General features: G+C 72.2%; 54 protein-coding genes and 4 pseudogenes (2 of these 58 cut by a window edge). 27 read left to right on the plus strand and 31 right to left on the minus strand.

Annotated features, from left to right (window positions below; all coding sequences use genetic code 11):
* From ACFYS8_RS32595 to ACFYS8_RS32605, 3 genes and pseudogenes are all read right to left on the minus strand, one after another.
* A protein-coding gene (locus ACFYS8_RS32595; protein WP_387648078.1) for a hypothetical protein crosses the window boundary here: on the minus strand, window positions 1-145 show its 5' end (the start). The gene continues 224 nt to the left of window position 1, outside the view; 145 of the gene's 369 nt are visible here — the first part of the coding sequence; it begins with the start codon at window positions 143-145; its stop codon lies beyond the left edge, outside the window.
* A 180-nt stretch (window positions 146-325) separates the two neighbouring features.
* Window positions 326-588, minus strand: a pseudogene (locus tag ACFYS8_RS32600) (ABC transporter ATP-binding protein); the annotation flags it as partial.
* A gap of 199 nt (window positions 589-787) precedes the next feature.
* Window positions 788-1,488: pseudogene (locus ACFYS8_RS32605) on the minus strand (FHA domain-containing protein); the annotation flags it as partial.
* Window positions 1,489-1,633: 145 nt separating this feature from the next.
* On the opposite strand from ACFYS8_RS32605, the gene ACFYS8_RS32610 reads away from it, so the two are divergent.
* Window positions 1,634-1,912, plus strand: coding sequence for a hypothetical protein (locus ACFYS8_RS32610; protein ID WP_387648081.1), 279 nt, complete (start codon window positions 1,634-1,636; stop codon window positions 1,910-1,912).
* A gap of 178 nt (window positions 1,913-2,090) precedes the next feature.
* Here ACFYS8_RS32610 and ACFYS8_RS32615 read toward each other — a convergent pair whose 3' ends face one another.
* Genes ACFYS8_RS32615 through ACFYS8_RS32625 form a run of 3 tightly spaced genes read right to left on the minus strand, consistent with a single transcriptional unit; the run spans window position 2,091 to window position 3,113 of the window.
* Window positions 2,091-2,381, minus strand: a complete 291-nt coding sequence (locus ACFYS8_RS32615; RefSeq protein WP_387648084.1) for a dsRBD fold-containing protein — start codon at window positions 2,379-2,381, stop codon at window positions 2,091-2,093.
* Window positions 2,378-2,551 carry a hypothetical protein gene (locus ACFYS8_RS32620; RefSeq protein ID WP_387648087.1) on the minus strand — a complete coding sequence of 58 codons (174 nt, stop codon included), beginning with the start codon at window positions 2,549-2,551 and terminating at the stop codon, window positions 2,378-2,380. The genes ACFYS8_RS32615 and ACFYS8_RS32620 overlap by 4 nt, the downstream gene beginning before the upstream one ends.
* Window positions 2,552-2,609: 58 nt before the next feature.
* Window positions 2,610-3,113, minus strand: coding sequence for a phosphohydrolase (locus tag ACFYS8_RS32625; RefSeq protein WP_387648090.1), 504 nt, complete (start codon window positions 3,111-3,113; stop codon window positions 2,610-2,612).
* Window positions 3,114-3,223: 110 nt separating this feature from the next.
* Between ACFYS8_RS32625 and ACFYS8_RS32630 the strand changes: the two genes are divergently transcribed.
* Window positions 3,224-3,865 (plus strand): uridine kinase, encoded by a 642-nt coding sequence (locus ACFYS8_RS32630; RefSeq protein WP_387648093.1) that lies wholly within the window; start codon window positions 3,224-3,226, stop codon window positions 3,863-3,865.
* A gap of 42 nt (window positions 3,866-3,907) precedes the next feature.
* Here the strand turns inward: ACFYS8_RS32630 and ACFYS8_RS32635 are convergent, their stop codons facing one another.
* Window positions 3,908-4,699: a DNA-formamidopyrimidine glycosylase family protein gene (locus ACFYS8_RS32635; protein ID WP_387648096.1), complete on the minus strand. Its 792-nt coding sequence runs from the start codon at window positions 4,697-4,699 to the stop codon at window positions 3,908-3,910.
* 107 nt (window positions 4,700-4,806) lie between these two features.
* Between ACFYS8_RS32635 and ACFYS8_RS32640 the strand changes: the two genes are divergently transcribed.
* Window positions 4,807-5,568: an alpha/beta fold hydrolase gene (locus ACFYS8_RS32640; RefSeq protein ID WP_387648099.1), complete on the plus strand. Its 762-nt coding sequence runs from the start codon at window positions 4,807-4,809 to the stop codon at window positions 5,566-5,568.
* A 312-nt stretch (window positions 5,569-5,880) separates the two neighbouring features.
* Window positions 5,881-6,777 (plus strand): GNAT family N-acetyltransferase, encoded by an 897-nt coding sequence (locus ACFYS8_RS32645; RefSeq protein ID WP_387648102.1) that lies wholly within the window; start codon window positions 5,881-5,883, stop codon window positions 6,775-6,777.
* A gap of 60 nt (window positions 6,778-6,837) precedes the next feature.
* Here the strand turns inward: ACFYS8_RS32645 and ligD are convergent, their stop codons facing one another.
* Entirely contained in the window at window positions 6,838-7,737 is a 900-nt protein-coding gene (gene ligD, locus ACFYS8_RS32650) for a non-homologous end-joining DNA ligase (RefSeq protein ID WP_387648105.1), read from the minus strand.
* Between the two features lie 32 nt (window positions 7,738-7,769).
* Here ligD and ACFYS8_RS32655 point away from each other — a divergent pair, with 32 nt between their 5' ends.
* Window positions 7,770-8,768, plus strand: coding sequence for a Ku protein (locus tag ACFYS8_RS32655; RefSeq protein WP_387648108.1), 999 nt, complete (start codon window positions 7,770-7,772; stop codon window positions 8,766-8,768).
* Between the two features lie 93 nt (window positions 8,769-8,861).
* On the opposite strand, the gene ACFYS8_RS32660 is transcribed toward ACFYS8_RS32655, so the two are convergent.
* Window positions 8,862-9,206: a hypothetical protein gene (locus ACFYS8_RS32660; protein WP_387648111.1), complete on the minus strand. Its 345-nt coding sequence runs from the start codon at window positions 9,204-9,206 to the stop codon at window positions 8,862-8,864.
* Window positions 9,207-9,560: 354 nt separating this feature from the next.
* On the opposite strand from ACFYS8_RS32660, the gene ACFYS8_RS32665 reads away from it, so the two are divergent.
* Window positions 9,561-9,884 (plus strand): hypothetical protein, encoded by a 324-nt coding sequence (locus ACFYS8_RS32665; protein WP_387648113.1) that lies wholly within the window; start codon window positions 9,561-9,563, stop codon window positions 9,882-9,884.
* A gap of 140 nt (window positions 9,885-10,024) precedes the next feature.
* On the opposite strand, the gene ACFYS8_RS32670 is transcribed toward ACFYS8_RS32665, so the two are convergent.
* On the minus strand, window positions 10,025-10,885 hold the full coding sequence (locus ACFYS8_RS32670; protein WP_387648116.1) for an S-methyl-5'-thioadenosine phosphorylase: 861 nt from the start codon (window positions 10,883-10,885) through the stop codon (window positions 10,025-10,027).
* A gap of 266 nt (window positions 10,886-11,151) precedes the next feature.
* Here ACFYS8_RS32670 and ACFYS8_RS32675 point away from each other — a divergent pair, with 266 nt between their 5' ends.
* On the plus strand, window positions 11,152-11,940 hold the full coding sequence (locus tag ACFYS8_RS32675) for an alpha/beta fold hydrolase (RefSeq protein WP_387648118.1): 789 nt from the start codon (window positions 11,152-11,154) through the stop codon (window positions 11,938-11,940).
* A gap of 355 nt (window positions 11,941-12,295) precedes the next feature.
* On the plus strand, window positions 12,296-12,826 hold the full coding sequence (locus tag ACFYS8_RS32680; RefSeq protein WP_387648121.1) for a GNAT family N-acetyltransferase: 531 nt from the start codon (window positions 12,296-12,298) through the stop codon (window positions 12,824-12,826).
* Between the two features lie 54 nt (window positions 12,827-12,880).
* On the opposite strand, the gene ACFYS8_RS32685 is transcribed toward ACFYS8_RS32680, so the two are convergent.
* The gene (locus ACFYS8_RS32685; protein WP_387648124.1) at window positions 12,881-13,516 is read right to left on the minus strand and encodes a DUF4291 domain-containing protein; all 636 of its coding nucleotides are present in this window, start codon (window positions 13,514-13,516) and stop codon (window positions 12,881-12,883) included.
* Window positions 13,517-13,631: 115 nt separating this feature from the next.
* A complete protein-coding gene (locus ACFYS8_RS32690) occupies window positions 13,632-14,141 on the minus strand; it encodes a carboxymuconolactone decarboxylase family protein (RefSeq protein WP_387648126.1) in 510 nt (169 codons plus the stop codon).
* A gap of 131 nt (window positions 14,142-14,272) precedes the next feature.
* Here ACFYS8_RS32690 and ACFYS8_RS32695 point away from each other — a divergent pair, with 131 nt between their 5' ends.
* Complete coding sequence (locus ACFYS8_RS32695) at window positions 14,273-15,208, plus strand: pirin family protein (protein WP_387648129.1); 936 nt, start codon at window positions 14,273-14,275, stop codon at window positions 15,206-15,208.
* A 636-nt stretch (window positions 15,209-15,844) separates the two neighbouring features.
* Here the strand turns inward: ACFYS8_RS32695 and ACFYS8_RS32700 are convergent.
* The 5 genes from ACFYS8_RS32700 to ACFYS8_RS32720 form a co-directional block, all read right to left on the minus strand.
* A complete protein-coding gene (locus ACFYS8_RS32700) occupies window positions 15,845-17,470 on the minus strand; it encodes an ATP-binding cassette domain-containing protein (RefSeq protein WP_387648132.1) in 1,626 nt (541 codons plus the stop codon).
* The gene (locus ACFYS8_RS32705) at window positions 17,467-19,212 is read right to left on the minus strand and encodes an ABC transporter ATP-binding protein/permease (protein WP_387648135.1); all 1,746 of its coding nucleotides are present in this window, start codon (window positions 19,210-19,212) and stop codon (window positions 17,467-17,469) included. Before ACFYS8_RS32705 ends, ACFYS8_RS32700 begins: the two co-directional genes overlap by 4 nt.
* Window positions 19,209-20,483: a cytochrome d ubiquinol oxidase subunit II gene (locus ACFYS8_RS32710; protein WP_387648138.1), complete on the minus strand. Its 1,275-nt coding sequence runs from the start codon at window positions 20,481-20,483 to the stop codon at window positions 19,209-19,211. The genes ACFYS8_RS32705 and ACFYS8_RS32710 overlap by 4 nt, the downstream gene beginning before the upstream one ends.
* Window positions 20,476-21,828 carry a cytochrome ubiquinol oxidase subunit I gene (locus ACFYS8_RS32715; RefSeq protein WP_387648141.1) on the minus strand — a complete coding sequence of 451 codons (1,353 nt, stop codon included), beginning with the start codon at window positions 21,826-21,828 and terminating at the stop codon, window positions 20,476-20,478. Before ACFYS8_RS32715 ends, ACFYS8_RS32710 begins: the two co-directional genes overlap by 8 nt.
* Before the next feature lie 73 nt (window positions 21,829-21,901).
* Window positions 21,902-22,621 carry a YoaK family protein gene (locus ACFYS8_RS32720; protein WP_387648144.1) on the minus strand — a complete coding sequence of 240 codons (720 nt, stop codon included), beginning with the start codon at window positions 22,619-22,621 and terminating at the stop codon, window positions 21,902-21,904.
* 539 nt (window positions 22,622-23,160) lie between these two features.
* Here ACFYS8_RS32720 and ACFYS8_RS32725 point away from each other — a divergent pair.
* Window positions 23,161-23,823: a hydrolase gene (locus ACFYS8_RS32725; protein ID WP_387648147.1), complete on the plus strand. Its 663-nt coding sequence runs from the start codon at window positions 23,161-23,163 to the stop codon at window positions 23,821-23,823.
* Here ACFYS8_RS32725 and ACFYS8_RS32730 read toward each other — a convergent pair.
* The 3 genes from ACFYS8_RS32730 to ACFYS8_RS32740 form a co-directional block, all read right to left on the minus strand.
* Window positions 23,784-24,092, minus strand: coding sequence for a hypothetical protein (locus ACFYS8_RS32730; RefSeq protein WP_387648150.1), 309 nt, complete (start codon window positions 24,090-24,092; stop codon window positions 23,784-23,786). The two genes, ACFYS8_RS32725 and ACFYS8_RS32730, sit on opposite strands and share 40 nt — an antisense overlap.
* A complete protein-coding gene (locus ACFYS8_RS32735; RefSeq protein ID WP_387648242.1) occupies window positions 24,089-25,771 on the minus strand; it encodes a molybdopterin cofactor-binding domain-containing protein in 1,683 nt (560 codons plus the stop codon). The genes ACFYS8_RS32730 and ACFYS8_RS32735 overlap by 4 nt, the downstream gene beginning before the upstream one ends.
* 90 nt (window positions 25,772-25,861) lie before the next feature.
* Window positions 25,862-26,251, minus strand: a complete 390-nt coding sequence (locus tag ACFYS8_RS32740) for a transposase domain-containing protein (protein ID WP_387648152.1) — start codon at window positions 26,249-26,251, stop codon at window positions 25,862-25,864.
* Between the two features lie 213 nt (window positions 26,252-26,464).
* On the opposite strand from ACFYS8_RS32740, the gene ACFYS8_RS32745 reads away from it, so the two are divergent.
* From ACFYS8_RS32745 to ACFYS8_RS32755, 3 genes are all read left to right on the plus strand, one after another.
* The gene (locus tag ACFYS8_RS32745) at window positions 26,465-27,223 is read left to right on the plus strand and encodes a MerR family transcriptional regulator (RefSeq protein ID WP_387648155.1); all 759 of its coding nucleotides are present in this window, start codon (window positions 26,465-26,467) and stop codon (window positions 27,221-27,223) included.
* Window positions 27,224-27,566: 343 nt separating this feature from the next.
* Window positions 27,567-27,830, plus strand: a complete 264-nt coding sequence (locus ACFYS8_RS32750; RefSeq protein ID WP_387648158.1) for a hypothetical protein — start codon at window positions 27,567-27,569, stop codon at window positions 27,828-27,830.
* Window positions 27,831-27,960: 130 nt separating this feature from the next.
* Entirely contained in the window at window positions 27,961-28,215 is a 255-nt protein-coding gene (locus ACFYS8_RS32755; RefSeq protein ID WP_387648161.1) for a GntR family transcriptional regulator, read from the plus strand.
* A 176-nt stretch (window positions 28,216-28,391) separates the two neighbouring features.
* Here ACFYS8_RS32755 and ACFYS8_RS32760 read toward each other — a convergent pair whose 3' ends face one another.
* On the minus strand, window positions 28,392-28,982 hold the full coding sequence (locus ACFYS8_RS32760) for a TetR/AcrR family transcriptional regulator (protein ID WP_387648245.1): 591 nt from the start codon (window positions 28,980-28,982) through the stop codon (window positions 28,392-28,394).
* 200 nt (window positions 28,983-29,182) lie between these two features.
* Between ACFYS8_RS32760 and ACFYS8_RS32765 the strand changes: the two genes are divergently transcribed.
* Both ACFYS8_RS32765 and ACFYS8_RS32770 read left to right on the plus strand, forming a co-directional pair.
* The gene (locus tag ACFYS8_RS32765) at window positions 29,183-29,599 is read left to right on the plus strand and encodes a hypothetical protein (protein WP_387648164.1); all 417 of its coding nucleotides are present in this window, start codon (window positions 29,183-29,185) and stop codon (window positions 29,597-29,599) included.
* On the plus strand, window positions 29,596-31,593 hold the full coding sequence (locus ACFYS8_RS32770) for a hypothetical protein (RefSeq protein WP_387648167.1): 1,998 nt from the start codon (window positions 29,596-29,598) through the stop codon (window positions 31,591-31,593). Before ACFYS8_RS32765 ends, ACFYS8_RS32770 begins: the two co-directional genes overlap by 4 nt.
* A gap of 294 nt (window positions 31,594-31,887) precedes the next feature.
* Here the strand turns inward: ACFYS8_RS32770 and ACFYS8_RS32775 are convergent, their stop codons facing one another.
* Window positions 31,888-32,088 carry a hypothetical protein gene (locus tag ACFYS8_RS32775; RefSeq protein ID WP_387648170.1) on the minus strand — a complete coding sequence of 67 codons (201 nt, stop codon included), beginning with the start codon at window positions 32,086-32,088 and terminating at the stop codon, window positions 31,888-31,890.
* A gap of 212 nt (window positions 32,089-32,300) precedes the next feature.
* On the opposite strand from ACFYS8_RS32775, the gene ACFYS8_RS32780 reads away from it, so the two are divergent.
* The 5 genes from ACFYS8_RS32780 to ACFYS8_RS32800 all read left to right on the plus strand — a co-directional run bounded on the left by ACFYS8_RS32780 (window position 32,301) and on the right by ACFYS8_RS32800 (window position 37,533).
* A complete protein-coding gene (locus ACFYS8_RS32780; protein ID WP_387648173.1) occupies window positions 32,301-32,948 on the plus strand; it encodes a restriction endonuclease in 648 nt (215 codons plus the stop codon).
* 528 nt (window positions 32,949-33,476) lie between these two features.
* Window positions 33,477-34,043, plus strand: a complete 567-nt coding sequence (locus ACFYS8_RS32785; protein WP_387648176.1) for a TetR/AcrR family transcriptional regulator — start codon at window positions 33,477-33,479, stop codon at window positions 34,041-34,043.
* Between the two features lie 114 nt (window positions 34,044-34,157).
* On the plus strand, window positions 34,158-35,609 hold the full coding sequence (locus ACFYS8_RS32790) for a DHA2 family efflux MFS transporter permease subunit (protein ID WP_387648179.1): 1,452 nt from the start codon (window positions 34,158-34,160) through the stop codon (window positions 35,607-35,609).
* A 55-nt stretch (window positions 35,610-35,664) separates the two neighbouring features.
* Window positions 35,665-36,105: an SRPBCC family protein gene (locus ACFYS8_RS32795; protein WP_387648182.1), complete on the plus strand. Its 441-nt coding sequence runs from the start codon at window positions 35,665-35,667 to the stop codon at window positions 36,103-36,105.
* Window positions 36,106-36,171: 66 nt separating this feature from the next.
* Window positions 36,172-37,533, plus strand: a complete 1,362-nt coding sequence (locus ACFYS8_RS32800; protein WP_387648185.1) for a carotenoid oxygenase family protein — start codon at window positions 36,172-36,174, stop codon at window positions 37,531-37,533.
* A gap of 140 nt (window positions 37,534-37,673) precedes the next feature.
* Here the strand turns inward: ACFYS8_RS32800 and ACFYS8_RS32805 are convergent.
* Together ACFYS8_RS32805 and ACFYS8_RS32810 are read right to left on the minus strand one after the other, a co-directional pair.
* Window positions 37,674-38,219 (minus strand): annotated as a pseudogene (locus ACFYS8_RS32805) (class I SAM-dependent methyltransferase); the annotation flags it as partial.
* 491 nt (window positions 38,220-38,710) lie between these two features.
* Window positions 38,711-39,397 (minus strand): alpha/beta fold hydrolase, encoded by a 687-nt coding sequence (locus ACFYS8_RS32810; protein ID WP_387648188.1) that lies wholly within the window; start codon window positions 39,395-39,397, stop codon window positions 38,711-38,713.
* 59 nt (window positions 39,398-39,456) lie between these two features.
* Between ACFYS8_RS32810 and ACFYS8_RS32815 the strand changes: the two genes are divergently transcribed.
* From ACFYS8_RS32815 to ACFYS8_RS32830, 4 genes and pseudogenes are all read left to right on the plus strand, one after another.
* The gene (locus ACFYS8_RS32815; protein WP_387648191.1) at window positions 39,457-39,897 is read left to right on the plus strand and encodes a DUF1214 domain-containing protein; all 441 of its coding nucleotides are present in this window, start codon (window positions 39,457-39,459) and stop codon (window positions 39,895-39,897) included.
* Window positions 39,898-39,919: 22 nt separating this feature from the next.
* Window positions 39,920-40,171, plus strand: a complete 252-nt coding sequence (locus tag ACFYS8_RS32820) for a hypothetical protein (RefSeq protein ID WP_387648194.1) — start codon at window positions 39,920-39,922, stop codon at window positions 40,169-40,171.
* A 197-nt stretch (window positions 40,172-40,368) separates the two neighbouring features.
* Window positions 40,369-40,527 carry a hypothetical protein gene (locus ACFYS8_RS32825; protein ID WP_387648196.1) on the plus strand — a complete coding sequence of 53 codons (159 nt, stop codon included), beginning with the start codon at window positions 40,369-40,371 and terminating at the stop codon, window positions 40,525-40,527.
* 76 nt (window positions 40,528-40,603) lie between these two features.
* Window positions 40,604-41,661, plus strand: a pseudogene (locus ACFYS8_RS32830) (JmjC domain-containing protein); the annotation flags it as partial.
* Window positions 41,662-41,919: 258 nt separating this feature from the next.
* Here ACFYS8_RS32830 and ACFYS8_RS32835 read toward each other — a convergent pair.
* Window positions 41,920-45,510 (minus strand): hydantoinase B/oxoprolinase family protein, encoded by a 3,591-nt coding sequence (locus ACFYS8_RS32835; RefSeq protein ID WP_387648198.1) that lies wholly within the window; start codon window positions 45,508-45,510, stop codon window positions 41,920-41,922.
* Window positions 45,511-45,655: 145 nt separating this feature from the next.
* Here ACFYS8_RS32835 and ACFYS8_RS32840 point away from each other — a divergent pair, with 145 nt between their 5' ends.
* A complete protein-coding gene (locus ACFYS8_RS32840; protein ID WP_387648200.1) occupies window positions 45,656-46,870 on the plus strand; it encodes an NAD(P) transhydrogenase subunit alpha in 1,215 nt (404 codons plus the stop codon).
* On the opposite strand, the gene ACFYS8_RS32845 is transcribed toward ACFYS8_RS32840, so the two are convergent.
* The gene (locus ACFYS8_RS32845) at window positions 46,867-47,499 is read right to left on the minus strand and encodes a hypothetical protein (protein WP_387648203.1); all 633 of its coding nucleotides are present in this window, start codon (window positions 47,497-47,499) and stop codon (window positions 46,867-46,869) included. The two genes, ACFYS8_RS32840 and ACFYS8_RS32845, sit on opposite strands and share 4 nt — an antisense overlap.
* A gap of 470 nt (window positions 47,500-47,969) precedes the next feature.
* On the opposite strand from ACFYS8_RS32845, the gene ACFYS8_RS32850 reads away from it, so the two are divergent.
* A complete protein-coding gene (locus ACFYS8_RS32850) occupies window positions 47,970-48,545 on the plus strand; it encodes a flavodoxin domain-containing protein (protein ID WP_387648205.1) in 576 nt (191 codons plus the stop codon).
* 208 nt (window positions 48,546-48,753) lie between these two features.
* Here ACFYS8_RS32850 and ACFYS8_RS32855 read toward each other — a convergent pair whose 3' ends face one another.
* On the minus strand, window positions 48,754-49,737 hold the full coding sequence (locus ACFYS8_RS32855; RefSeq protein ID WP_387648208.1) for a CapA family protein: 984 nt from the start codon (window positions 49,735-49,737) through the stop codon (window positions 48,754-48,756).
* Window positions 49,738-50,503: 766 nt separating this feature from the next.
* On the opposite strand from ACFYS8_RS32855, the gene ACFYS8_RS32860 reads away from it, so the two are divergent.
* Complete coding sequence (locus ACFYS8_RS32860) at window positions 50,504-51,835, plus strand: NADH-quinone oxidoreductase subunit D (protein WP_387648211.1); 1,332 nt, start codon at window positions 50,504-50,506, stop codon at window positions 51,833-51,835.
* 643 nt (window positions 51,836-52,478) lie between these two features.
* Here ACFYS8_RS32860 and ACFYS8_RS32865 read toward each other — a convergent pair.
* From ACFYS8_RS32865 to ACFYS8_RS32880, 4 genes are all read right to left on the minus strand, one after another.
* Window positions 52,479-53,123: a hypothetical protein gene (locus tag ACFYS8_RS32865; RefSeq protein ID WP_387648213.1), complete on the minus strand. Its 645-nt coding sequence runs from the start codon at window positions 53,121-53,123 to the stop codon at window positions 52,479-52,481.
* Complete coding sequence (locus tag ACFYS8_RS32870) at window positions 53,120-53,278, minus strand: 4-hydroxyphenylacetate 3-hydroxylase N-terminal domain-containing protein (RefSeq protein WP_387648247.1); 159 nt, start codon at window positions 53,276-53,278, stop codon at window positions 53,120-53,122. The genes ACFYS8_RS32865 and ACFYS8_RS32870 overlap by 4 nt, the downstream gene beginning before the upstream one ends.
* Before the next feature lie 200 nt (window positions 53,279-53,478).
* The gene (locus ACFYS8_RS32875) at window positions 53,479-54,246 is read right to left on the minus strand and encodes an SDR family NAD(P)-dependent oxidoreductase (protein ID WP_387648216.1); all 768 of its coding nucleotides are present in this window, start codon (window positions 54,244-54,246) and stop codon (window positions 53,479-53,481) included.
* 10 nt (window positions 54,247-54,256) lie between these two features.
* Window positions 54,257-54,856, minus strand: the 3' portion of a protein-coding gene (locus ACFYS8_RS32880; RefSeq protein ID WP_387648218.1) for a beta-ketoacyl synthase N-terminal-like domain-containing protein. Its footprint extends 378 nt past the window's final position; only the last 600 of its 978 coding nucleotides appear in the window; its start codon lies off the right edge, out of view; it ends in the stop codon at window positions 54,257-54,259.

Here is a 54,856-nt window from a genome sequence, read left to right on the forward strand (position 1 = left end):
CGGCCGCGTAGTCGTCGAGCAGCCGCCGGTAGTCGGCGAGGCTGCGCTCCAGAGCGGCGAGCAGCGGGCGCGGGTCGTCGCCGGCGGTGAGTGGGAGGCCGGGGGCCGTTGCGGGAGGGCCACCAGCAGTCGGCCGTCGACCCAAGCCGTCCAGCCGTTGGAGCAGACGCTCCGGGCCCAGTTCCCGCGGGCCTCGGCGAGGACGACGGGCAGCAGCGGGTCCAGTGGCACCCTGACGGCGGCCGGGCCGGGGCCGGTCCAGGTCGGCAGGCCGCCGCCGGGGGCGACGTGGGTGGGGCCGGAATCTGCCAGGGGTTCCCATCGGCTACCGCCGCATCACGGCCGGTTCGTACTGGCGCAGCAGCCGGCGACGATCAGGCTGTACAGCACGGCGAGGACGATCAGCATGCCCACGTCGAGCAACCAGATACCGGCCCGGTGGGCGAACAGGGGATCGTCGGTGAGGCTGCCGGGGACGATGGCGTGCAGGTCGATCGTGGCGGCCATCGCGCCGAGCGCCCAGCGGGAGGGGACCAGCCAGGAGATCTGGTTGAGCACCGGAATGTGGTCGAGCTGCAGCAATGCCCCGCGGGGCGAGGGCGAGGAAGGTCCGGTCGGCGGCGAGGGCACTGGCGTAGCGGCGGCAGAGCGTGCCGACCTGTCGGCGCCAGCGCTGCGGCCTCGGCCCGGCAGCGAGGCGGTCTGCGGTGGGAATGCCGGCGGCGGGCGTCCCTGCGCCCGGCTGTTGAAGTCACCCGGCGCCTGCCCGTCACCGGGCACCCCGGTCGATGTCGCCGGTGTCGACGAATTCCTGGAGTTCGTCGCCGACCAGGCAGAACATCGAGTGGCCGATGCCGACCAGGTCGCCGGGCCCGACGAGGGCCCGCGGCACGGGCCGGCCGTTGAGGTAGGTGCCGTTGTGGCTGGCCAGGTCGGCGATCTCGTAGCGGCCGTCGGGGCGGGCCCGCAGTTCGGCGTGGTGCCGGGAGACGGACAGGTCGCCGAGCACCAGGTCGTTGTCCGGGGCTCGCCCGATCCGGACCACTCTGGTCGGCAGCGGCCGGACCCTGGACGGCGGCCGGAGCGAGCCGGTGATGGCGGTCAGTGCGGACGGCCGGGCTTCGGGCGACGGTCCCCCGCCGGGCACCCGGTGGACGGCGGTCGGCCGCGGCAGAGCGTTGAAGGTGCAGTGCGGCCCGTCGGCGGGGCTGCCGAGGCAGAGCACGGTGCCGGGTTCGATCTCCTGGTGGACGATGCGCCGCCCGTCGGCCCAGGTGCCGTTGGTGGAGCCGATGTCGTCCACGATCCAGTGACCGTCGCCGACATGCAGTCGCGCGTGGTGCCAGGAGACCCGGGGGTCGGTGAGGACGATGTCGGCAGCGGGGTCACGGCCTGAGGAGTAGGTGCGGCTCGGGGTGATGACGGTCGAGTCGTCGCCAGTTTCGAGGACCAGTTTCGGCGCGGGGGCGCCGTCTCTCGCTCTCCCATGCGTCGATGCTGTTCCCGGCGCCGGGCACCCGCCCGGGGGGCGGTTTTCGGCCTTCCGAGTGACAGTGGAAGACGGTCGCCACGGGTTGGGTACCTGTGGGGTCGGGACCGAGCGGCCCATAGGGCGGCGGATGGGAGCGGGTTTGTGAACACCTGGGCAACCTGGACCACGCAGGGCATTCTGTCCGGCCACGGTGGCGTGAAGACCGTGGAGATTGGCGTCATCACCGGGGATCTGACGGTGCACACCATGTGGATCGAGGGCGAGGCGCGGCTGACCGTGCAGTACAGCGGGGCGCTCGACTGGTTCACCGTGGAGGGCAGCCCGGTCGCCGCGGCGGACGAGGCGGCGGCGCGCGAGGTGCACCAGCACATGGTGGAGGCGGTGAAGACGGGCGGCGGCGCGGCCGCCCCGCAGGCCTGACTCCCCCCGAACCCGGGCTGCGGCGGCACAGTCAGGTGCGCGACGGCCCGGGTTTCGGCCTGCCCGGGCACCGAAGCCCTGCACCCATGCACCTGCACCCAGGCAGGCCAAACCCCGCAGACCGCCCGCCATGGCCGAGTGCCGGCCCCTCGACACCCGGCGCCCCGCCGTTCGGTGACTACGGTGTGTCGCGCCGACGGGCGGATTCGACTGCTTCGGCGGCGGTCGAGCCGCGGTGGATCAGTTGCTGCCCGAGGGCTGCCAGTGCGCGTCCGACGGCGAGTTCGTCGCCGATCGCCGGGTCGGCGGGGTCCTGGGCGCTGCGATGGGCCTCGGCGTCGACCTCGATCAGGTTGACGCCGGTGTCAAGGACGGCGTGTGCCTGGGTGAGGTCGCCGACCTCGACCAGCCGCAGGCGCACGTTCCAATCGGAGGTATGCGGTTCGGGCACCGCGGCTCGCGCGTTCACCGCTGCTCCTCCTGCTGGGGCGGTTCGGCGATCCGCTCGCCCTCCGCCGGCGGCTCCCCCCAGGCGCTCATGTTCTGGTCGGAGGTGATGCCTTCCAGGGGGTCTGCGGCGCGGACATCGTCCTCGTCGCGCTGCGCCTTGTCGTTGAGCCTGTCATTCATCTCGGACATCCTCGGCTCCTCGCTGTCGGCCCCCACTGCTCCTTCCAGCCTGCTCCCGCCGAACGCTTCAGTCGAGTTCGGCCAGCAGCGGGGGGTTGACGGCGGCGAGGACGGTCCGCAGGTCGGCGTCGGCGACGGCGGGCCACAGGACGGCGCGGGCGTCCCGGTAGCGCGCGGCCAGCCGGGCGCGGTCCGCCTCGGGCAGCCGGGCGGACCGGTCGGCGCGGGAGTTGTGGGCGTTGTCGGCGATCTTGACGAGGGTCGCGGCCTGATCGGTGACGATGTCGAGCAGCATCGCCCGGTAGTCCGTCCCCGGCTCCCGGGTGACCCGGCGGACGGTGGCGACCACTCCGGCGGGGATCCCTGCGACAAGCAGATCGTCGGCGCGGGTCGGGGTGTCCTCCAGCACGTCGTGCAGCAGTGCGGCCATCTGCAGGCCGGTGCCGAACGCCGCGACGCCTGCTGCCACGGCCCGGACGTGTTCGATGTAGGGGACCCCGATCCGGTCGTACTGTCCGGCGTGGGCACGGGCGGCGAGGGCATCCACGTCGGCGAGGTTCGGCGAAGGCACGGCGGGATCCCCCTGGGATGAGTGACGATCAGGTATCGGAAAATATAGTCCGGTTGACGGAACGTCCGGTTGACGGAACGTCCGGTCGACGGAGAGGAAGTGATCGTCCGGTGCGGGTGACCCCGATCTCCCCGGAGCGCCTGGTCGCCCTGCTCGCGGAGCGGATCCACCGGCTGCCCGGCCCCGACGATCCGGACCGCCGTCTGCGGGTGGCGATCGACGGCGCGGCCGCCGCCCGCCCGGGCGAGTTGGCGGATGCGTTGGTGGAGCCGCTGCGGCTGCTCGGCCGGCCGGTACAGCGGGTATCGGCGGGCGACTTCCTGCGTCCCGCCTCGGTCCGCTTCGAGTACGGCAAGCAGGATCCGGACGCCTTCCACGACCTGTGGCTGGACGAGGGCGCGCTGCTGCGCGAGGTGCTCGACCCGCTGGAGCCGGGCGCGGACGGCCGGATGCTGCCCACCTTCTGGGATCCGGCCACCGACCGTTCCACCCGGGCCCGTTACCTGGAACTGCCACCACGCGGAGTGCTGCTACTGGACGGCCCGTTCCTGCTCGGCCGCTGGCTGCCGTTCGAACTCACCGTGCACCTCACCCAGTCCGCTGCCGCGCTCGCCCGCCGCACCCCCGCCGATCAGCACTGGACGCTGCCCGCCCACGAGCGCTACCGCACCGAGACCGACCCGGCCGAGCTCGCCGACCTCACCGTCCGGGTGGACGACCCGCGTCACCCGGCGCTGGTCGAGCCGGACTGACACCCCCGCGTCCCGACGCCGTCCAGCGTCGGCATGCCGCCGTCAGCCGATCGGCGCCGGGCCGCGCTGGCAGCGCGGGCACCAGTACGCGGTGCGGTCCTGCGCGTGGGTACCGGTGCGGATCGGCGTGCCGCAGCGCACGCAGTTGCGGCGGGCCCGGCCGTACACCCAGTTCTGGCAGCCGGGCCGGGTGTCGCCGGTGGTGATGTGGCCGTGCCGCAGCTTGTTGGCGTCCAGCAGTTGGTGCGCCCGGTGCAGCAGCCGGTCGAGGTCGGGCAGTTCGGCGACCGGCAGCCACGGGGTGACTCCGGCCAGGAAGCTCAGTTCGTTCGCGTAGACGTTGCCGATGCCGGCCAGGTTCCGCTGGTCGAGCAGGGCCGCGCCGACCGGGCGTTGCGGGGCGGCCAGCAGGCGGCGGCGGACTTCGGCGACGTCCCAGTCGGGGCCGAGCAGGTCGGGGCCGAGGTGGCCGACCACCCGGGCCTCCTCGGCGGTGCGCAGCAGTTGCACCACGGGCAGTCGGTAGCCGACGGCGGTGCCCTGCTCGGTGCCGAGGATCGCCCGGATCTGGAACGCCGGTCCGCTGCGCCAGCGCTCGCCGGGCCGGAACACCTGCCAGCGGCCGTCCATCCGCAGGTGGGTGTGGAGCGTCACGCCGCCCTCGAACCTGGTCAGCAGGTGTTTGCCGCGCGGCACCGTCTCCAGCACCCGGCGGCCGGTGAGGTCGGCGGTGGCGTGGGCGGGCACGCGCAGGTCCGCCACCGTCAACACCGCGCCGGCGAGCGCGTGGTTGAGCTGAGTGGCGACCAGGTAGATGCTGTCTCCTTCGGGCACGCCCCCATCATGCCGTCAGCCACGGACACCGCCCGGCCCACCCCCACCGTCTCTGCTGACAGGTAATCCCCTGGTCAGGTCACGAGTCGCTGTTCTAGGTTGGCGCGATGACGATCACTCACGAGGTGGCCGGCTCCGGCCCCGCGGTACTCCTGCTGCACTCCTCCGTCTGCGACCGGCGGATGTGGGACGGCCAGTGGGACGCGCTGCGCGAGGCCGGGTACCGAGTCGTGCGGTGCGACTTCCGCGGTTTCGGGGAGACCCCCTGCGCGGACGCGCCGTACAGCAACCTGACCGACCTGGAGGACCTGCTCGACGAACTCGGCATCGACCGGGTCTCGCTCATCGGCGCCTCCTTCGGCGGCAACATGGCCGCCCGGTTCGCGGCGCTGCGCCCGGAGCGGGTGCACTCGCTGACGCTGCTCTGCCCGGGCAGCGCCACCCACGAGCCGAGCGCCGAACTGGTGGAACTGGGCGAGCGCGAGGTGAAACTGGTCGAGTCCGGGCGGCTGGACGAGGCGGTCGAGCTGATGGTGGACACCTTCCTCGGGCCCGACGCGGACGAGGCCGCGAAGGCCAAGGTCCGGGTGATGCAGCGCAATGCGTACGAGGTGCAGCTGGCGCCCGAGGAGGAGTTCCACCCGACCGAGCCCGAGGTGGACCTGCGCAACGCCGTCGCCCCCGCGCTGGTGTTCGGCGGCCGGCACGACGTGGACGACTTCCGCCGGATCGCCGTCGACACGGCGGCCGTGCTGCCCGCCGGCGAGCACCGCGAACTCCCCTGGGCCGGCCACCTGCCCGCTCTGGAGCGCCCGGCCGAGGTGGCCGAGCTGCTGATCGCCCACCTCGCCAAGGTGTGGAAGGCCTGACGCCGAACGTCAACGGCGAACCCCTCACATCCCCTCCCCCGAGTGAACATCGGCATCCCGTTCGAACCCCAGGGCCCCACGCGCCGCCACCCGCGGGAGGTGATTGCACCTCACTTTTGCGCCTCAACAGGGCAATCGCCTCATCGCAGAACCGATTCGGCATTCGACGCCGACGCAGACCCTGCCAGACCGACATGGTCGAACAGGCCGTGCTCACGGTTCGAAAAAACAGGTGCACGCGTCCGATCGCCCTGCTTTGATTCCGCGTGATCAACCTCCACGAGAGGACGCACCACACCCTTGGACGGCACGATGCGCGACACCCAGCACGACACCGACCTCACCTCCACCCCGGGGGCGGAGGCAGGCGGGCCGTCGGCCGTCCTGGCCCGGCTCGAGGAGTTCTTCGACGCCGTTCCCCGGTTCTCCGCGACCGCCGAGGAACACGGCCCGTTCACCCTGTTCGTCCGCACAGGGCCGGGCTGGCACTACTACGCACGTCCGCGACTCGGCGGCGACGGACCGTTCACCGCCGCCGACGTGGAGCGGGTCCGGGCCCGCCAGCGTGAGCTGGGCGCACCGGAGAGCTTCGAATGGGTGCACGAGACCTCGCCGGGTCTGCGCGCCCCGATCGAGTCTTCGGGCCTGGAGGTGCACGAGCACCCGCTGCTGGTCCTGGAGCTCGACGGCCCGTCGGCTGCCGCCCCGGCTGCGGAGAACGACCCGGAGGTCCGGGTGCTGACGATCGACGACCCGCTGCTGCCGAACGCCGTCACCGTCCCGCACCTCGCCTTCGCCGACCCGGGCACCCAGGTCGGCGTGGCCGGCCCGGAGCAGCTCGCCGACGCCACCCGGACGGCGATCGCCGACGGCCAGGTGACGCGGATGATCGGCCGCATGGAGGCCGGCCGCACGGTCGTCGCCGCGATCGCCGGGCCCGACGGCCTGGCCGTCGCCTCCGGCTGTCACCAGCCGGTCGGCGACGTCAGCGAGATCGTCGCAGTGGCGACGCTCCCGTCGCTGCGGCGGCAGGGCCTGGCGCGCCGGGTCACCGCGCAGTTGGTCGAGCACGCCCGGGCCACCGGCATACGCACGGTCTTCCTGTCCGCCAGCGACGACGCCGTGGCGCGGATATACGAGAGCGTCGGCTTCCGCCGCATCGCCACCGCCCTGATCGCCGAGCCCGCCGCGGAGGCCGCCACGTCCTGACACCACACCGCCGCCGCACGGCCCGGGCCTCCCCTTGCGCCGGCCGGCCTGCCGCCGGGATCAGCCGTCGGGCTCCGGCAGCGTCTGGTCGTCGCTGAGCAGGTCGGCCAGCAGGTCGCCCTGCTCGGCAAACCGGTCGAGCACCTCCTCCGGGCTGAACATCAGCTCGGCCGGGTCGGTGCACTGCTCCACCTCGCTCCAGCTCACCGGGGCCGACACCCCCGGAACGCTGGTGGCGCGCAGAGTGTAGGCCGCGGCGGTGGTCTTCGCCGTCGCGTTCTGTGACCAGTCGACGAACACCTTTCCCCGGCGCAGCGCCTTGGTCATCCGGGACACGACCAGGGTGGGGTGCTCGCGGGCGAGGCGCTCGGCGAGGGCGTGCGCGTAGTCGCTGACCTGCCGGGCGGGGGCGGGGCGCAGCGCGGCGTACAGGTGCAGTCCCTTGCTGCCGGAGGTCTTGGGTCGGCAGACCAGGCCGTCGGCGGCGAGGGCTTCGCGGATCAGCAGGGCGACGCGGCAGCAGTGGGTGAGGTCGGCACCGGGTCCGGGGTCGAGGTCGACGACCAGGCGGTCGTGGGCGTCGGGTCCACTCTCGGCGGTCCACTGCGGCACGTGCAGTTCGAGGGCGTAGCCGTTGGCGACTGTCATCAGCGTCGGCAGGTCGTCCACGGCGACGCGCTGCTTGGGGCCTTCGTGGCTGGGCGCGGTCACGGTGTGCACCCAGGCGGGCAGGCCGGGTGGCGGGTTCTTGGCGAAGAATCCCTCCTCGCCGATGCCGGAGGGGAAGCGCAGGAAGCTGGCGGCGCGGCCGCGCAGGTGCGGAAGCATCGCGGGGGCGATCTGCGCGTAGTAGTAGAGGGCCTCGCCCTTGGTCCACCCCGTGGCGGGCCAGAGGACCTTGTCGAGGTGGGAGAGGACCAGGCGGCGGCCCTCGACTTCCGTGACCTGTCGCTCGGGCATACCGTGGGAAATCCCCGCGAAAGGGCCATGACATGCCACAGGTCACCTGGAAAGGCGTCATCACGTTCGGGCTGGTCAGCGTACCGGTCCAGCTGTATGCCGCCACGGAGGAGCACAGTGGGCCGGCCCTGCACCAGGTGCATGCGAAGGACGGCTCGCGCATCCGGATGAAGCGGTTCTGCGAGGCGGAGGACAAGGAGGTTCCGTACGGCGAGATCGCCAAGGGGCATGAGTCTGCGGACGGTCGGCAGGTGGTGCTCGACGATGAGGACCTGGCGGAACTGCCGCTGCCGAGCAAGAAGGTGGTGGACGTGCTGGCGTTCGTCCCCGCCGAGTCGATCGACCCGCTGATGTACTCCAAGGCCTACTACGTGGCCACCGCCGACAAGGCCCCGGCGAAGCCGTACGTGCTGCTGCGGGACGCGCTGCGCGCGTCGGGGCAGATCGCGGTGACCAAGGTGACCATGCGGACCAGGGAGTCGCTGGCGGTGCTGCGGGTGCACGAGGACACCCTGGTGCTGCAGACCTGCCTGTGGCCGGACGAGGTCCGCTCGGCCCAGGGGATGGCGCCGGACGAGAAGGTGACGATCCGTCCGCAGGAGCTGAAGATGGCGCGTTCGCTGATGGACACGCTGTCGGAGGACTTCGACCTGTCGGCGCTGCACGACGAATACCAGCTGGCGCTACAGGAGTTGATCGACGCCAAGCTGGCCGGGGTGGAGGCACCGCACCTGGAGGAGCAGGCCGGAGGCGGCGAGGCCGAGGTGATCGACCTGATGGCGGTGCTGCGCAACAGCGTGAAGGCCGCCAAGGGCGAACACGGCCGGGGAACGAAGGGCGGCCGACCGGCCGGGTCTGCGGCGGATGCCGAGGATGCGGAGGCGGCGCAGGACGCGGCCTCGGGCGGCGGTGCCGCGAAGCGGACCCGGAACGCGTCGGCGAGGCGGAACGGGGCGGCGTCGCAGAAGAGCACGAAGGCGCCGGCCAAGAAGGCTGCCGTGAAGAAGGCCGCACCCCGCAAGGCGTCCTGACGCTCCATCACTTCGGCGATTCACGCGTCCGGAGCGGGGCGTGCGGCCCCGGCTGGGGCGGAGCCGCACGGCGGTGTGCGAATGGGGGTCGGGTCAGGAGAAGACGACGGAGCGGAGCTTGAGGCGGTCGGAGGCGCGGCCGCCGGGGCGCAGCGAGTAGTACTCGCCGTCGCAGTCGGGGCCGGTGAACATGGTGGCAGTAGAGCCGGTGAGGTTCTGCGGGGCAAAAGCGGGTTCGGTGGTGTCAGGGTCGGCGACCTCGGGGAGGGTGTGGCAGACCCGGCTGTCGGGGTCGACGAGCCGGCCCTCGGCACGGTCGCCGAAGTTGTCGAAGTAGGTGTAGCGGAACTCGCCGACGGCCGCGGCGGCGGGACACGGCGTGGCGAACAGCAGGGCGAGCGAGGCGACGGCGGCGGCAGCCGTGGAACGCAGGTGCATGGGGGTGGTACGGCCTTTCCGATCGAACGCCGGGATCGGCGGGTCCGTCCCGGCGCGAACTACCGTATGGGCGCGGCCCGGTGGCGAATCGGTTCTGCGCGTGCACGTCGCGCGCCGTCGCAACGGCCGTGCGGACGCCGCCCGGAGGGGTGCGCCCGGTGCCGGTGGGGTGGGCGCGGCGCGCGGGTCATTTGGGTCGCGGAGGGACGAAACGCCGGTCGCAGCACGGCGGTTCGGCACCGCGTTCGCATGTTAGAACCGGCGTGCAGCGGGCAGATGTGTTGCTACCTGGGACGTAGGGACGCGCCGGCGGGGAAGGCCGGGCGCGCCTGCCTGGCGGCGCGGAGGTGGTTGATGGACGGACCGGCACTCTCCCCGCGTGAGCTCCTGATCCTTCATCAGATCGAGGCCGAGCTGGGAAGCGATCTGGAGCTGGAGCGCGAGCTGCGCACGATGCGACCAGCACGGATGGCGCGGCTTCGGCGGTCGCTGGTGGCCCGCCCACGATCGGTGGTCGTGGTGATCGCGTGCTGTCTGGCCGTGTCGTTCGGACTTTTGGGACTGGCGGTGGCGCTGCGGGCGCCGATGCTGCTGGTCGCCGTGGTGGCGGCCTGGGGCACGGCGCTGGCGGCCCTGATGGCGCTGGCGCACTTCTGTCGGCGCGCACGGAATCGATAGCGGGCGCACCCGCCCGCGCAGGGAGCGCGTTCGGCCGGCGCACCGCCAGAAGACGGCGGGCGCCGGCCGATCGACGTCGCCTGGCCGGAACTCCGGGAAACCGGGGCCGCAGCGTGAATCGGAGCAGCAGGGCCGCCGGATCAGACGCCGGGCAGGCCGGTCTCCACCCCGTCCAGGGCGTGCGAGCAGAGGCAGTCGCGGGTGGCGGGCAGCGATTCGAGGGCCTTGAACAGGACGGCGCGCAGGCGGTCGACGTTGCGGGCGAAGACCTTCAGCACCTCGGCGTGGGTGACGCCCTCGCCGGTCTCCACCCCGGCGTCCAGGTCCGTGACGAGTGTCAACGAGGTGTAGCAGAGGCCGAGTTCGCGGGCCAGCACGGCTTCGGGGTGGCCGGTCATGCCGACCACGGACCAGCCGTTGGCGGTGAACCAGCGGGATTCGGCGCGGGTGGAGAAGCGCGGGCCCTCGATCACCACCAGGGTGCCGCCGTCGACCGGTTCCCAGGCGAGTGACCGGGCGGCGGCCAGCGTGGCGTTCCGGCCGTCGGGGCAGTAGGGGTCGGCCATCGCGACGTGCACCACCTCCGGCATCGAACCGTCGGGAAGGCTGCGGCCGTCGTAGTAGGTCCCCGCCCGGCCGGAGGTCCGATCGACGAACTGGTCGGGCACCAGCAACGTTCCGGGGCCGTACTCGGGACGCAGGCCGCCGACGGCGCACGGGGCGAGGACCTGACGCACCCCGAGCGAGTGCAGCGCCCACAGGTTGGCGCGGTAGTTGATGCGGTGCGGCGGCAGGCGGTGGCCGCGGCCGTGGCGGGGCAGGAAGGCGACCCGCCGGCCGGCCGCCTCGCCGATGAACACGGCGTCGCTGGGCGGCCCGTAGGGCGTTTCGACGTGCACCTCGGTGACGTCTTCGAGCAGCGCGTAGAGTCCGGATCCGCCGATGACGCCGAGTTCGGCGGTCGGGGTGCCGTCGGTGCGGGGCGGTTGGACGTCGGCCATGGCTCTCCTCGGCTCTGCCGGTGGGACGCAGGCCCGCCACAGCCCGAGGGGCGCGGTGGGGCTGCGACTGGGGGCGCCGCACGGTGGGCGGCGCGGCCTGCCGTGGGCACGCTGACACCCTACGAGCAGTCAGGTCCGGCGTCCCGCATCGGAGCTGTGCGGTTCGGACTCACGCGCTCGAACACCGGGCGATCCGCACGCTCCCGGTCGGCGGTGGCGTCCGCGTACAGTGGCAGCCCAGGTGGGCACGGCGACGGGACGGTGTGATGAACGACGGGCGGCTGGCGGTGCACTCCGGCGAGGACGGGACCATGGCAGCGCACCGGGCACTGTCCTGGCGGGTGCGGCCTTCGGCGCCGGACGCGGCGGTGCTGGTGCTGCACGGCGGGCGGGAGTTCGGCCCGGAACCGGTGCCGGCGCTGAACCTGCCGGGCCTGCGGATGCGCCCGTTCGCGCGGGCCGTGGAACGCGCGGTGCGACGCTCGGCACAGCCCGGCTCGGACGGGGCTGCGGGCCGGTCGCTGGCGGTGGGCACCGTGCACTACCGCTGCCGGGGCTGGAACGGTGAGCGCGCGGACGCGGCCCGCGACGCGGAGGCGGCGCTGGCAGAGTTGGCGGAGACGCTCGGGCCGGTGCCGACGGTGCTGATCGGGCACTCGATGGGCGGCCGGGCGGCGCTGCGGGCAGCCGCGCACCCGTGCGTGCAGGGAGTGGTGGCGCTGGCGCCGTGGTGCCCGCAGGACGAGCCGACCGAGCACCTGCGGGGCACGTCGGTGCTGATGTTGCACGGCGACCGCGACCGGGTGACGCCGCCCGCCGACACCGATCTGTTCGCTCTCCGGGCCCGCGACCACGGGGCGCGGGTGGCCGGCTACCGGGTGTTCGGCAGCGGCCACACTCTGATGCGCCGGGCCGGCGACTGGCACCGCACCACCGCCGGACTGGCGCTGGCCCTGCTGGGACTGGCGACGCTGCCCGACGAGATCGGCACCGCGCTGGCCCTGGAGGGCGGCGGCCCGGAGGGTCTGGGCATTCCGCTGGCGGGGCGCCGCTGAGCGCGCGCCGCTGGGTCCGTCTCCGCTCAGTCGGTCGGGCGCGGGGAGTTCATCCCTGCAGGGATAATCTCCGCATAGATGATCTCCCTCGGCCGATCAAAACCGATCACCGCTCACGGAAAACATCCCCGCAGAGATAATCTCCGCGTAGATCATCTCGCCGGCCCGTCCCTGCCCCACCGCGCACACCCACCCAACGACCAACTAACGGGCGAGCACCCCAACGCCAGACCGGCCCGGGCGACCGCACAGCGACGGACAGTGAAGGCCGATTCCCCCGCTCGACGGGGACGGGCCGGGGGCGCACACTCCGGGGGAGGAGACGTCCGCCAATCGAATGAGGGAGGACCCGGCCATGGGGATCAGACTGACCACTGATCGGCTCGTCGTCCGCGACTGGACGCCCGACGACGCCGAGGACGCGCTGGCCGTGTACGGCTCCACGGACGTCGCCCGCTGGCTGACGCCGGCGATGTCGCAGGTCGCCGATGTCCATGCGATGCGTTCGGTGCTGCAGGCCTGGGCGCAGGAGCAGTCCGGACTGCTGTCTCCGCGCGGGCGGTGGGCGGTGGAGCGGCGGGAGGACAAGAAGGTGGTCGGCGGGCTGAGCATCCGTCCGCTGCCGCCGTACGACGAGGACCTGGAGATCACTTGGCAGCTCGCCCCGCACGCCTGGGGCCAGGGGTACGCGACGGAGGCGGGTCTGGCGCTGTTGAGGTGGGCGTTCACCCAGGACGTCGAGGAGGTGTTCGCGGTGGCCCGGCCGAAGAACGACCGGGCGCACGCGGTGGCGAAGCGGCTCGGGATGCGCTGGGTCGGCGAGACCACCAAGTACTACAACCTGAATCTCCAGGTCTACCGGATCCGCCCCTCCGACCTGGCCTGATCCTCCCCCCTCCCATTCCCCCTCCCCCTCCCCGGCCACTGCGCCGGCGGGAGGTCACACGTGGCAGAGACGCGCGGCGAGTTCGGCGGGCAGTGGGTAGCGGCGCTCGTCCGGAAGCAGCCGGCGGGCCTGTTCGGTGCGGCCGGCGCGGACCAGTTCGGCGGCGCGGCGGATCTGCGGAGTGAGGTCGGCGAGGGACACGATCCACTCCTCGGCGAACTCCCGGACGATCCCCCGCCCCAGGCCGACCTGGATGCTGTAGTGGTTGAGCGCCGCCCCGCGCAGCGACCGCTCCGGGTCCCACTGGACGTGCACCCGGGCCGCCGCCAGCCGCTGCTGGTCGCCGGTGGTCAACTCGGCTGCTGCCAGCGCGCGTTCCCAGCCCTGCCGGGTGATCCGGACGGCCAGGATGCGTTCCTGTCCGGACTTGGTGCCCCAGTTGCTGCGGTGCAGCAGCCAGGGCAGCGAGGGCTTGATCCAAGTCATCCGGCGGAACGAGAACGGCGCGACGAACCGTCCGGTCCGCAGCGCGGGTTCGGCGATCGCGGGCGCGTAGGCCTGGTAGACGACGATCGTGCTGTCGTCGAAGTCGGCGCGCACGGCGTGCAGTTCGGACGCCCGCCCTGACGTGGCGGACCGACTGGACGACCGATTGGGCGCGTGGCGGGGCGAGCTGTGCTGCTGAGCCATCCTCCGACCCTGCCACTCGCCCGATCCCGCCGGCCACGCATTTTCGGTGGCCAGCCGACCGCCCTTCGACAGCTGGGCGCGCGCTGCTGACGTGACGCCAACTCCCTACCGGCGCCTACGCATTCACAACGGCTTCGGCGGCCACGCGCGCGGGCCGGACCGGGTGCTTGCTCAGAATGGAGACGCGGTTGAAGGCGTTGATGGCGATGGCCACCCAGATCACGGCGGAGATCTGCTCGTCGCCGAGCACCGCCCGGGCCTGCGCGTACGCCACGTCCTGGGCGGTGGCGTCGGCGGGGTGGGTGGTGGCCTCGGCGAGCGCCAGTGCGGCCCGCTCTCGCTCGTCGAACAGGGCGGTGTCGCGCCAGGCGTTCAGCACGCCGAGCCGCTGCACGCTCTCGCCGGCCTGCAGGGCGGCCTTGGTGTGCACGTCCAGGCAGTAGGCGCAGCCGTTGATCTGCGAGACGCGCAGGTTGACCAGTTCGACGAGGCGGCGGTCGAGTCCGGCCTCGGCAGCGGCCTCGCGGACCGCCTCGGCGTTGGACCGCAGAGCACGGAAGGCCTGCGGGTGCTGCTTGTCGATGTAGACCCGCCGGCCGGTCGTGGTGGTCGCCACCTCGGTCACCTGGAGCTCCTCCGCCTGCGTACTGGTATTTGTCTGACGATACGCTCCATAATAGTTGAAGCTGGAACGATTTGTTGGAACGGGCCGACCGGGAACTCCGGTAACCGGACGGCACGGGAGGGAACACAACCATGAGCACCACCGAGAACGACCCCCGCGCGGCCACCGTCCGGGTCCTCCCGCCGCGGGACGTCCCGCTCGGCGGCCCGCGCGCGATGACCGTCCGCCGCACCCTCCCCCAGCGCGAGCGCACCCTGATCGGCGCCTGGTGCTTCATCGACCACTACGGCCCCGACGACGTCGCCATCACCGGCGGCATGGACGTCGCCCCGCACCCGCACATCGGCCTGCAGACCGTCAGCTGGCTGTTCAGCGGCGAGATCGAGCACCGCGACAGCCTCGGCGTGCACGCCTTCGTCCGGCCCGGCGAACTCAACCTCATGACAGCCGGCCACGGCATCGCCCACTCCGAGACCTCGACGGCCGCCACCAGCACCCTGCACGGCGTCCAGCTCTGGGTCGCGCTCCCCGACGAACACCGGCACACCGCACGGGACTTCCACCACCACGTCCCCGGCCCGGTCACGCTCGACGGCGCCGAGGTCCGCGTCTTCCTCGGCACGCTGGCCGGCGAAACCTCCCCCGTGCCCACCTTCAGCCCGCTGCTCGGCGCCGAACTCGTCCTCGACCCTGGCGCCACCCTCACCCTCGACGTCGACCCCGCCTTCGAACACGGCCTCCTCGTCGACCAGGGCGACATCACCTTCGCCGGCACCCCCCTGCACCGCGCCGACCTCGGCTACCTCCCGCCCGGCCCCAGCACCCTCACCATCATCAACCCCTCCCCCACCCCCGCCCGCCTGATCCTGCTCGGCGGCACCCCCTTCGACGAGCAGATCGTCATGTGGTGGAACTTCATCGGACGATCCAGTGAGGAGATCACACAAGCACGAAACGACTGGGAGAAGGGGGTCCGGTTCGGCGAAGTCCAGGGCTACCCGGGCGACCGGCTGCCCGCTCCGGAGCTCCCGAACGTCGCCCTCAAGGCGCGGGGAAATCGCGCCTGACCTGTGCATATGCCGCACTCGGCGGTCGCGGCGATCAGCCCCATGCGGGGTGGCCCGCGACCGCCTTCGGCTCTGGGCGAGACGCCGGCGAGCGTCGCTGGCAGAGCTCCCGACAGCAGTCCCGGAGACCTTGCCGATTCCCACCTGCGGGCGGGTTTTGCACGCTGTGGGTGGATGAATGCTGACCTTTTGCTGACTTTTCTGACGGGTCGTCAGCAGATGGGAGGAACCGTTCGCGCACGTGTCGGACATGCGGCCGACGGCCTCGCAGCTGCACCACCCCGCGATCCGGCCCGTTTGCTGGCCTCGTACCTTCCGCCCACATCGCACCTCGGTCGGCACTCCCCAGCCGTAGCGGCCAGCACGTTGCGCGCGAAGTCTTTGCCGCCGTCGGTCATCGCGGTGGGCCAGCGTGCCTCGTGGACCAGGAGTGCCTGGACGGTTTCAGGGGTGAGGGCAGTGTGGGCGGTGCCGGTGGCGTTGGCGGTGGTGAGCGGTCGCCGCCGGCGGCGAGGGGCCGGTACCCATCGAACATGGCGAGGTCGGTGCGGGCGCCGACGGTCAGGACGTTCCGGATCGCCTCCCGGCCCCCGTCCTGCCCGGGGCGACTCTCGCCCCGTGTAGGAATCCCCCGGCTTAGCAGGCCGGTTGAGGAGCCGTCGTGCCGGCCAGGTCGACCGCGACGTCCGGGTGCCACGGGAGCAGCGCAAGGTCCTGGTCCTGCAGGGCGAGGACCAGGGCCGAATCGGGCAGCGCCCGGCGCAGGTCGCGCAGCAGTGCCTCGGCGGTCGGCCGGTCGAGTCCTGCGGTGGGTTCGTCGAGCAGCAGGATGCGCGGCCGGCGCAGGATCGCGCGGGCGACGGCGAGGCGGCGGCGCTGTCCTTGGGAGAGCGCGCGGCCGGCGGGGCCGACCGGGGTGTCCAGGGGCAGGGCGCCGAGGCCGACTGTCGCCAGCGCGGCACGCAGATGCTCCGGGTCCGCGAGTGGTGCGGCCAGGCGCAAGTTGGTCGCGACGGTCGTGTCGGCGAGCCAGTCGTCGGCCTCGACCAGGGTGAGCACGTCGGCGACGGCTTCGGCGGGCAGGTCGGCGACAGGAGCGCCGTCCAGCCGTACCCGGCCGGAGGTGGTCGGCAGCCGTCCGGCCAGTTGCCCGAGAAGCGTGGACTTCCCGCTGCCGTTCGGGCCGGTGACGACGATCAGCCGGGGAGCGCGGACGGTGAACGACAGTGGCCGCCCACCGTTGGCAGCGGGCAGGTCCATCACGGTGAGCACCGGGCCGCGCCGCGTCGGCGCGGGCGGCTGCCGGTCGGCGGTGGTCGCACCGAGCGGGCCGAGACGCGCTGCCGCGTCCTGGGCGGCGGCCAGCTCCTGCAGCAGCTGCGGAAGGCGCTCCAGTAGGTCCCACACCGCCGCGAGCAGCAGCACCTCGCCGACGGCGTCGGCCACCGGCTGCGACCAGGCGCCTGCCTGCAGCGCGAGAACCAGGGCGAGGCCCTGGCCGAGGGCGGCGAGCAGCCTCAGGCCGAGGCGGCCCTTGCGCTGCTCGGCTGCCGCGGCGGCGGCAGCCGCCTCCTCGCGCTCCAGCGCCGTCGCGACGAGGCCTCGGGCTTGCGGGATCACGTCCAGGCAGCGCAGTTCGTTGAAGGCGGTCCGGGCGGCGATCAGGTCCGTCCCGGCGCCGGCCCGGGCGGCAGCCGCGCTTGCGAGGTGCCGCCGGGCCCGGCGGCCGGTGCGGATCGCCCACCAGATGCCGCCCGCGAACACGGTGAGCTCGGCCGCACCGAGCGTCGGGCTCGCCCGCAGCAGCAGCGCCTCCACCAGCACCGCGGTGACCGCGCAGCCGGCGAGTGGCGCGACGACCTGGGCGGGCAGGCCGGCCACCGTCTCGACATCGGCGGTCAGGCGGGCGAGCAGGGTTCCGTCGCGCTGGGCTCGGAGCTCGCGCGCGCTCAGTTCGCCGGCACCCCGGACCAGGCGGCCGCGCAGGGTCACGGTCGTGGCGAGGACGACCCGGTGGCTGACCAGCCGTTCGAGGTAGCGCAGCGACGTGCGCAGCAGGGCGAGGGCGCGGACCGTCCCTGACGGGTACATCCACGACCAGGTCGTGTTGGCCAGCAGGGTCACCAGCGCGCAGGTCGTCAGGAACCAGCCGGACAGGCCCAGCAGCGCCGCTGCGCTCAGTTCCGCCGCCGCGGCCAATGCGATGGCGACGGCCAGGTCGCGGCGGGGCATGGAGTGGCGCAGCAGTTTCCAGGCGTTCATCGCGTCCTTCCCCGGTCCAGGTGGATCGTCCGGTCGGCGAGCGGGAGCAGTGCGGGGCTGTGGGTGGCGAGCAGCACGCTCCGGCCGCGCGTCAGCGTGCGCAGGGCCGCCACCACGCGGGCCTCCGCCACCGGGTCGAGGTGGGCGGTGGGCTCGTCCAGGCAGAGCAGCGGGGCGTCCCGCAGCAGTGCCCGGACGAGGGAGAGTTGCTGGGACTGGCCGGAGGAGAGCCCGCTGCCCCGCTCGCCGAGCGGGGTGTCCAGACCGCCCGGCAGGTCGGCGAGCAGGTCGCTGAAGCCGAGCGTGCGGAAGGCGGCGGAGAGTGCTTCGTCGGTGGCATCGGGTCGGGCGAGGAGCAGGTTCTCGCGGACGGTGCCGGGCAGCAGGTGCGCGGGTTGGCCGACCCAGGCGACCGAGGCGGGTGACGGCGGCTGGAAGGTGCCGCCCCACTCGTGGGCGACGGTTCCGGAGGTGGGTTGAGCCAGTCCCGCGGCGACGGCGAGCAGGGTCGACTTGCCCGCGCCGCTGGGCCCGGTGACGGCGACGAGGGCACCGGGGGCCAGCTGGAGGCTCACGTCGTCCAGTGCCGGCTCCGTACGATCGGGATGACGGACCGTCACATGGTCCAGGTGCACGCCGACCCCGCCGCCGGTGTGCCGGGTCGGCGCGGGCGGGTCCGGATCGTCGCCGTCATTGCCGGTGCCGGCGACGATCCCTTCGATCAGCTCCGCTGCGGCGCGGGCCTCGGCTCGGGCGTGGTAGCCCCGGGCCAGGTCGCGGGCGGGGGCGAAGTAGGCGGGGGTGAGCACCAGCACGAAGAGCGCGGTGGCCAGGCTCATCCGGCCTGGCACCAGCGGCAGTTGGAGGTAGTCGAGGAGCGCCAGTCCGCAGTAGGTCGCCACCACGGCGAGCGTGCCGGTGATCAGCAGCTCGATCCAGGCGGTGGAGAGGAAGGCGACCCGTAGCACCGCCTGGGTGCGACGGGCCAGTTCCTCGTCGTCCTCGCGCAGCGCGACGGCGGCGGTCTCCCAGGCGCCCAGTCCGATCAGGGTGGGCAGGCCGCGCAGGTGGTCGAGCAGGCGCGCGCCGTGCCGGCGCACCGCCGTGAGCTGCGCGTGCACGGCGGCCTGTGTACCGAGGCCGATGACCTTGAGGTTGGTCGGCAGCAACGGGGTGGCGATGACCAGGATCAGTGCTACGAACCAGCTGCGAACCGCGATGGCGGCCAAGGTCAGACCGCTGCCCAGCAGCATCGTGGTGCGAGCGGGGACGTACTCGGTGAGCCACTCGGTCAGCCGGGCGACCTCGCCGGTCAGGGACTCGGCGAGGGCGGCGTCACCGTTGCCGGGCCGGGCGGGGCCGCGCGCCGGCAGAGCTGCGGCGAGCAGGCGCTCGCGCAGTGCCGCGCGCACCCGGCGGGCGCCGCGCGCGGCCGCCGCGTCGGCGGTGGCCAGCAGCGCGGCCCGGACCGCCACACCGGCCAGCACGAGCCCGGCGCCGGGCAGGACCCGTACTGGGAGCCGTCCGCCGTGCTGGCCGGTGAGCCCGCGCTGCGCCGCCCAGGCCAGACCGGCCGCCCAGAGCACGGTGCCCAGCGGAGCCAGACCGCGCAGCAGGCCCGCCCGCCGCAACTCCGCGCGGCCGGGCTCGGCCCACGCGTGCAACCGGGCCGACACCTCGTCGTCCTGGTCCCGGACGCGCGCGTCGCCGAGTTCGGTCAGCAGGGCGGTCGAGGTGCTCACGTCCCCGTCCGAACGGGGTCCTGGTCGTCCGGGTCGAGATCGAAGACCCCGTCCCGCTGGTCCCTCCGGTCGCTGATGATCCAGGCGGCCAGGGCCGCCGCCGAGAGGAGCGTGACGCCCAGCGGATCGATCCAGGTCGCAACGCCACCGAAGACGTCCTGGGACACGGCCGCCAACCCGACGCCCAGCACGGTGAGCAGTGCGCGCCGGACCACGACCACGAAGCCGCCCGGCTCGGGCCGGGCTTGGCGGGGTGCCCCCGTGCGCACCCGCAGCGGGTCGAGCGGCGCCTCCGGGGTCTGCGTGAACTTGCCCCGGAAGGCCCACCAGGCGTACGCGTTGTAGGCGAACACCACCGGCATGCACAATCCCACGCCGACGACGAGGAAGGTCTGCGAGCCGGGCGGGCTGGACGCCTGATGGAGCGTCAGTCTGGGCGGGACGACCACCGGCGCGGTCGCGGCCACCAGGGCGAGCAGGCCGCAGACCTGGGCGGTGACCACACCCGCGAACGGCCGCCAGTCGGGCCGCCGTCCGAAGCCGTACCAGGCCACCGCGCCCGCGGCCGCCGCCCCGGCGACGGCAGTCCAGAACAGTGCCGCGCGCACCGGCTCGTCGAACCCGAACTCCTGCGGGTCGGCGGCCTGCAGGCCGCACCCGAGGATCAGCGCGGCCACGGCGGTGGCCGCCAGCAGCGGGCGCCCGGCTCGACCGGCGCGTTCGCGGGCGGCACCTTCGGTCTTGTCCTGCAGCCAGGCGGCCCCGGCCAGCAGGTAGAGCGCCACCAGGCCGAGTGCGCACAGCAGGCTGTAGGGGGTGAGCCAGTCGAAGGCGCCGCCGCTGAACGACCCGTCACGCTGCTCCAGTCCGGAGAGCACGCCGCCGAGCACCAGGCCCTGGCAGAGGGTCGCAGCGAGCGAGGAGGCGCCGAACAGCAGGGCCCAGCCGCGCCGGTAGCCGGCGGCGGCGCTCTGGAACTCCAGTCCCATGCCGCGCAGGATGATCGCGAGGAGCATGCCGATCAGCGGCAGGTAGACCCCGGGGAGCACGGTCGCGTAGACGCCGGGCAGCCCGGCCCACAGGGCCACACCGGCCAGCACGAGCCAGCTCTCGTTCGCGTCCCAGGCGGTGGCGATCAACTCGCCGTACTCGCGCCGGCTCTCCCCCTTGGCGAACAGGCTGAGCATGCCGACGCCCAGGTCGTAGCCGTCCAGGACGACGTACATGCCGAGCGAGAGCAGGACGAGGGCGTAGGTGGCGTACTCAAGCAACGGAAGCCTCCGTTCCGGGGGCGGCCATCGCGGCTTCACCCGTGGGCAGGTCGGGTCCGGCCTTGACGGTACGGACGATGTAGCGGACCCAGATGGCCAGCAGGGCCGCGTAGAGGAGCACGAAGGCGGTCAGGGTGGTCGCGGCCTGCGCCGTACTCAAGTGCGACAGCGCGTCCTGTGTGCGCAGCTTGCCGTAGACCACCCAGGGCTGGCGCCCTGCCTCGGCGGTGATCCACCCGCCGGTGATCGCGATGACACCGGCCGGTGTCATCCAGACCATCCAGCGCAGGAAGCGACGGGAGTCGAACAGTCGCCTCCGCAGGCGCAGCACCAGCCCCGCGAGAGCGGTGGCGAACATGGCCAGGGCGGTGAAGTACATGGCCCGGAACCCGTAGAAGGTGCTCCACATGTTGGGCCGCTGGTCGGGCGGGGTCTCCAGCAGGCCGGGCACCGCGGCCTCGCCGGTGAGATCGTGGCCGATCACCGCGCCCAGGTGCGGGACCGTGATGCGCAGATCGTTCGTGCCCCGGTCGGTGTCGGGGATGACGACCACGTTGTACCCGTTGTTGTCGGTGCGCCAGTTGCCTTCGAACGCCTGGAGTTTCGCGGGCTGGTGCTGCGCCATGAAGATGGCGGTGGCGTCGCCGATGTACAGCTGGACCGGCATCAGGACGGCGAGCACGCCGAGGGCGACGGACAGGCAGCGGCGGGCGAACGGCAGCGCGGCCCTGCGCTGCTTGACCAGGTACCAGGCGGAGATGCCTCCGACGAACCAGCTCGCACTGATCAGCACGGCCAGCAGCATGTGCGGGAAGCGGTAGGTGAAGGCCGGGTTGAGCAGGACCTTGCCCCAGTCGCTCGGGTGGAACTGGCCGGCCGTCTCGGTGTAGCCGGCCGGGGCCTGCATCCAGCTGTTGGCGGACAGGATCCAGGTGGTGGACAGCAGGGTGCCGAAGGCCACCATCCAGGAGGCGAAGGCCATGGTCCGCGGCTTGACCCGGCCCTCGCCGTAGAGCATCACGCCGATGAAGCCGGCCTCCAGGAAGAAGGCCGTGATGACCTCCATGCCGATGGTCACCCCGATGACGGGTCCGACGGCGTGGGCGAAGACGCCCCAGTTGAGGCCGAACTCGAAGGTCATCACGGTGCCCGCGACGACGCCGAGGCCGAAGCCGACCGCGAAGATCTTCTTCCAGAAGCGGAAGATCTGCTGATAGAGCGGGTTTCCCGTGCGTACGTAAGCGGTCTGCACGACGGCGAGCAGCACGGAGAGGCCGACCGTGAGGGCCGGGAAGGACATGTGGAAGATCGCCGTGATGGCGAACTGCCATCGGGACAGTTCCAAGGCGGCCGTTGAGGGCATGAGGTCTCCGGAAGGGACGCAGCGCGGGTGGGGAGCCGAGCGAAGTGGTGCCGTCTCACTCCCGGTTGAGCAGGACGGTGGCGCCGGCCAGCACCGCGCTGGCCACCAGGGCCCAGGCGATCTGGCCGTGCAGCACCAGGACCGCACCCGGCAGGGCGCCCGCCAGCATGGTGGCGACGGCGAGGACCCTGCGGCGCTGGCGCGGCGCGGTGCCACCGGCAAGGCGGGAGTCGGCGGCGAGGCCGGTCAGGGTGAGGGTGAGGACGGTGGTGGTGAGGTCGGGGACGGCGAGGGCGCGCACGGTGCCGTTGCGGATGCCCATCGCCACCGCCACCAGGGCGATCACGGTGTACTGCGCGGCCCCGTCGACGCCCCGGGCGAAGGCGACGGCTGCGGCCGCGCCGTGCAGCGAGACCTCCAGGACCAGGGCCGCGCGCAGCCACCGGCCGCGCCGCGTAGTGGCGTACCGCCCCGCGAGGCGGCCGGCCAGGACCGCGCCGGCGAGGAAGGCGACGAGGGAGGTCAGCGAGCCTGCGACGGAGAAGCCGGGTGCTCCGGCCAGGGCGAAGGCGATGACGACGACGTTGCCGGTCATGTTCGCGGTGAAGACATGGCCGAGGCCGAGGTAGCTCACCGCGTCGATCAGGCCGCTGACCGCGGTGAGGGCGAACAGGGCCAGCGCCAGCGGATGACGGTCGTGAACCTGTGGTCCGGGAACCTGTGGTCCGGGAACCTGTGGCGGGGCGGTGCGGGGATCACCTGCGGGCGTGGTCATGACGCCTCCTCTCCGAGTTGTCGCATCGTCAGAAGAAGCACGGGTCCAGCGGCGCCGCGCCCTGCCCCGGGAGGGCGAGACCGCGGGCCGCGCGCCAGGCCGACCGCCTGGACCAGTCCGTCCCGGACGGCCACGGCACTGGCCCGGGGGCGGCGCGGGTCGTTGGTGTGCACCTTGGCGTTGCGCACGACGAGGTCGGCGGGCTCCTCGGGAGCGCCGGGGCGGACTCCGGCAACGGGCATGGCGGACAACGGGGTTCCTCTCTCGGGCAGTCCGGTGGGACGACCCGGCGAACCTAGGCGGCCGGCCGCGTCCGCAGTGCCTTCGCAGTGCATCGCCGATTGCCTCTCAGCGCACGGCTCCCCCTCGGCAAACCCCCCGAGGCCCGCGGTCGGTGCAGTGCCGGAACAGTCCCGGGGCACGGAGCGGGCAGCCATGCCGTGCGAAGCGCCCTAGCGTCGTCCAGCGTGCCGCCCCGCCGGTCCGACGGGGCCCGGCGCTTCATCGACTCCCTGACGTTCCGAGAGAAGAGAAGAATCATGGTCGACTTCGACACGGTCCACGCCGCCCCGAGCCCCGATCTGCTCACTCCGGACAACGCGATGATGCTGTTCGTCGACCACCAGCCGCAGATGTTCTTCGGCACCGGCAGCGGCGACCGCACCGCCATCATCAACTCGACCGTCGGCCTGGCGAAGGCCGCGAAGATATTCGACGTGCCGGTGGTGCTCTCCACCGTGGCGGCGGAGTCCTTCTCCGGGCCGATCCTCCCGCAGTTGCGGGCGGTCTTCCCCGAGCAGAAGTTGATCGACCGGACCAGCATGAACGCCTGGGAGGACGCGGCGCTGGTCGAGGCGGTCAAGGCGACCGGCCGCAGCAAGATCATCCTCTCCGGCCTGTGGACCGAGGTCTGCCTGGTCCTGCCGGCGCTGTCGGCGCTGCATCAGGGCTACGAGGTGTACGTGGTCGCGGACGCCTCCGGCGGTGTGAGCCCGCAGGCGCACGAGCACGCCCTGCAGCGGATGACCGCGGCCGGCGCCGTGCCCGTCACCTGGGTGCAGGTGCTGCTGGAGCTCCAGCGCGACTGGGCCCGGACCGAGACCTACGTCGCAGTGACGGACCTGGTCAAGGAGCACGGCGGCGCCTACGGCATGGGTGTCGTCTACGCCCAGGCCATGGTCAGCCCGCACGCCGCCGGCTGACGGGCCGCGACCGAACTCGACCGGAGTCCATCATGAACACGGGCTTTCTCCTGCTGCGGGTGGTCGCAGGCCTGCTGGTCGCGGGCCACGGCGTCCAGAAGGTCAGCTTCCGCCTTGGCGGCAGCGGACTGGCGGGTGGCACCGCGGAGTTCCGCGGTCAGGCTCTGCCCGCCGGCGAGCACCTGGGCCGTCCCGTCCGCGGAGCCGAGCAGTTCGACGGCCTCGGGCACCGTGCGCGGTGCGGCGTAGTCGAAGGAGGCGGGCTTCATCGGGGCGCCTCCGTGAGCTTCGGGGCACGGGCCGCCCGCCACACCACATCCGGGGTGAGCGGCATCTGCAACAGGTCGGGGTCGGCGATCCGCAGCGCGTCGACCACGGCGTTGACGACCGCGGCCGGAGTGCCGATGCAGCCCGACTCACCCGCCCCCTTGGCGCCCAGTGGCGTGCCAGGGCCCGGGGTGCAGGTGTCCCTGACCTCGATGGACGGCACTTCGGTGAAGGTCGGCAGCAGGTAGTCCAGCAGCCCGGAGGCCAACAGGGGTACGCCGTCGTCCCGGTAGGGGATCCCCTCGTACAGGGCCTGGCCGATGCCCTGTACCGCCGACCCGAAGGCCTGCCCGCGCACGATCACCGGGTTGAGCTGCACTCCGCAGTCGTCCACGGCCACCACCCGCAGCAGTCGTACGGTACCCAGCTCCGGATCGACCTCGGCCACCACCGCGTGGGTACCGAAGGGAAAGGCCATGCCGGTCTCGAACCGGTCGTCCACCCGCAGCGGCCCGGTGGCCCGCACCAGCTCGGCCAGTCCGATCGCCTGCGAGCCGCTCGGGCCGAGCTGTGCGGCGCCGTCGGACCAGCCCACGGCCTCGGACGGAACGTCCCACAGCCGCGCGGCCCGCTCCCGCGCCTCGGCGACCAGCAGCCGCGAGGTGTGCCGCAGCATCGCGCCGGCCACCTGGGCGGATCGGCTGGCGAAGGAGCCCAGGCCCTCGGGCTGCTCGCCGGTGTCCCCCTCGACCAGCCGGACCCGGCTCGCGTCCACGCCCAGGGCCTCGGCCACCAGCGCGGGGAAGACCGTCTCGCACCCCTGGCCGGCGCAGGCCGCGCCGCACCGGACGACGACTGTGCCGTCCGCCGCGGCCTCGACGCCGCCGAACTCGTGCAGTCCGCCGGGTTCCCTGCCGGAGCGTTCGACGTAGCAGGACAGGCCGATGCCCAGCGGCAGCGCGTTGGGATCCGTTCGGCGCCGGGCCTGCTCGGCCCGCCACCCGGGGTAGTCCAGGGTTTCCAGCGCCAGGTCCAGCGCGGCAACGTAGTTCCCGCTGTCGTAGCACCGGCCGGTGGGCGTCCGGTACGGGAACCGGTGCGGCGGGATGAAGTTGCGCCGCCGCAATTCGGCCGGGTCGATGTCAAGTTCACGAGCCAGCTGGTCCATGGCCCGCTCCAGCGCGATCGCCGCCTCCGGCCGGCCGGCACCGCGGTACGGGTACGTCACCATGGTGTTGGTCAGCACCGAACGGACGGTCGCGTGCACCTGCGGGGTCGCGTACGGGCCGGTGGCCATCCAGGCGGTCTGCATCGGCAGCCCGGCGCCGAGGTGGGGATAGGCCCCCACGTCGGCTTCGACCTCCAACTCGTAGGCGAACAGCCGTCCGTCGGCATCGGCGGCGAGCCGCGCCCGCTGGTCCTGCCCCCGGCCCCGGGTGGCGGCCGTCATCGACTCGCAGCGCACCAGCAGGTCGGCGCCGGTGGCGGCCAGGTGGTTCAGCAGTGCGGCGGAGGCGAAGTTCCGGTCACCCAGCAGCAGCATCCCCGCCCGCAGGTCCGCTGCCAGGCGGCGGGCGTACTCCAGCTCGCCGGTGGTGGCCGGACCGAAGACAGCCCCGATCACCGACCGGGTCCCGCAGGCGACCAGCGCGGCCAGGCGCAGTTGCGGGTAGCCCGAGATCCCGTTTGCGGAGCCGCTGGCGAGCGAATACCGCGAGGTTGGCCGGGCAGTCCGGGACCGACAGCAGGGTGCCGTCGACCGCGACGACTCTCAGCCCCTGCCACCGCCCGGCGGCAGCGATGGTGGCCGCAGGGCCCTCACCAGGTCGAACAGCGCTTTCATCGGTGCCGGCTCCAGCCGCTGACGGGCCTGACGAAGAGCGCTGCCGCTGGGCCGGACCAGGGCTGGGCCCGTCAGCCCGGCGCACAGCCGGTCGAACACCTGCTGGTAGCCCAACCCGGTGAAGAGCGCCGCGGCCAGCAGCAGGTACACCGTGACCCGCGCCGGTACCAGCCGGACCCTGCGCTGCACCGCGCCGGTCTGCGTCAGCACCTCGTCGACCATCTCGAATGGCACGATCCGCGTCAGCTCACCGATGTGACCTGGCGCGAACACCCCTGCCGCTACCCCGAAAGTCCTTGATATGGCAGCCTGTTCCAACAGCGGAGCTCCTGTGGTGAGGATGTCTTGGAGTGACAGACCTCTTCTACAGCAGCTCCGCTGCCTTGTTCACCGGCTTGACCAACAACTCCCCCGCCTAACTGAACGGCGTTGCGGCTAGCCGGGCTTGCGGTTGACGCTGCGGCAGCTTCTACGGTCGTCAGCAAGGCCGGAACGACCGGCCCGGCGAGACGAAGGCACGGAACGAGGACGATGGACCTGTCGATCGCGGAGGTGGCCCGGCTGTCGGGCGTGACCGCCCGGACGCTGCGGCACTACGACGAGATCGGCCTGCTGCCGCCGGCCCGGATCGCCGCCAACGGGCACCGGCACTACGGGGAGACGCAACTCCTGACGCTGCAACAGATCCTGGTGCTGCGGGCCCTCGGCGTCGGCCTCCCGGAGATCGGCCGGATCCTCTCCGAGCAGGTGGACGAGGTGGAGGCCCTGCGCGGCCACCACCGCCGTCTCCTCGCCGAACGGGACCGGCTGGACACCCTGGCCGCCACCGTCGCCCGAACCCTCGCCGACCTGGAACGATCCCGAAAGGACGGCCAGCCCATGACCATCAACCGCCCGGAGAACCTCTTCGAGGGCGTCCAGCCCGACCAGTACGAGGACGGCCTCCAGAACTTCCCCGAGCTCGCCGAGGCGACCGACCGCCGCAGCGCAACGATGGACGCCGCCGAGCTCCGGGCGGGCCAGCGCGAGCGAACGGCCGGGATGATCCGCCTCGCGGAGCTGCTGGCGGCCGGCACCCCGGCCTCTGCCGACTCCGTCCAGGCCGAGATCGACGCCCAGTACCGCTCGCTCGCCGAACTGCACCCCGTCACGCCCGACGAGTTCCGCGCCATGGGCCTCGGCTGCGTCCAGAACCCGTCCTGGCGCGCCGCCTACGAGGCCGTCACTCCCGGCCTGGCCGAGTACCAGCACACCGCGATCGAGTACTACGCCACCACCCACTTGGCCTGACCCGGCCCGGGCCGCTCCTCCACTTCCCATCGGAACCGTCACCGCAGCCACGCTCATCATCCGGCTCCGCCCGTGATCGCCAGGACACTGCCTAGCTGTAGAGCGGCGGCGCCCGGCGCCTTCGCGGACACCACCACACGGAGACGGGTGTTGACGGCCCGGGGACGCCAAGCGGATGCCCACCTTGCCGCCCGGCCCGTGGAGGCCTCAGGGCAGACGAGCACCGCTTGGCGTCCCCAGGCCGTCAACACCCGATCGACCTGTACCTCGTTGGAGTTGCACTGGAGCCCGGCCGGTGACGTCTTCACCCCGGGTGCGTGCCGCTGGCGGCGACCGGTGACCGATGACCAGCCGACCGCACCGCGCGAGCCGCTGCACGTCTCTCTCCGACGCCGTCGAAGCCGCCCTCGCTCAGTTGCGCCCCGACGAACTGGACGCCGTCGAGAAGCTGGTCGAACGCCTCGCGCTCTACCCGCGGCTCGGCATCCCGGTGCCCGGCGGCACCGACCCCGAGGTCGACGACTACACCGCCCGCATCAGCCTCGTCCACCGAGTCCACGACTCCATGCAGGCCGTGTTCGTCACCTGGGTGATCGCCGGACCCTGATCCCGCATCAGCACCGGCCCCGAAGATGGCCGGGCCCCTCATGCTCGTCGACGTGAGGGGCCCGGCCATCAGCGTAGTCCGCAGCCTCACGCCCCTCGCCGGCCGGGACCGAAGCGAACCGGAGCCCACCATGGACACCACGACCACCGCCACCGTCGGCCTCCCCGGACCGCGAAAGGGCCGCACCCTGCCCCTCCCGGTTGCGCTGCGCGCCGAAATCGAGAGCGGCCGGTGGCAACCCGGCAAACCTCTTCCCGGCGGCAGCGAGCTCGCGGCCGCGTACAGCGTCAGTCACACCACCATCTCCAGCGCCATCAGACTGCTGAAGGACGAGCAACTGCTCACCGGACCGGCCGGCGGCCGAACCCGCTTCGCGGACCGTTGACGGGCCCAAGGAGGACGCCGTTTGCGGCCGTTCCAAGCGGCTCACCGAGGCGCTGCCCGCCGACATCGGTCCGTGCGTCGGTTGCGGAACCCATCAACCGGGTCCCGTCGGAGGCCGCTCGATCGGGCGGCGCGTTTGCAAGGGCCGGAGGCAGTGAATGACGTGGCCGCGCCGGGTCACTGCGGCGGGGGGTAGACGGTGTCGAGGAGGGTGCGGACGAATTGGTCGGGGTCGTCGAGTCCGGCGCGGGTGGTGGCCGTGGTGGCGGGGCCGCGGGCTACCAGGTGGAGGAGTGCGCCGTGGAGGGCGAGGGTAACGGCCGCCGCCGTGTCCGGGGTGACGGGAAGGCCGGCCGTGCGCTGGACTGCTTCGAGGCCGGCGATGTCGGCGGCGGCGATGTCGGCGACGATGGCCGCCAGCCAGGGCTGGCGCGCTGCCTCGATCTGCAGTTCCAGGTAGGCGACGATGCGCGGGCGCCCCGGTCCCGCGACGTTTTCCAGCAGTCCGCGCAGGACCGCGGTCAGGGCCTTGCGGTCGGCGGGCGGCCCGGAGGCGGCCAGTTGCTCGGCGACGGCCCGGTACTGCTGCGCGCACCGCTCGGCAACGGCGCGCAGTAGGGCCTCGCGGGAGGGGAAGTAGTTCTTCGCCGTGCCCTGCGGGAGTTGCGCGGCCGCGTCGACGGCCCGGTGCGTCAAGCCGCGTCCGCCTGACGCCGCCAGAACTTCGATGGCGGCGTCGCCCAGTCGATCGCGGCGTTCGTGATTCATCATCAGTTCCCTGTCCTCATTGCCCTGTTGCCCTGTTGCCCTGTTGCCCACACTACCCCGATCGTGGTACCACAGGTGGGTTACCACATTTGTGGTGACTCTGGTCGGCTGCCTCCTGTGCCCGGCCGGCGCCTACCCGCCCCGGCGGGGGTGACGCCGAGCCGCGGCAGGCCGGAGGAGCCTCCGCCTTTGGGGGAGCGATGCTGGACATGGATGCGCTGCTCGGTCAGGTCGTACCCGCCGTGAGTGCCGCGGCAGGCGTCTACGGCGCGGGAATACTGACCAGGGCGGAGGACGAAGCCGCGGATGCGACCGTGCGGCTCGGTCATCGGCTGCTGAACCGGATCCTGAGCCGCAACCCGCGGCCCGAGTCCGTGGTGGACGCCGTGACCGACCTCGCGGAAGCCGCCGAGGACCCCGACACGGTCGCGGTGCTGCGCCGCCAGCTGCGCCGTCTGCTGACCGAGGACCCCGAGCTCGCCCGTGAACTGGCGGCGCTGCTGCCGGCCGCCGACGCGACTGTGCAGGCATCGGGCGAGCGGAGCATTGCGGTGGGCGGCTCGGTCAGCGGGATCGTCTCCACCGGCGACAGCGCCCTGAACGTCCAGCGCCGATGAGCGAGCGCGAGGGGAGCCGGCCCGGTCACCGGTCCATCGTCAACCACGGAGACAACCTGGGCGTTATCAGCTCCGGCGACTACGCCACCAACGTCGTCTACATCGACAACCGCTTCGCGGGCACGCCGAGTCTTCTGGAGCTGCCCGTCCGGCAACTCGACGTACTGAAGCCCCCGTTGCGGCGCACGCTGTTCGGCCGGGAGGCGCTGGTCGGGAGGGTTACCGACCAGCTCCGCAGCGGCCGGAGCGTGCAGCTGCACGGCCTGTCGGGCGTCGGCAAACAGGCGATCGCCCTGGAGGCGAACGGTTGCCTGGGCGCGCACGGCCTGCGCGGCGCCGTGTTGCTGCCGCAGGCCGGCCCGGCCGACACCCTCGCTGCCGTCTACGACCGCCTGGCGCGACGGATCTTCGGCAAGGAGTTCCTGCGCGGCGTCGATGAGGAGCTGCTGCGCGCCGCCGTCGCCGACGTCGACGCCCATTTCACCATCATCGACTGCGCGTTGACCGGCGCGGACCTCGCCCGACTGCAGCAGACCTTCCCCGGCTGCACCTTCCTGTTCACCTCGCCGTACCGCACCCTGTCGAACGACCCCGAGGCCGTCCACCATGTCCAGCCCCTTGCCCCGGGCCCCGCCGCTGAACTGCTCAGCGCCGAACTCGGGCTCCCGCTCGGCCCGGTGGGTTTGCAGAACATCCAGTTCGAGCAGGCGTACCGGATGTCCGAGGGCCGGCCGCAGCGCCTGCTCCAGTACGCCGCGTTCATCCGCACCTCCGACGAATGGCGGGCCCGGACGGGCGAAGCGCCCTTCGACGGCCCCGGCCCGGTCGACCCCGGGCAGGTCAGCCCCCAGCAGCAGGCCGAAATCCTGGCGGTGGCACTGAGCGAACCTGCCCGCCAGGTCCTGGTCGCGCTCGCCACCTTCGGAGTGCCCCTGCACGCCGCCTGGTTCGCGGCCGTGACCGGCCATCCGCACGCCACGTCCTGCGGCCCGGAACTGTACGACCGCCGCCTCGTCACCCTCCACGGCGACGGAGCCGAGTACCGGATCACCGCCGACGCGCTCGCCGCCGTACAGTCGCAGCGGTGGCCGCCCGTGCCGTCGGCCACCGCCGCCGAGGGAATCCTCGCTCTGCTGGCCAACGCCACGGTCCCAGGCCCTGCGCTGCCGTTGCCCGACCCGCAACTGCTGCTGGCCGTCGCAAACGGGCTCGACGCGGCCGGCAAGCGGGCTCAGGCGTCCCGGTTCGCGCGCGCCACCATCCCGCTCGCCCTCCGTGCCGGCCACCGTCGCGCGGCGCTCCAGCTGTACGCCGTCGGGCAGATGGCCGCCTCCCAGGCCGGGCTGACCGAGGACGTCGACTTCTACCTGCGGACCGGCGAACAGACCCGCAAGCTCCTGAACGGCGACGCAATCGCGGCAGCCGCCGCCCTGGCCTTCCTCACCTCCAGTGCCGGGCAAGCCGCCGTGACGGCAGTGACCGGCGCGGGGCAGTCGGCCTCCGCCGGGCAGATCGGCCGGCACGTCGCCCGGATCGGACGCAAGCTGTTGCAGCTCGCGCAGGCCAAACCGGCCGTTGCGGCGGTGACAGCGATCGCGGTGGCCGGCGGCGCGACGACGGTGGCCGTCGTCGCGACCAGCGGCCCCAGCATCCCGGCGGGTTGTTCCACCGCTTACCGCGCCGCGTCCCATCAGTCAGACAACGTGCGCACCCCGCAGGACCTGGCCGCGTACTACCGCACATCTGCCAGAGCCCTGAGCGCGGCAGCCGCCGAGGCCACCGACTCCCAAGTGAAGTCGGTGATCCAGGCACGCGCCGACGACCTGAACAACCAGGCCGACGTCCAGGAACGCGCCGGCAACAGGCTCGCCAACAGCAGCGTCAGCCTTGACAACGCCCACCCGGACGTCGTCGCCGCACTCGCCTCAGGTGATGTGGTGCTGAGCGACGGTGAGACTCTGAAGGCCCTCCTGCCGGTCTGCCCCCAGGAGTGAGCCCGTCCCGCCCGCCCGGGGCTTCGCGCAGGAGAGGAGGCGTGACGGCGCGCAGAGCGGGGGCGGAGACGAAATCCCCGCCACCTGGTGCTGCGCGCCGTCCGGCATCGGCGGCACGTGCGCTTCTCCTCCAGGTGTCACGGGTGCGTTTTGGTCCTGGCGGCGGCGTCCGCCGTCTGCTGCCGGACGCGGGATCAGCGGGTGGCGGCGGCAAGGGACGCGACGATGCCGTTGAGGAGAACCCGCCGACCGCCGCCGCCTCGGGGCGTGGAGGACCGGAAACGAGGGTCGCGGTCAGTGGATGTTCTGGGTGAGGGAGGCCACGAAGTGCAGGATGGCCTGGCCGGCCGGGGTGGCGGCGATCAGGACGCCGAAGACCACGCAGTACACCGCGCTCAGCTTCTCGTCGAAGCGGGTGCGCGGCTGGGTCGGCCTGCGCAGGCGCAGCACGATGATGACGCCGAGGAGCGCGATCGCGCTGAAGGTGAACTGCATTGCCTACCCCAAGTGATGCTTCGGATGCTCTGGGTGAGAGTGCCAGAAGTGTGGCGGTCGCGGGGCGGGATCGGGAAAGTTCGGCCTTGGGCAACACGGCCCGTTCGGCCACCGACCGCCGCGATCCGGCCGGTTGGACCCGACCGCCTGCGACGAGCGGCCGCCGCCTCCTACGCTCTCGGCCAGGATTCCGGCCCGGAGGGGGAAGTGTCGTGGCCCGCACCCGCAGGCCCGTTCGACGCCGCCGCAGCGCCAAGCGCCGCGCGCGGGCCCGCAACGACGGCATCGTCGTCGTCTTCGGCCTGGCCACCGCCGCGGTCATCCTGCTGCTGCTCGCGCTGGGGTGGCTCCTGCACCATCTGCTGCTCCTGCTCGGCCTGCTGGGCGTCGCTTGGACCGTCGCGCTGCTGGTAGTTCGCGGCCGGGTGGCGGCGTCGAGGCGGGAGCACGAGGGGCAGGTCGCGCAGCTGCGGCATGTCGGGGCGTTCCTGGCGATGGGGCCGAAGGAGTTCGAGCACGCGCTGGCGGTGCTGTGCCGGCGCGACGGCTGCACCGAGGTCACCGTCGTCGGCGGCGCCGGCGACCTTGCCGCCGACGTCCTGGCGACCACCCCGGCCGGGCAGCGAATCCTCATCCAGGCCAAGCGGTACGGGCCGAAGACGCTTGTCGGCTCCCAGGACGTGCAGAAGGTCAACGGCACCTACCGCGACGTCCACCGCTGCGACCTCGCACTGGTCGTCACGACCAGCACCTTCACCAAGGCCGCCGCCGCGTTCTGCGCCCAGGTCGGGATCCGCGCCGTCGACCGCCGGGCGCTGGCCCTGTGGGCGGAAGGAACCGGCCGACCGCCTTGGAGTTGACCCGTATTCAGTACGGCGGGAGGCGGCCGGAGGGCGTCCGGGGCGGTGCCGGATGCTGGGCGCGCGAAGTCCTTGGCGGCCTGTGCGTTGGCTCTAGTCACGAGTTGTGGTTCTGGTCCAACTTCTGCGGTCGGTTGCGGTGAGTGATCGGCCTGGTTGCGGAACGTTGCGTCGGTGCTCTTCCGGCCGTCCGCCGCACACCGCGCGGTCCTGGTGTACCTGCCGCTGGACCCGGACACGGTGGAGCTCGTGAAGGGCTTCACGCGCGACATGCGCACCGGCGCAGTGCGGAGCACGATCCATGGACCAAGCACCTCCGCAGCCGGTCCTCCACCAGTGCGACCGGGCAGACCTCGTGCGTCCACTGCCGCGGGAGAAGGCCCGTCATCCCCGGGTGATTGCCGGAGCCCCGATCGATCACAGGCACCCGTGCCGCGAGCCGGCGCGAATGCAGCCACCCCGGGAATCATCACCGGTCGCGTGGGTGTGCCTGTTGATTCCGAAAAGTGTGAGTGGTTGAATACTCACATGAGCAAGGAGCGAGCCCGCCAGTTGTCCACCGCCGAGGAACGCCGCGAGACGGTGCTGCGCACCGCCATCGGCGCCTTCGCGGCGCGGGGCTACTGGGGCACCACGACGACCGAGGTCGCCAAGGCGGCCGGCATCTCCCAGGCCTACGTTTACCGCCTGTTCCCCAGCAAGGAGTCGCTGTTCGCGGCCGTGGTCGAGCACTGCTTCGTCCAGGTGCGGGCAAGTCTGGAGGGCGGGGCCGCCGAGGCCACAGGCAGCTCGCCGGAGGCGGTACTGGAGGCCATGGGCGATGCCTATGCCCGGCTGATCAGCAACAACGACCTGATGCTGATCCAACTGCACGCCCAGGCCGCCGCCGTCTCGGAGCCAGCTGTGCGCGAGGTGGTCCGCCGGGGCTACGCGCGGCTGGTGGAGTACGTGCGCGGCGCCTCCGGAGGTAGCGACGAGCAGATCCAGCAGTTCTTCGCCGTCGGCATGCTGTGCCACCTGATCGTCTCGATGGGCGCGGACGAGGCGGACGGGCCCTGGATGCGGACGCTGGCGGCAGGCGTCACGCACTACTGAGCAGGACGGTCGGCGGGGTAAGCCCCGCCGTCTCCCTGGCTCCAAAAGTGAGTGGCTAATCACTCATATTTTTGGCTCATGAGAGTGAGTGGTTAAACACTCATGGAGGATGGGATGTCCAGTACTTCCGGAACCACGAGAAGCCCCGGGCCCACGCTCGCGGCCCTGGCAGGAGCTCAGTTCACCGTCATGCTGGCCACCTCGATCGTGAACGTGGCCCTCCCGCAGATCCGCGCAGGCGTCGGCCTGTCGGACAGCGGCACGACCTGGGTGGTCAACGCCTACGGCCTGGCGTTCGGAGCGCTGCTCCTGGCCGGCGGCCGCGCCGCGGACCTGCTGGGACGGCGGACGGTCCTGCTGGGCGGCCTCACGTTGTTCGGCGCGGCCTCGGTGGCGGCGGGGGTCGCCTCCTCCCCCGGCATCCTGATCGCGGCCCGCGCCGTGCAGGGCCTCGGGGCTGCGGCCATCGCCCCTGCGGCCCTGGCTCTGGTCATGGATCTGTTCCCATCCGGCCCCGGACGAGGGAGGGCGCTGGGCGTGTGGGGAGCGGTCTCCGGCGCGGGCGGCGCGACGGGAGTACTACTCGGCGGGGTGCTGACCCAGGCGCTCGGCTGGCGGTGGATCTTCCACGCCGTCGCGATCGGCGCGTTCCTGGTCCTCGCCGCGGCCGCCGCCTTCGTCGTGAGGACTTCGGTGCGGGAGAGCGGGAGGTTCGACGTCCTCGGCACCGCCGCCGTCACGCTCGCACTGACCGCCCTGGTCTGGGGGCTGACCACGGCCCGCCGCTCCGGCTGGACCGACTCACAGGTCCTCGGCGCCTTCGCGGTCGCCGCGGTGCTGACGGTCGCGCTCGTCCTGATCGAGCGCCGCCACCCGAACCCGCTCCTGCCCCCGCGTCTGTTCGGCGCCGGACGCGTCACGGCCGGAAACGTGCTGATGGCCCTGCTCGGCTCGGTCTGGATCGCCCTGTTCTTCTTCCTACCGCTCTACCAGCAGCAGGTCCTCGGCTCCAGCCCGCTCCTCACCGGCCTCGGCCAACTCCCGCTCGCCGCAGCCAACATGCTCGGCTCCACGCTGGCCCCGCACGTCTCTCGCCGCATCGGCGCCACCGCCACCGTCACCGCCGCGCTGTTCACCGAGGCAGCCGGCCTGCTGTGGCTGTCGCGGATCAGCGCCCGCGGCGGCTACCTCGCCGACGTCCTCGGTCCGAGCATCCTCATCGGCCTGGGCCTGAGCATCGCCTTCGTCCAACTGACCGCGCTGTCCGTCGAAGGCGTCGACCGGCAGGACTCCGGCCTGGCCGGAGGACTGGTCAACACCACGCGCCAGGTCGGCGGCGCGATCGGCCTGGCCGTCCTGGCCACCCTGGCCGGCACCGCCACGGCCCGCACCGCGACCCACCAGCCCCACCTGGACGCGCTCACCGCCGGCTACCGCACCGCCTTCGGCATCTCGGCCGCGGTCCTGGCCGCCACCGCCCTGCTCGCCGCAGGTCTGACGCGGCGCGGCGGCGCCCCCGCCGCGGAAGCACCCGACCCCGCCTCGACCACCGTCCCCACCAACTGACCCACCGCCAGACCCGACACCCATCACCGGATCACCCGAGAGGAATCACCGCAAAATGTTCACCATCGACGAGACCGCCCCCGTCATCGTCCGCCTGTCCACCGTGATCGACGCCCCGATCGAGACGGTCTGGGCCCTGCACACCGACATCGACGCCTGGGCCGACTGGAACGCCGACGTCGACCGGGCCGAGCTCGACGGCCCGCTGCAGCCCGGCAGCTCCTTCCACTGGAAGACCCACGGCCTGTACATCACCTCCACCGTCCGAGAGATCGTCCCCGGCGAGCGGCTGGTGTGGGGCGGCCCCGCCAACGGCATCGACGGCGTCCACGTGTGGACCTTCGAGCAGACCGGCGGTCAGGTCACCGTCCGCACCGAGGAGTCCTGGAGCGGCGCCCCCGTCGACGCCGCCGCCGAGGAGCTCGGCCGAGCGCTGGAGCACTCCCTGACCACCTGGCTGGCGAGTCTCAAGGCCCGTGCCGAGCAGCAGCGCTGACCCCACCCCGACCGCCGATCCGGCTTCCGCAGCTCACCGTTCGAACCGACCAGAGAGGTCCCCGCCATGTCCAACAAGCCGTACCTGACCGGCCACTACACCCCCGTCGCCGACGAGGTCACCGCCGTCGGCCTGACCGTCGAGGGCAACCTGCCCCCGGAGCTGACCGGCCGGCTGATCCGCAACAGCCACAACCCCAAGCCCGGCGTCACCCCCACCCACTGGTTCAAGGGCAGCGGCATGGTCCACGGCATCCGCCTGCGCGACGGCGAGGCCGAGTGGTACCGCAACCGCTGGGTGCACACCCCGGCCCTGGACGGCGCCCCCTACCTGACCGACCACGGCCCCGATCTGACCGCCAGCACGGCCGGCACCCACGTCATCGAGCACGCCGGACGCCTGCTCGCCCTGTGCGAAGCCAACTTCCCCTTCGAGCTCACCCCGGAGCTGGAGACAGTCGGCGCCTACGACTTCGACGGCAAGCTGCGCAGCGCGATGACCGCCCACCCGAAGACCGACCCGGTCACCGGCGAGCTGCACTTCTTCGGCTCCTCCCCGTTCCCGCCCTACCTGATGTACTACGTCGCCGACGCCACGGGCCGGGTCACGCGCAGCTTCGAGGTGCCGGGCGCCACCGCCTCCCTCAAGCACGACTTCGCGATCACCCGCAACCACGTCGTCTTCGTCGAGGGCACCGTCACCTTCGACCCGAACGAGCACTCCGGCATCCCCTACGGCTGGAACGACGCCCAGCCCGCCCGGATCGGCGTCATGCCGCGCGGCCCTCAGGGCGCCGGGAAGATCCGGTGGTTCGCCATCGAGCCGGGCAACATGCTGCACGCCGCCAACGCCTACGAGGACGCCCAGGGCCGCATCGTCCTGGAAGGGCCGACCGTGGACCGCGAGGGCTTCCAGCTCTCCTGGAACTGGTGGGTCGGCGCGCCGGGGCGCGGCACCGAACCCAACACCCGCTCCTACACCCGGCGCTGGGTCGTCGACCTGACCACCGGCCGCGTCGACGAGCAGGTCGTCGACGACCTCGCGGTCGAGTTCCCCACCCTCAACGAGGACTTCCTCGGCGCCGAGCACCGCTACCAGTACGCGGTCTCCTTCCCCGACCAGGAGGGCTTCGGCGGCTACGGCATCGTCAAGTACGACCGCACCACCGGCAGCCGCCTGGTCCACCAGGCCGGCGACGCCCGGCTGCCCAGCGAGGCCGTCTTCGTCCCCGCCGCGGGCGCCACCCGCGAGGACGACGGCTACCTCCTCACCGTCGTCTCCGACCTCAAGCAGGACGCCTCCCAGCTCCTGGTCCTGGACGCCTCCGGCCTCGATCGGATCGCCACCGTCCATCTCCCGCGCCGAGTCACCGGCGGCATCCACGGCTCCTGGATCCCCGACAGCGACCTCGACTCCCCCCGCGGCTGAGCCACCGCACCACACCGGGGACGCGGAGCCGGTCGTCGTTGTCATGGCGGCCAGAGTGTGGCTCAACCCCATTGCGGACGCCTCCCGGTGAGGCGGTGGTCCGGTTCTCCCGGACCACCGCGCTGGTTCGGGCCGATTTCCTACTCGGTGGCGATGACGTAGACGCTCGCCCGCTCGCGCTTGGAGTTGGCGAGCGAGGCGTGGAAGGTCCAGGGCTCCACGGTGGCGAAGCCGGCCTCGGTGAACAGCTGGGCCGGCTTCTCGAAATCGCAGGCCCAGAGGTGTGGCGTGCAGGTGGGGTTGTCGTCCCGATCGCGGAAGACGTAGTTGATCAGGTCGAGGTAGGTGTTGATGTCGTCGCGACAGCTGCGCTGGGAGTACCAGCGCTCGATCAGCTCGTCGGCGGCGACCGGGGCGGCAGGGTAGCGGCCGAGCACGTGGGCGGCATCCGGCACTCCCGTGATGATCTGCCCGCCGGAGGCAAGCACCCGGAAGCTCTCGCGGGCGAAGCCCTTGGCGGAGCGCGGATGGTCGATGTGCACCATGAAGTGCTCGTTGAAGAGCAGTTCGAGGGTGTTGTCCGGCAGCGGGATGCCTTCACGCACGTCCGAGAGGAAGTCGGCCGGCGCCACCAGGTCGATGTTGAAGAAGCCGTCCAACTGGTGGCTGCCGCCGCCGATCTGCATTGGCCCCCTCCGGTAGTTCCAACACGCTGACCTGACCCGCCAAACCCCTGCGCCAGGCCGGTCGGCCGCACTGAGGCCCCTGATCACCGGCGTAGCGTCAACCGCCGTACCGCAGCCGTTGGCGCCGAGGATGATCACGGATCGGGCGGTGGGGTGATCCCGAGCAACTGCTTCCCGCCGGACGAGTGGTCCGGTGAAGGGGCTCGAGCTGAACACTGTCGGCCTGGAGGTCGGCGGAGAGCGTCATCAGCTCGGCCGCGTTCGTGGCGAGACGCTTCAGCTTGTGCACCGTGAGGATGAAGGACGTCTGCGGGACGGCCTACTTGAACTGGTCGGCCGGAGCGAGCGCCATCTCCAGCTCGGACCAGACCTTGGCCCTGACTGATCTGCTGCTTGAAGACCTCCGTGGAGGCTCGCTGTGACCCACCGTCCGCGCCGCCAGGAGAGAGCCGCCCGGGAACAGACCCGGGCGGAGTCCGGTCGGCCGGCGCCTACGCTTCGAGGGACTTCGCGGCGTCACGGATGACGTCGAGGACGAAGTCCGGGTTCGAGAGCATCGGCACGTGGCTGCTGTCGACGTCGTAGGCCTTGGCGCCCATGCGCTCGGCGGAGGCCCGTTCCAGCTCCGGGTGAACCGTCCGGTCGTTGTTCGCGACGATGCACCAACTCGGCTTGGTGCGCCAGGCGGTACCGGGCACCTGCTGGTCGAACAGGTCGGGGACCGGCACGGCGCCCACGGCCCGGACGAGCTTCTGCTCGGCCGGCGGCAGATCGCCGCAGAAGTCGCCGGTGCCCGACTCCTTGAGCCAGATCCGGCCGTGGGAGACGTCGATGTGATCGAACACGGGCGTACGGGGGTAGTTGTTCTGCTGCTCCTGCGAGGTCTCGTCCTCGTCCGGGCCAAGCGCGGCGATGTAGACCAGCGCGCCCACGCGGTCGTGAACGCCGGCCTTGGTGATCAGAGTCCCGCCGTACGAGTGCCCGACGAGCACGACCGGGCCGGGCACGTAGTCGATGGAGCGGGTGACGCACGCGACGTCGCTTTCGAGCGAGTCGAGGCCGTGCTGCGAACTGGAGACCGCGTGCCCCTCGGCCTGGAGCGCGGGGATGAGCTTGTTGAAGCACGACCCGTCGGCCCAGAGTCCGTGGGCGAAGACGATGCTGGCCCTGCTGGCCATGGGGTCCTCATTTCGTCGTCGTCGAGCCGCGAGATCCGGCTGCACCGAGTGGTCACGCTATGACTCCTCGCAGTCGACCGCGACCGCTGGCCATTGCCTCCTCCGTCCACGGGTTCGGACCGCCTGGTCATCATGGAACCGGGGCCGACGCCGTCTATCCGACCGCCAATGACCACGCGACCCACGCCGCGCCCACTCTCACCTTCCCCACCGGTCAGACCCCGCCCGCTGCCGACGCGTTGCAGTCGCTGACCGCCTACGACGCCGACGGCTTCCTCATCGGCAACTCCGCCGGCATCTACTCGATCGGCCACCCCACCGCCCCCGGCACGGACCCCGACACCAGCGACACCGTTCTACTCATCCAGGCCCGGGACCCGGGCGCCCCGCTCAACCGGACCAAGTCGCTGCCCCTCGCCGCCGACGGCGCCTTCACCCTCACCCTGCACCTGTACGTCCCCGAGTCGAGGAGAACGCACGGGCGGTGCCGAAGCCCCTAACGGCGGCCGACGTCGGCGGCCGGTGTTCACCACGGGGCGGACGCTGCCGTGCGTCGTCCCGAAGGAGAAGCCGGCCGCGTCGGCGCTGCGCTCCCGGAGCGTCGGCACGGCAAGCGACTTCAACCGAAATGCGGCGGTGAGCACCATCGATGGCCGGAAACGGCATCGGCTGGCCTTGTCGATCGGCGCTTCCGGCTTCGCCAGGCGGGAGCGTGGCGGTACGGATACCGTCGATGCGCACCGTCAGGTCGAACTGCTCTGCGCGGGAACGTAGTTGCCAGTGTGGGGGATGTCCTGACCGGTCGTCACATTCGCGGAGAAATATGACGGCCGGTGACACCCGGGTGATGACGAGCAACCAACGCGCGGCCCGTCCCGCGTTCGGCTCAGGCATGCCCTGCCTTGACGCGGGCGAGGCTCCGCTTCCCGATCGCCTCCGGCAGCAGACCGGAGACCAAGAAGGAGCGAGAGATGGCGGGCAATCCGACGACCAACGACGAGCTGCTGCTCGTGGCAGAAGAACTGAGTGCCGTGCACGACCGGTACGGCAACCTCCGATCGGACAACGCCGGCTCGGGCGGCGACGACCCGTGGCCCGGCGGCGACGGCAACCTGCACGAGAGCGAGTGATCAATCCGGCCGGTGGCCCAGCGGCTGCCGCTGAGCCACCGGCCGGTCCGGCAACCGGAATTCAGAGGAGGTACACGTGGAGCACAAGCTGATCGACGCCGTCGAAACGGCGCTCGGATGGACGGGACCGGAGCCGATCGGCCACCGGTTCGCGCGAGGTCGCACGGACGAAGACGGACTCGTGGAACGGCTGCTCACCCCGCAGCGGCTCCTCGACCTGGTGATGCGGCGCAGCCTGTACCGGCCGCAGTTCCGGGTGTTCCAGAAGCAGGTCGAGGTTCACCCGGCGGTCTACTTCACCGACAACGTCAGCCCCCGGGGCCAGAGCATCCCGATGGTGAACATGAACGCGCTGGCGCGGCTGCTCCGGGAAGGCGCGACGGTGATCCTCGATCAGGCGAACGTCGCGGACCCCACCTTGGAGGTGGCGTGCCGGGCGTTGCAGTGGTGGAGCGGGGAGCGGGTCCAGGTGAACGTCTACTGGACCACCGGTGAGGCGGAGGGCTTCCCGTTGCACTGAGACGACCACGACGTTGTGGTGGTCCAGCTGGCGGGCGAGAAGGGCTGGGAGGTCCGCGGCCCGTCCCGGGTGGCACCCATGTACCGGGACTCCGACCCCAACTCCACGCCGAGCGAGGAGGTGCTGTGGTCCGGCGTTCTGCGCGCCGGCGACGTGATGCACATTCCGCGAGGGCACTGACACTGGGCGGGTCGCGCCAGTCACGGGGACGGCGGGCACTCGCTGCACGTCACGTTCGGCATCACCAAGCGCACCGACGCCAGCTGGATGGCCTGGCTCGCCGACTGGTGCCGCGAGCAGGAGGTGTTCCGGCACGACCTCGCCCGCGCCCCGGGTGCCGACGACACCGGACTGCGGTCCGCCGCACGGGAGTTGGTGGACCTTCGGACACCCGCCGAGTTGCTCACCGCCTACGAGCGCGCGGCCTGGCCTGCACGGCAGGTTCCGCACCTGGACGTCTTCGGGCCGCTGACCGCCGCGGTGTGCACGACGAACTTCCGTCCGGAGATCCACTCGGCCGACAGCACCTGGAGGTGCTCGCCGCCGGACAGCGTCTCGTCTTCGCGGCCAAGGCAGAACTCGCCCTGCGGCTGCTGCTCAGCGGGCGGCCGGTGGTGCCCTGTTCCCGTCGTTCGAAGGGTTCCCGCTACCGCAGTCGTTGCGGCCGCAGTGCCCAGGTATCGACGTGGTGGCGGAGCCTCAACGGAATCGGCGGACATGACGCGGGCTTCGGGAGCGACAGGCCCGTCAGGCCCGGGTCGGTCGCCGTCCGCTCAGTTCCCTTCGCGCTCGCGGTCACCAGCCCCCGCAGATCTCCCTCGAGGCGCCAACTGGCCACAGCCCTTCCGGGAAGTGTCCCAGCCCATGCGGCGTCATCGGTGTTGCGGTGGCTCCGGCTCGCCGTATCCGCCGCCGCCCGGGGTCTCGACCTCTAGGACGTCGTCCGGTTCGACGTGCACGGTCTCGAAGCCGGCCAGTGGCTCGACCGTGCCGTCCCGGCGCAGCAGGCGGTTGGAGCCGAGTGCGCCGGGTGCGCCGCCGGCCATTCCGTACGGGGGGACGCGGCGGTGGCTCGACAGGATGCTGACCGTCATCGGCTCGCGGAAGCGGATCCGCCGCACCACGCCGTCACCGCCACGATGGCGGCCCGTTCCGCCGCTGCCGGACCGGACGGCGAACTCGTCGAGGAGGACGGGCAGTCGCCACTCCAGGACCTCCGGGTCGGTCAGCCGTGAGTTGGTCATGTGGGTCTGGACGGCGGCGGCTCCGTCGAAGTCGGGGCCCGCGCCGGAGCCGGAGGCGATGGTTTCGTAGTACTGGTGGCGGCCGTTGCCGAGGGTGAGGTTGTTCATCGTGCCGGACCCTTCGGCCTGGAGGCCGAGGGCGGCGTAGAGCGCGCCGGTGACGGCCTGTGAGGTCTCGACGTTGCCGGCGGCGACGGCCGCCGGTGGGTGTGGGGCGAGCATCGAGCCGGGTGGGACGACGATCCGCAGCGGGCGCAGGCAGCCGTCGTTGAGCGGGATGTCGTCGGCCACCAAGGTGCGGAAGACGTACAGCACCGCGGCGTTCACCACGGCGGACGGCGCGTTGAGGTTGCTGTCGAGCTGGGCGGAGGTGCCGGTGAAGTCGACGGTGGCGGTGCGCCGGCGGCGGTCCACCCGGATCTGTACCGCGATCACCGCGCCGCTGTCGGTCTCGTACCGGTAGGAGCCGTCGGCGAGTTCGCCGATCGCCTCACGTACCGCCCGTTCGGCGTTGTCCTGCACGTGCCGCATGTAGGCCTGGACCACATCGAGCCCGAACTGCTCGATCATCGCGTTGACTTCGTCGACTCCCTTGCGATTGGCGGCGATCTGGGCCCGCAGGTCGGCGAGGTTGGTGGCCGGGTCGCGCGAGGGATGGGGCGCGTCGGTGAGCAGGCGCAGCGTCTCGGCCTCGCGGAGCCTGCCGTCGGCCACCAGCAGCCAGTTGTCGAAGAGCACGCCTTCCTGTTCGATCTCCCGGCTGGTCGCCGGCATCGAGCCGGGGGTGATTCCGCCGATCTCGGCGTGGTGGCCGCGGGAGGCGACGAAGAACAGGATCTCGCGGCCGGCCGGGTCGAAGACCGGGGTGATGACGGTGATGTCGGGCAGGTGGGTGCCGCCGTGGTAAGGGTCGTTGACGGCGTAGGAGTCGCCCGGCCGCATCACCGGCCCGCGGCGGCGGAGCACTTCCTTGACGGTGGTGCCCATCGAGCCCAGGTGCACCGGGATGTGCGGGGCGTTGGCGACCAGGTTGCCTTCCGGGTCGAACAGTGCGCAGGAGAAGTCCAGCCGCTCCTTGATGTTGACGGACTGGGCGGTCGACTCCAGCCGGGCTCCCATCTGCTGCGCGATCGCCATGAAGAGGTTGTTGAACACCTCAAGCAGCACCGGGTCTGCCTCGGCGGTGACCGCGGGCCCGGCCCGGTCGGCGATCCGCTCGATCTGCAGGTGGCCGGCGGGGGTGACGGTGGCGCGCCAGCCGTCGTCCACCACCGTGGTGGCACCGGCCTCGGCAATCACGGCCGGCCCGGTGACGGTGTCGGCCGGGCGCATCCGCTCGCGTTGCAGCAGCGGCACCTCGCACCACTGGCCGCCGGTGGCCATCCGGACGGCGGGGAGCACGGCAGGTCCGTTCCGGTGGACCTGCGGCGCGCCCAGGTCCGGCTGCTCGGTGAGGCCGGTGGCCTCCACCGCGAGGGCTTCGACGACGATCGGACGGTCCATCAGGAAGGAATAGGTGGCTCGGTGTCGCTGCTCGAACTCCCTTACCATGTCGCCGAGTTCACCGAGTGCGACGTCCAGTGTCGTGTCGGTGCCGTGGTACCGCAGCCGGGCCCGGTGTGCCAGCCTGATCCGGTCCGGCGCGATCCCCTGCTCCCGCAGCTCGGATGTGGCACCCGCCGCCAGTTCCTCGGACAGTGCGCGCAGGTCCGCCATGACCTCGGGCTCCAACAGGCGTTCGACGGCGTGCTCGCGCAGCACGGTGGTGTCGGCCAGGCCGATGCCGAGCGCGGAGAGCACCCCGGCCATCGGCGGGACCAGCACCGTGCGGATGCCGAGCGCCTCGGCGACCGCACAGGCGTGCTGGCCGCCGGCGCCGCCGAAGGTGGTCAGCGCGTACCTGGTGACGTCGTGGCCCTGCTGCACCGAGATCCGTTTGATCGCGTTGGCGATGTTGCCGACCGCGATCCGCAGGAAGCCTTCCGCGGCCTGCTCCGGCGAGCAGCCCGTCCCCGAGTCTGCGGCGATCCGGCCGGCCAGAACGGTGAATTGACGGCGGACCAGGTCGAGATCGGGCGGTTGGTCGCCGTCCGGCCCGAGGACGCGTGGGAAGTGCTCGGCCTGGATCCGGCCGAGCAGCAGGTTGGCGTCGGTGACGGTGAGCGGCCCGCCCCGCCGGTAACAGGCCGGCCCGGGGTCGGCGCCGGCCGAGTCCGGGCCGACCCGGAGCCGCCCGCCTTCGAAGCGCAGCACCGAGCCGCCGCCGGCCGCCACCGTGCGGATCGCCAGCATCGGCGCCCGCAGCCGCACCCCGGCGACCTCGGTGGTCACCACCCGCTCGAACTCGCCCGCGTAGTGCGACACATCGGTGGAGGTGCCGCCCATGTCGAAGCCGATCACCCGCTCGAATCCGGCCAGTCGGGACATCCGCACCATGCCGACGATGCCACCGGCCGGGCCGGACAGGATCGCGTCCTTGCCGCGGAAGTGACCGGCTGCGGCGAGACCGCCGTTGGACTGCATGAACATCACCGGCACACCGCTCAACTCCCCTTCCACCTGCCGGACATAGCGCCGCAGGACGGGCGAGAGGTAGGCGTCGGCCACGGCCGTGTCGCCGCGCGGCACCAACCTCATCAGCGGACTCGCCTCGCTCGAGAGCGACACCTGGCCGAAACCGAGCCGCTCGGCAAGCCGGCCGATCTCCTGCTCGTGCGCGGGGTGCAGGTAGCTGTGCAGGCAGAGCACCGCGAGCGCGCCGATGCCGTCCCTCCTGCACTGGCGCAGCTCGCCTTCGAGCCGGTCCAGGTCGGGCCGGCGCAGGACCGTGCCGTCGGCGGTGATCCGCTCGTCCACCTCGATCACCCGGGTGTACAGCGGCTCGGGCAGAGTGATCTCCCGGGCGAAGATCTGCGGTCGGTTCTGGTAGCCGATCCGCAGCGCATCCGCGAAGCCCCGGGTCACCACCAGGGCGGTCGGTTCGCCCGCCCGCTCCAGCAGGGCGTTGGTGGCCACCGTGGTGCCCATCCGCACGGAGTCGATCCGCCCGTCGCCCGACGGGAGCAGGGCGCGGATGCCGGCGACGGCCGCATCGCGGTAGCGGGCCGGGTCGTGCGAGAGCAGCTTGCGGGTCAGCAGCCGGCCGTCGGGGGCCAGCGCGACCACGTCCGTGAAGGTGCCGCCGCGGTCCACCCAGAACTGCCAGCCCCGGCCGGGCATTTCGGCCCCTTCCGCCGCTTCGGGGCGCCGGTTCGGCGGGCCGCGCCCGACGGCGCCCCTCGTCGAGTATCCGCCCGGGGGAGCCGAGGTCGCAATCAAGGACATACTGGACATACGGCCAGTCCCGGAGGGCGGTGAGACGCACATGGAGACCGGAGCACCCCGAACCGTCCTCGGCGTTTTCCGGGAGACCGTGCCGGGCGAACGGCGGGTGGCCCTGGTGCCCGACGTGGTTCCCGCCGCCGGACAGCTGGGGCTGACGGTCCTGATCGAGCCCGGCGCCGGCGCCCAGGCCTGGCTGCACGACGAGGAGTTCATCGCGGCCGGAGCCGAACTCGCTGGACACGCCGAGCTGTTGCACCGCGCCGACGCGCTCATCGGGGTGCATCCGCCGGCCCTCGACCGACTGCCCGACCTGCGCCCCGGGCACCTGCTGATCGCCCTGCTGCGCCCCACCTCGATCCCCCGTCTGGTGGGGCAGTGGGCCGACCGCGGGGTCACCGCGATCGGCCTCGACCTGGCGGACGCCCGGCTGCCCGCAGCCCGTCCGATGGACGCCACGGCGTCCCAGGCGCGGATCGCCGGCTACCGGGCGGTGCTGCTCGCGGCCGAACGACTGGGCCGCTGCCTGCCGCCGTGGGGCACGCAGGACACTGCGTTCGAACCGGTCCGGGCCCTGGTGGTCGGCGCCGGGCCCGACGGGCTCCAGGCCGTCGACACCGCCCGCCGCCTCGGTGCCCGCGTACAGGTCGTCGAACTGCGCCGCGTCGAGCGGGCGCAGGCCGTCGCGCTCGGCGCCGAGCTGCTGGCCCTGCCCGGACTCGATCCGGTGGCCGATGACCTGGAACTGGGCGAGACGCTGGCGCACCGCCGCTCCGCGCTGAGCGAGGCCCTCGCGGCGGCCGTGCCCCACTACGACCTCGTGGTGACCGCACTCGACGTGCCCGGCGGGGATCCGCCGATGCTGCTGCGCACCGACGCGGTGGCGGCGATGCGGCCCGGCTCGGTCCTGGTCGACCTGACGACCGGGCCCGCGCACGTGCCCGCTCCTGCGGACGGCTGGGCGCAGGGCAACCTCGAGTGCGCCGGACCGGACGCCACGACCCTGGTCGGCGACGGGGTGATCGTGATCGGCGCCGGCGAGCTCGCCGCCCAAGTCCCCGCGACGGCCTCGGAGGCATACGCGCACAACGTGCTGGCGCTGCTGACCCACCTGGCCCGTCGCGACGGGCTCCGTGTCGATCCGACCGATCCGGTGCAGGACCCCATGGTGGTGACTCACCACGGAACCGTCCGACACGCCGCGACGCGGCGACTGCTCGCTGCCGCAACGGCCGCGGTCGGCCCGCCTCCGCCCTAGCCTCGACCTGCGTGCCGCAACGAGGGGCCGGTGAACAGCAGGGCGCACCGCCCGATCGCACCGGCGTGCTCCGCGCACTGCCGGCAGTGCCCGGACAGCAGTACCAGGTCGGCGACGGTGCGGGCGTCGACCGGTGTGTTCGCCGTGAGCAGCCGCTCGAACAACAGACGCTGCCGCAGGGCCGTCTCGGGTACGTCCGACAGCAGGTCCGCGACGCCCTCCGGTGCGGCCTGCTCCAGGACGTCGGCCGCCGTGCGGACCAGGCCGACCGCCGCCTCGGCGATTCCGCGCAGCGGCGTGCGCAGCCGCTCCGGAAACGGCTCGCGATCCTGCCGCGCCCAGGCCAGCTCCAGCAGCCGCTGGGCGAGCACCCCCAGCCACTCCACCTCGCGCCCCACCTGCACGCCGACCACCACGGCCCGCAACCCCGCGGGCACGGCACCCGCGTCCTCCTCGATCCGCCCGCGCAGTTCGGCCAATGCCTTCTCCGACCGCACCACCGCGCCCGCCGCACCGACCTCGGCCGTCAGCGCCGCGGTCGCGCCGTCCAGCGCCTCCGCGGCGAGCCGGACCAGAACAGCCAATTCGCCGACAAGATCCAGCAGTTCACCATCACCGGTATCCGACATCGATCGGCTCCCGTCTCGCGCGGAACATCGGGCCACCCGCTCGGCCACGTCGCGCAGTCCCTCCCACCAGCTTCCTCTCGGCGGCCATCGGGCGACAGTCGCCACCGGCGGCCGCCACGCTCTGAGTTCAGTCGACCACTCCACGCGGAAGCATCCCGGCGGTCGGTGATTCGCTTCCGATCCGGCGACGAATATGACGAAGCGCCGTAAGAGCACGGGAACCCGGCTCAACGAGGAGAAGCGGCGACGGCTTCATCACCAGCAGCGTCAGGAGTCTCCCCCCCAGAGTCACCGCCCTCCTCCACCGCCGGGCCGCCAGCCAGCTGGCCGCCCGCTCGAAGGCCCGTCTTCTCACGCACAACACACGCCGGTGGAGCGGGACGGGGGCGGCCGAAAATCGTGCGGTGGACCCAGCCGCGCCAGGGTGCGTATGGTCGCGGCCGGATGCCCGGCCGATGAGACTGGTGAACGTGAACGCTGCCCCGGGGACCGCCGACCGGTACGGCGCTGCCCGTGTGCTCGTCGCGTACGCCGGTGTCCACGGCTCGACCCGGAGCATCGCCGAACGCCTCGCGGCACGCCTGTGGGAGCAGGGGTGCGAGGTCGACGCGCTCACCGTTGACGCTGTCGCCGATCCGGGCGTGTACGACGCATACGTGGTGGGCAGCGCCGTTCACGACATGGTGTGGCTCCCGCCCGCGTCGCGGTTCGTCCGCGCGAACGCCGGCCTGCTCGCGGGCCGGGATCTCTGGCTGTTCACCGTGGGAATGCCGGATGCGCTGCGGGGCCCGTGGCGGGCGCTGGCCGCCCGCGAGGAGGAGCACGTGGTGGGCGATCTGATCGCCGAACTCCGTCCTCGCGGGCACCGCCTGTTCTCGGGGGTCGTCGAACCTGAGCACCTGACGCGCGCCGGACGCGTGAAGTTCCGGGCGATGGGACTGCGGTACGGCGACCACCGGGACTGGTCCGCGGTCGACGCCTGGGGGCGGGAGATCGGCCGGAGCCTGTCAGGACATGGCGAACATACCGGTGACACGCCGGAATGACCGGGCCCTGTTTCCGTCGCCCGAGGTGGGCCGAGGTCCCTTGAACGGCTGCGTTGCCAACAACACGACCTGCTTCACGTAGGGAGATCACCGAGGCGATCACCCCCGTGCTGCCTCCGGTGACGGCCGACTCGTACTCGCGTCCGGTCCCACTGCTCGATACGGAAGCGGTGTGGGCTCTCCTCGACCAGCCTGACCTCCCCGTCACTCATCTCCAGTCGACCGTCAGCCGTCCGGCCCGTCGGCCCACGTGGGTGCCGAGCTCGGCGGAGGCGGTGGTGAACCGGCCGCGGATCCACTCCCACTCGTCGCCGTGGGCGAGGCGGGTGTGGCAGTTGTCGAGGAACAGGGGCAGTGCCTCCAGCCGGACGGGGGTCAGGCGTGCGGGCTCGGGTCCGTCGAAGGTGACCAGGAACAGCAGCCCCAGGTCGTTGCGCAGCGCCGGGTGGACGGCGTAGTCGTCGACGAAGTCGCCCATGTCGTAGATGATCCGGTCGGCTACACCGTGGAAGACGTGGGCGGAGTGCCCTGCCACCAATGTCGCGCCGGCCGCCAGCAGCTGGGGTGCCGCCGCGAGCACGTGCCGCGGCGGTCGGGAAGTCATGTTGGGGCCCCAGTGCGCGGTGACCAGCACGATGTCGGCCTCCCGCGCGGCCCGGACCACCAGCGCCCGGAGCCAGTCGGGTACGCCCGCATGGAGGTCGGCCCAGGCCACCCCGGGACGCTGGTCGTCGGCCGCGTAGTCCTCCGGATGGTCGGTGGCGGCAACCACCGCCAGCCGCACCCCGCCCGTCTCCAGCACCGCGAACTGCCGGGCCGCCCGGACGTCCCGGCCCGCTCCCACCGTACGGATACCGGCGCCCTCCAGCAGGACACGGGTATCGGCAAGGGCGTCGAAGCCGTAGTCCAGGGCATGGTTGTTGGCCAGGGTCACGCAGTCCACCCCCAGCTCGGCGAGCACCCTCGCCGCTGAGGGAGGCGCCCGGAAGAAAAACGGCTTGCACGGGTCCGGCCAGCGGCGCCCTCGGTCGGAGACGCAGCACTCCAGGTTGAGCACCACGAGATCGGCCTCCGCGAGTGCCTCCCGCACCTCGGCGGCGAACAGCGTCTGCGGCGTCGGCGAGCGCCGCAGTTCCTCGGCGACGCCACGCCCGAGCATCGTGTCACCGGCCAGTGCCACCTTGAGCGCCATTCTCCCGATCCGTTCCCGCTCGCCGTGTTCGGACGTCGGCGTCACCTGGCTGGTCCAGCCCTCGGCTCGGGTGCCGGTACAGGTCCCGGCAACGGGCCGGGGTAAGGGCCCGGTTCCGGCGCGGGCGCAGGGGGTGGCTGCGGATCGGGCCCGGGCTGCGGAGGAGCCGGCGGTGCCGGGTCGGGGCCGCCCGGCGCGGGCACCGGTCCGGGCACGGGCCCGGGCTCGGGCCCGGGCTCGGGCCCGGGCTCGGGCCCGGGCTCGGGCCCACCGGGGCCTGGCGCCGGTGTCGGGTTTGGCGGCACCGGATCGTTCGGAGGTGTACCCATCGACTCGCTCCTTCCGGCCGACCATGTCCGCGGTTGGACACCGCAGGGCAGAAATCAGTCCCGCCCGGCCGCTGGCCAGAACCGCCGGTCACCGCCGGCGCCGACGCCCGGGGCCACCTGGGTGCTGTCCATACCTTCACGGTAGATCGGGCGCCCCCTCCGCGGCAGGCCGCAGCCCGCCCAAGGAGTTCACAGCCGGGCGGCGTGGCGGCTGTCGCCCGGGTGGCTGGTGTGACGCACCGGTCCGGCCGGGTGCTCATGGCAGATGTACGCGATCCTGGATTTGAGGAGCCCGAGCCGCCGAGTCGCGCCCGTGCGGGAGCCCGGGGGTCGGCCCGCTCGGACGGCCGCGGTCCTGTCGTGCCCGATCACGCTCCGTGACACGAACACATCAGGCGATCGGCGACCCGAGCGGAGGTCAGGAGGTCATACGGCTGATGAGCGGCATCGAGCACGAGTCGTCAGGCGCGCGGGACACCACCGAGGGCCGCGTCTACACCGTCACCGGCAGCAACTGGGGCGAAGTGGTCGACGCCGTCGCGCAGGCCGACGACGAGCGGATCATCGTCAACATGGGTCCGCAGCACCCGTCCACGCACGGCGTGCTGCGCCTGGTCCTGGAGATCGACGGCGAGACGGTGAAACAGGCCCGCTGCGGTATCGGCTACCTGCACACCGGCATCGAGAAGAACATGGAGTTCCGCAACTGGGTCCAGGGCACGACCTTCGTGACCCGGATGGACTACCTGATGCCACTGTTCAACGAGACCGCCTACTGCCTGGCGGTGGAGAAGCTGCTCGGCATCACCGAACAGATCCCGGAGCGGGCCGACGTCATCCGGGTGCTGATGATGGAACTCAACCGGATCTCCTCGCACCTGGTGGCGCTGGCCGCCGGCGGGATGGAGATCGGGTCCACCACGCTGATGGTCTACGGCTTCCGGGACCGCGAGGTCATTCTCGACATCTTCGAGCTGGTCACGGGCCTGCGCATGAACCATAGCTACGTCCGGCCGGGCGGCGTGGTGCAGGACCTGCCCCCGGGTGCGCCGGACCTGATCCGCGAGGGCGTGAAGCTGCTGCGCTCGCGGATGCACGAGTACGACAAACTGGCGACCAGAAACCCGGCCTTCAAAGCGCGGCTGGTCGACGTCGGCCACCTGGACCTGGCCGGCTGCCTGGCGCTCGGCGCCACCGGCCCGATCCTGCGGGCCACCGGGCTGCCGCACGACCTGCGCAAGACCGACCCCTACTGCGGGTACGAGAGCTACGAGTTCGAGGTCGCGACGGCGGACACCGCGGACGCCTACGGCCGGTTCCTGATCCGGCTGGAGGAGATGCGCCAGTCGCTGCGGATCGTCGAGCAGTGCCTGGACCGGCTGTCCCCCGGCCCGGTCATGGTGGGTGACAAGAAGATCGCCTGGCCGGCCCAACTCGCTGTCGGCCCGGACGGGTTGGGCAACTCGCTCGACCACATCCGAAAGATCATGGGCGAATCCATGGAGGCGCTGATCCACCACTTCAAGCTGGTGACAGAGGGCTTCCCGGTCCCGGTCGGCCAGGCCTACGCGGCGATCGAGTCCGCCAGGGGCGAGCTGGGCGTGCACGTCGTCTCCGACGGCGGCACACAGCCGTACCGGGTGCACTTCCGCGACCCGAGCTTCACCAACCTCCAGACGATGGCCGCGATGTGCGAGGGCGGCATGCTCGCGGACGTCATCGTCGCGGTGGCGAGCATCGACCCGGTGATGGGAGGCGTCGACCGGTGAGCGCCGCCGCGCCAGGGCGCGGTCAGCTCGGCATGCGGAACGGGCGCACTCGCCCGGCGGCACCGGGTACTGCCCCACGTCCGACCGGCGGGCGGCGGACGGCGGGCGGCAGACGGCGGGCGGGGCCCGACCAGTGCGTGGGCAGAGATTGGTCGCCGCGAACACGTAGCCGGACCGGCCCCCACGGTGCACGCCCGGTCGTACCGGCTGGCGGACATCAGTGCTCGACGGCGACGCGGATACTGTCCAGGCCGGGGTCGGCGGCGTCAGGGATGAGCATGCCGCCCTTCGGCCGCTGGACAGGTAGGCGATGACGGCTTCGTTGAGACGCTCGCCCGGTACTGCGGCCGGGATGCCGGGTGGGTAGGGGGTGAGCATTTCGGCCGCGATCCGGCCCGCGGCCGTTCCGGTGGGGACGTACTCGGTGGGGCCGAAGAACGCGTCGCGGGGCAGCAATGCCTGTTCCAGCCGCAGGTCGGTGGGGTCGCTGCACGTCGACCTGCACGGCGGGGCGCAAGGTGTCGGCGATCGTGGTCAGTTCGGATGTCGCATTTCCCGCCGGGCGGGATCTCGCCGCGAAGAAGCCGGTCCATGGCGGCTTGGATGCGGTTCTCGTTCTCGGCGCGCTGGTCTGCGGTGATCCTCATACGGAGTCCTCATCGGGTTGGTGGAGGGTTGCCGCATCGATCTCGGCGACGATTCGAATGGCCCGGTCGTAGTCGTTCTGCAGGCGGGCGTGTTCGGTTTTGCGGGTCTTGCCCAGGTCGCCGAGGAACGTCTTCGTCCGGGCGGCGTGCTCGGCCCGGACGAGCCGGTGGCAGGGGTGGTGGGTGGCCTGCGGGCAGCGGGCGGAGTCACACATCCCGACCAATGGTCGGTCGGCGGTGGGGGTGCCAGCGAGCTTGAGGCAGAGCGCGCGGGAGGGGTCGGTGAACCAGCAGAAGTTCGCTGGTCCGATGTGCAGGGTCTTGGCGCGTTTGGTCAGCAGGTTCAGCACGTCCCGGTCGCTGCGCTGAGTCCGGGGTGCCGGTGCTGCGGCGGGTTCGAGCTTCTCGTCGACGCTGGCGAAGAACTCGGTGAGGCTGCGGGCGCCGGGGCCGGCGGGCAGGATGCCCTGCTGGTAGTTGCGGAACTCGGTCAGGACAAGGTCCAGGTTGCGGTCGCTCTCGTACTTGTTGACCTCGGCCAGTAGTTCGGCCTGGGCTCCGCCGGGGCGCGAGCTGTAGCCCTCGGTGGTGGCGACCGCGATAGTCGTGCGGTTCGACGGTTCTCGGGGGTACGGATTCATCGCCCCCGACCACGGCGCAGGGTGTCGTCGAGCCCGGCGACGGAGCGGGCGGTGGTGCGGAAGGCCGGGTGGGTGGTGATGTCCTTGACGCGTTCGCCGTAGATCCACACCTCGCGGCCGTCGCGGAGGCTCTCCAGGTACTCCGCGCCGGTCAGCGGCCGCGCGGCAGTGCTCGGCCGGTCAGTGGCGCTCGGCCGCTCGGTGGCGCGGCGGCGGTCGGCGGTCGGCGGTCGGCGGCGGTCGGCGGTCGGCGGCGGTCGGTGGCGCGACGGCGGTCGGTGGCCGGACGGCCGTGGGGCCGACGTCGAGGTCGGGTATGTGGGTCTCCTGTCGGTCGGTCAGGTGGCGGCGGAGCTCAGCCGGCCATCGCGCTGATGCCGCCGTCGATCACGAAGTCCGCGCCGTTGATGTACGCGGCGTCGTCGGAGGCCAGGAACACCGCGAGCTTGGCGACCTCCTCTGGGCGGCCCGGCCGGCCTGCCGGGATGGTCCGCAGCAGGGCGGGGACACCGCCGTCCGGGTCGTCGATGTGCGGTGCGGTGGCCGGGGTGCGGATCAGACCCGGGCTGATCGAGTTGACCCGGATGTTGTGCGCGCCGCCCGCTCCGCACAGGTGCCGGGTCAGCGCGAGCACGCCGCCCTTCGCCGCACCGTGCGCGCCCTGCTGAACGAACAGCGCGCCGCGGGAGCCCGAGATCGAGGCGATGTTGAGGACCACGCCACCATGCTTGGTGAGGTGCGGCCAGGCCGCGGAGGTGCACTGGTACACCAGGTCGAGTTCGTTGCGAATGGTGTAGTGCCAGTCCTTGGGAGTGAGCCGGTCGAAGGGCGCGTTGCGCATCGACGAGGCGTTGTTGCACAGCACGTCGAAGCCGCCGTACTCGCACAGCGCGTACTCCACCCACTCCTCGGCCCCGGCCCGGACCGACAGGTCGACGGGCGCGAGCGAGATCATTTCGCCACCCACCTCCTTGACCAGGCGGGCGGTCTCGTCGGCCGCCTCCGGGTCGCGGCCGCAGCCCACCACCCTGGCCCCCTCGCGGGCGAACTCCAGCGCCGCGGCCCGGCCGATGCCGGAGCTGGTGCCGCTGATCAGAACGGTCTTGCGGTCGAGTCGGCCCATCGGACTTCCCTCATGGTGCTGGTACAGGGGCTTGCTGGCGCAGAGCTTCGAGAAACGCGTCGGTCCGCTCGGGCGTGGCGATGCTCCGCCACAGGGCGGGCCGCATCGCGCTCGGTTCGGCGGTGTCGTTCGCCGGGGTGCCGGTGCCGGTGCCGTGGCCGTTGACGTAACCGACGGCGTCGGGGGTGAGCACCGCGTCCGCAAGCGCGCCGAGCATCGCGGTGCGCAGCCCGGCCCCGTCGGGTGGCGGGGCGGTGACGTGGTGGGCGTCGCCGGCCAGGCCGTAGCCGAGCACGTACGCGTGGACGGGCGCGCGGCGGACGCGGGCGGACTCCTCCGCCTCCAGCACCAGGAACGCCACCGCCTCCCCCAGGTTCAGGCCGCCGCTGCGCCCGTACGGGGCGCACGGCGCGGGGTCGATCGCCTTCCAACTGGCGAAGGTCGCCACCTTGGTGAGGTTCAGTGCCTCGTAGCCGCCTACCAGCATGACGGTGGCGCGCCGCTCGGCGATGACGTCGTACGCGTGGCCGATGGCGTTGGCGCTGGCGCTGGCGTTGGCGATGCAGCCCGTGGTGAAGACTGCCTTGGGGCCGCGGCTGCCGAGCACGGC

Origin of the sequence: Kitasatospora sp. NPDC004615 (genome assembly GCF_042873545.1) — a bacterium.
Taxonomy (GTDB): Bacteria; Actinomycetota; Actinomycetes; order Streptomycetales; family Streptomycetaceae; genus Kitasatospora.

Coding starts and splice junctions, on each gene's coding strand:
- ACFYS8_RS32620 (WP_387648087.1), bottom strand. CDS start 2,551: ATGTCCGAGATGAATGACAGGCTCAACGACAAGGCGCAGCGCGACGAG.
- ACFYS8_RS32640 (WP_387648099.1), top strand. CDS start 4,807: ATGACGATCACTCACGAGGTGGCCGGCTCCGGCCCCGCGGTACTCCTG.
- ACFYS8_RS32645 (WP_387648102.1), top strand. CDS start 5,881: ATGCGCGACACCCAGCACGACACCGACCTCACCTCCACCCCGGGGGCG.
- ligD (WP_387648105.1), bottom strand. CDS start 7,737: ATGCCCGAGCGACAGGTCACGGAAGTCGAGGGCCGCCGCCTGGTCCTC.
- ACFYS8_RS32655 (WP_387648108.1), top strand. CDS start 7,770: ATGCCACAGGTCACCTGGAAAGGCGTCATCACGTTCGGGCTGGTCAGC.
- ACFYS8_RS32660 (WP_387648111.1), bottom strand. CDS start 9,206: ATGCACCTGCGTTCCACGGCTGCCGCCGCCGTCGCCTCGCTCGCCCTG.
- ACFYS8_RS32665 (WP_387648113.1), top strand. CDS start 9,561: ATGGACGGACCGGCACTCTCCCCGCGTGAGCTCCTGATCCTTCATCAG.
- ACFYS8_RS32670 (WP_387648116.1), bottom strand. CDS start 10,885: ATGGCCGACGTCCAACCGCCCCGCACCGACGGCACCCCGACCGCCGAA.
- ACFYS8_RS32675 (WP_387648118.1), top strand. CDS start 11,152: ATGAACGACGGGCGGCTGGCGGTGCACTCCGGCGAGGACGGGACCATG.
- ACFYS8_RS32680 (WP_387648121.1), top strand. CDS start 12,296: ATGGGGATCAGACTGACCACTGATCGGCTCGTCGTCCGCGACTGGACG.
- ACFYS8_RS32685 (WP_387648124.1), bottom strand. CDS start 13,516: ATGGCTCAGCAGCACAGCTCGCCCCGCCACGCGCCCAATCGGTCGTCC.
- ACFYS8_RS32695 (WP_387648129.1), top strand. CDS start 14,273: ATGAGCACCACCGAGAACGACCCCCGCGCGGCCACCGTCCGGGTCCTC.
- ACFYS8_RS32700 (WP_387648132.1), bottom strand. CDS start 17,470: ATGAACGCCTGGAAACTGCTGCGCCACTCCATGCCCCGCCGCGACCTG.
- ACFYS8_RS32720 (WP_387648144.1), bottom strand. CDS start 22,621: ATGACCACGCCCGCAGGTGATCCCCGCACCGCCCCGCCACAGGTTCCC.
- ACFYS8_RS32725 (WP_387648147.1), top strand. CDS start 23,161: ATGGTCGACTTCGACACGGTCCACGCCGCCCCGAGCCCCGATCTGCTC.
- ACFYS8_RS32730 (WP_387648150.1), bottom strand. CDS start 24,092: ATGAAGCCCGCCTCCTTCGACTACGCCGCACCGCGCACGGTGCCCGAG.
- ACFYS8_RS32745 (WP_387648155.1), top strand. CDS start 26,465: ATGGACCTGTCGATCGCGGAGGTGGCCCGGCTGTCGGGCGTGACCGCC.
- ACFYS8_RS32750 (WP_387648158.1), top strand. CDS start 27,567: ATGACCAGCCGACCGCACCGCGCGAGCCGCTGCACGTCTCTCTCCGAC.
- ACFYS8_RS32755 (WP_387648161.1), top strand. CDS start 27,961: ATGGACACCACGACCACCGCCACCGTCGGCCTCCCCGGACCGCGAAAG.
- ACFYS8_RS32760 (WP_387648245.1), bottom strand. CDS start 28,982: ATGAATCACGAACGCCGCGATCGACTGGGCGACGCCGCCATCGAAGTT.
- ACFYS8_RS32765 (WP_387648164.1), top strand. CDS start 29,183: ATGCTGGACATGGATGCGCTGCTCGGTCAGGTCGTACCCGCCGTGAGT.
- ACFYS8_RS32770 (WP_387648167.1), top strand. CDS start 29,596: ATGAGCGAGCGCGAGGGGAGCCGGCCCGGTCACCGGTCCATCGTCAAC.
- ACFYS8_RS32775 (WP_387648170.1), bottom strand. CDS start 32,088: ATGCAGTTCACCTTCAGCGCGATCGCGCTCCTCGGCGTCATCATCGTG.
- ACFYS8_RS32785 (WP_387648176.1), top strand. CDS start 33,477: ATGAGCAAGGAGCGAGCCCGCCAGTTGTCCACCGCCGAGGAACGCCGC.
- ACFYS8_RS32790 (WP_387648179.1), top strand. CDS start 34,158: ATGTCCAGTACTTCCGGAACCACGAGAAGCCCCGGGCCCACGCTCGCG.
- ACFYS8_RS32795 (WP_387648182.1), top strand. CDS start 35,665: ATGTTCACCATCGACGAGACCGCCCCCGTCATCGTCCGCCTGTCCACC.
- ACFYS8_RS32800 (WP_387648185.1), top strand. CDS start 36,172: ATGTCCAACAAGCCGTACCTGACCGGCCACTACACCCCCGTCGCCGAC.
- ACFYS8_RS32810 (WP_387648188.1), bottom strand. CDS start 39,397: ATGGCCAGCAGGGCCAGCATCGTCTTCGCCCACGGACTCTGGGCCGAC.
- ACFYS8_RS32815 (WP_387648191.1), top strand. CDS start 39,457: ATGACTCCTCGCAGTCGACCGCGACCGCTGGCCATTGCCTCCTCCGTC.
- ACFYS8_RS32825 (WP_387648196.1), top strand. CDS start 40,369: ATGGCGGGCAATCCGACGACCAACGACGAGCTGCTGCTCGTGGCAGAA.
- ACFYS8_RS32835 (WP_387648198.1), bottom strand. CDS start 45,510: ATGCCCGGCCGGGGCTGGCAGTTCTGGGTGGACCGCGGCGGCACCTTC.
- ACFYS8_RS32840 (WP_387648200.1), top strand. CDS start 45,656: ATGGAGACCGGAGCACCCCGAACCGTCCTCGGCGTTTTCCGGGAGACC.
- ACFYS8_RS32845 (WP_387648203.1), bottom strand. CDS start 47,499: ATGTCGGATACCGGTGATGGTGAACTGCTGGATCTTGTCGGCGAATTG.
- ACFYS8_RS32855 (WP_387648208.1), bottom strand. CDS start 49,737: ATGGCGCTCAAGGTGGCACTGGCCGGTGACACGATGCTCGGGCGTGGC.
- ACFYS8_RS32860 (WP_387648211.1), top strand. CDS start 50,504: ATGAGCGGCATCGAGCACGAGTCGTCAGGCGCGCGGGACACCACCGAG.
- ACFYS8_RS32865 (WP_387648213.1), bottom strand. CDS start 53,123: ATGAATCCGTACCCCCGAGAACCGTCGAACCGCACGACTATCGCGGTC.
- ACFYS8_RS32875 (WP_387648216.1), bottom strand. CDS start 54,246: ATGGGCCGACTCGACCGCAAGACCGTTCTGATCAGCGGCACCAGCTCC.